This is a genomic window from Arthrobacter sp. Hor0625 (genome assembly GCF_052567525.1).
This window is the reverse complement of record NZ_CP199586.1, coordinates 3,344,147-3,401,648: the sequence shown is the minus strand read 5'-3', so window position 1 is coordinate 3,401,648 and position 57,502 is coordinate 3,344,147. Positions and strand designations below refer to the sequence as shown.

Below are 57,502 nucleotides of genomic sequence, written 5' to 3'. Positions count from 1 at the left end.
CTTCAAGGCGTTGCCGGGGATCGGGGCGCCGACGGTGCCGATCTTGATCAGCGACGGCGTGTTGACCGTCACCGGGGCGGTGGTCTCGGTCAGGCCGTAGCCCTCAAGGATCTGGAGCCCGATGCCCTGGAAGAAGTGCCCGAGCCGTTCGCCGAGCGGGCCGCCGCCGGAGACCGCGTGGGCCACCTGCCCGCCCATGGCGTCGCGCAGCTTGCCGTAGACCAGCTTGTCGAACAGGGCGTGCTTGAGCCGCAGGCCCAGGCCGATCTTGCCGGCCTGCCGGGCCCGGGACCAGGCGATGGCCGTCTCCGCGGCGCGGTGGAAGATGGCGCCCTTGCCGCCGTCCTCGGCCTTGGTCAGGGCGGAGTTGTAGACCTTTTCGAAGACCCGGGGGACCGCGAGGATGAAGGTCGGCTTGTAGCTTTGCAGGTCCGGCAGCAGGTTCTTGATGTCCGGGGTGTGCGCCACGGTCACCCCGGCGGCGACGGCCAGCACGGAGATGAAGCGGGCGAAGACGTGCGCCAGGGGAAGGAACATGATGGTCCGGGCCTGCTCGTGGACGATCTGGCCCAGCGAGGTCGCCAGCACGTTGTCCGAGAGCTCCACGAAGTTGCCGTGCGTCAGCTCGCAGCCCTTGGGCCGGCCGGTGGTGCCGGAGGTGTAGATGATGGTGGCGAGGTCCTTCAGGCCCGCCTGGCGGCGGCGTGCTTCCAGGTCCTCGTCGCTGATGGAGGCGCCGGCGGCGCGGACTTCGTCCAGGGCGTCGCCCTCGAGCTGCCAGACATGCCGCAGGGCGGTCAGGCCCTCGGAGTTCGCGGCCTGCCGGATGATGTTCTCGTGGTGGGCGGACTCGCCAAAGGCCGCCACGGCCCCCGAGTCGCCGAGGTTCCAGGCCACCTGCGAGGGGGAGGAGGTCTCGTAGATCGGCACGGAGACGGCGCCGGCGAACCAGATGGCAAAGTCGATCAGCGCCCATTCGTACCGGGTGCGGGACATGATGCCGACGCGGTCGCCGGCCTCGACGCCGCTGGCCATCAGGCCCTTGGCCAGCGCCGAGGCGTCGGCGAGGAAGTCGGTGGCCCGGACGTCCTGCCACTGGCCGGCGGCGTCCAGCCGGGAGAAGAGGGCCGGGTTCGAGGGCTTGGCGGCCTGGCGCAGAACCAGGTCCGTTACGTTCGTTTCCGGCGGGACGGTGACCAGGGGCGGGACACTGATTTCTCGCACGATAGCTCCTTTGATATCCATATACCCGCGTGGGGTACGACCAACAGTAGTACGCGGCCCCACGCTGGGTGTGGTCCACACCACCTACTGGCGAGTAACTTTACGATGAAGGCCGTGGTTCCGCCACTCCGGGCCGCCTCCGGCGCCCCTGCCGGACCGCCTCCGGCACCCCTGCCGCCCGGCCGTCTGCCCGGCCACGGAACCCGGCAATAGAATGGAGCCGATGCATACACCTCCAGCCGGCCGGGAGCCCGGACCGCACCGCAGAAGGGCCGCCTGGCGGCGCAGGGCGCAGGGTCTTCCCGGTGCCCCGGGAGCCGGCGGCCTGCGGCGACGGCTGCGCCCCGGCGGCAGCGGCCTGGCGATCGGCGTGGACATCGGCGGGACCAAGGTCGCGGCCGGCGTCGTTGACGCCGAGGGCCGGATCCTAAGCCAGGCCCGGCGGTCCACCCCGGGCACCGATCCGCGCGCCGTCGAACGGGTCATCGTCGAACTGGTCGAGGAACTCGGCGCAGGGCACCGGATCCGCTCCGTCGGTATCGGCGCTGCCGGCTGGATGGACCTCGACGGTGGCACGGTGCTGTTCAGCCCGCACCTGGCCTGGCGCAACGAGCCGCTGCGGGACAACCTGCAGCGCCTGCTCCGCCGTCCCGTGCTGCTCACCAACGACGCCGACGCCGCCGCTTGGGCAGAATGGCGCTTCGGCGCCGGCCGCGGCGAGAACCGGCTGGTCTGCATCACCCTCGGCACCGGGATCGGCGGGGCCATGGTGATGGACGGCCGGCTGGAGCGCGGCCGCTTCGGCGTCGCCGGCGAATTCGGCCACCAGATCATCATGCCCGGCGGCCACCGCTGCGAGTGCGGCAACCGCGGCTGCTGGGAACAGTACGCCTCCGGCAATGCGCTGGGCCGGGAGGCACGGGAACTCGCCGCCGCCAACTCTCCGATAGCGCACGCCCTGCTGGCCGCCGTTAACGGCCATGCCGAGGAGCTCACCGGGGTGGTGGTGACCGACCTTGCCAAGTCAGGCGACCCGACCGCGCGGGAGCTGATCGAAGACGTGGGGGAATGGCTGGGGCTGGGCCTGGCGAACCTTGCAGCGGCCCTGGACCCGGGCACCTTCGTGATCGGCGGCGGACTGTGCGATGCCGGCGAACTCCTCGTGGCGCCGGCCCGGCGGGCTTTCGCCCGCAACCTCACCGGCCGCGGCTTCCGGCCGGCGGCCCGGATCGAACTGGCCGCCCTGGGACCCAACGCCGGGCTGATCGGCGCCGCGGACCTGTCGCGGGCAGGCAGCAAGCTGCCCGGCTAGCCGGAGTCAATGCCGGTCGGACCGGCTAGAGGCGGGCGCCGTCGTCGTATTCGTCTTTTTCGTGCGGCAGCTTCATGATCAGGAACACCACCGAGACCGCGAAGGCCGCGACCATCCCGACCACCGCCAGCAGCGGGGCGCTGCGCCAGAACATGGCCGAAAGCAGCAGCGCGATCGGGCCTCCGACGGCGCCGAGCCAGGCGAGCATGGTCAGCGGATCCGTGCCGGCCAGGCTGGGCGGCTCCTCCGGTACGAAGGCCCCGTCATCGTCGTCGTCCACCGCGTAGTCCCGTGGTCCTGCCGGCTCCTGCGGCGCGACCGTCGGGGCCGAAAGGCCCAGCGGGTCGAAATCCTTGAACGACCGCACACCGGGGGCGCCGCCGGCCGTGGTTCCGGCGGCCGGTACGGTCGTGCCGTCGTCCGGCTCCCCGGAGTCCGTGCCCTCAAGCCGGGCCACCAGGTCGAGCCAGACGGCGTCGTCGTCGCCGGGGCCGGCAGCGCCGGGCTGCGGGACATCCGGGCGTCCGGGACCGGGGCGGTCTGCGTCGCGGTCGGGGAGCTCGGGCTCGGGGGCGCCGGGATCGGATCTAGTCATCTGCCGTTTCTTTCTGGCTGGTGCTGGCAGCGCCCGGAGTCTGGCCGTGGACGACGGCGTTGATGAACTCGGCCGTGCCGCTAAAGATCCGGGGTGCGTCGTTGTCCATCGTAGCCACGTGGTAGCTGTTCTCCAGCCGGATGACTTCCAGCGGGGCGTTGACCAGGCCGCGGCGAAGGGCGGCGAGGCTGGCATCGGAAACCACATGGTCCACGGTGGAGCGGTAGACCCGGACCGGCGCGGTGACCTGGGGCAGCAGGCGCAGCGTGTCCTTGAACATCTTGTTCAGTTCGTGGGCGGCCGCGACGGGGGTGCGCGGATAGGCTCCCTCGTCCACGCCGGCCTTGAGGATGTCGTTGGCGATCGCCGGGGTGCTCTTGAGCACGAACTTGAGGATGCCGGCCAGCGGCGCCCGGGGGTCGTCGATGACCAGGCCGGGGTTGACCAGCACCGCCCCGGCGACCGGGCGGGTGGCAGCCAGCCGCAGCGCCAGGGCCCCGCCCATGGAGAGCCCGGCCACCACCACGTGGTCACACTCCGCCGCCAGCTCCTGGTAGGCGGCATCCAGTCCAGCGTGCCAGTCCTGCCAGCGGGTCCGGGCCAGTTCCTGCCAGCTGGTGCCGTGGCCGGCGAGCAACGGCATCCGGACGGCGTAGCCGGCGGCGGCCAGCGACTCGGCCCACGCCCGCACCCCGTGCGGGCTGCCGGTGAATCCGTGCGAGACGACGACACCGGTCCGGGGGCCGTCCCCGGTGAACGGGCTGCTGAAGGGCGAATGGTCGGGCGCTGTGCTCATGGCTGCTCCGTCGTTGCTGGCTGCACCGGGGTAAGGCGCTGCGCCGGGGTAGGGGTCTGCACCGGCGCTGCGGCGCGGGCGAAGAAGGCGGCGGACCGGGAGAAGATCAGCGGAGCGTCGACGTCGAGCGTGGCGACGTGGCCGCTGCCCGGCAGCGGCACGACGGACAGTTCCCGCGTGCCGATCCTGGTCCGGAGCAGGTCGAGCGAGGATGCCGGCACCACCGGGTCCGTGTCGGATTTGAACACCAGGGCCGGAACGTCGACGGCGGGCAGCTCGCGCAGCGTGGCCGTAAAGAGTTTGCGCAGCTCGTGCACGGCCGCCAGCGGGGTTAGCGAGTAATCCCCGTCCTCGGTGGTGGCCGCCGTCGGCTCTGCCTCCCGGAGCGGGACGGTGGTGCGCTGCAGGTACTTCAGCACCCCGATGTAGCGCACCCGGCGGTCGTAGAAACTGAGGCCGGGGTTGACTACCGCGACGCCCGCCACCGGGTGCCGGGCCGCCGTGCGCAGGGCGATGGTCCCGCCCATGGACAGGCCGGCCACGAAGCAGTCCCGGGTCCCGGCGGCCAGCTCCAGGTAGGCGGACTCGAACGCCCCGTACCAGTCCTGCCAGCGGTGCCGGGCGAGGTCGCGCCAGTCGGTGCCGTGCCCGGGCAGCAGCGGCACCGAGACAGCGAAGCCCAGCGAGGCCAGGTGCTCGGCCCACGGAAGGACGCTCAGCGGGCTGCCCGTGAAGCCGTGGCAGATGGCCACGCCGGTGCCGGCATTGGCCCCGTGGCCGGGGTAGCGGAAAGCGGCAGGCGCCATCGGAGTGCTGCTTTCGCTCATGAGCCCATCGTGTCACTGTTCGCGACAAAACTCACTAGAGTAGGGTGTCACTGAAGTCCTGCCGGGCCCGAAGAAGGACCCGCCAGACGCCTGCCGGAGAGGTACACCACGTGTTTTATTGGTTCATGAAGACCTTCGTCCTTGGACCGGTCCTGAAGACGCTCTTCCGGCCGTGGGTCAAGGGGCTGGACAACGTCCCCGCCAGCGGCGCGGCGATCCTGGCCTCGAACCATCTCTCGTTCTCCGATTCGATCTTCATGCCCCTCATGGTGCCCCGGCCCGTGGTGTTCCTGGCCAAGTCCGAATACTTCACCGGCAAGGGAATCAAGGGCAAGCTGACCGCCGCCTTCTTCCGCCTGACCAACCAGCTGCCAATGGACCGGTCCGGAGGAGCGGCGTCCGCCCGGTCCCTGGAGGCCGGCATGGACGTGCTGAAGAACGGCTCGCTCCTGGGCATTTACCCGGAAGGCACCCGGAGCCCGGACTCGCGGCTCTACCGCGGCAAGGTCGGGGTGGCGCGGCTCGCACTGCAGGCCAGGGTTCCGGTGATCCCGGTAGCCATGATCGGCACCGACAAGGTCCAGCCGATCGGCAAGCGGATGCCCAACATCCGCCGGATCGGCATGGTCTTCGGCGAACCCCTGGATTTCAGCCGCTACTACGGCATGGAGGACGACCGGCTCATCCAGCGCTCGGTGACCGACGAGATCATGTACGAACTGATGCGGCTCTCCGGCCAGGAATACGTCGACGAGTACGCCGCCGTCGTCAAACTGCGGCTGGCCGGTAAAGCCACCGAGGTGCCCGGCGCCGGTGCCGGGCCCGGCCCGGAAACGCCCGGAACTGTATGACGGGGCGCCCGGCGTCAATGACGAAGGGCGCCCCCGATCAGGGCCGGGGCCACTATCCTTAGAGGGTGACTGAGCTATCTGCGCCTTCGACGTCCACCCATAACTCCGCCCCCGCGAAGACCGCCGCTGCCGGCGCCGCGCCTGGCGCCTCGTCCTTCCCGAGCACCGCGTTTGCCAGCACCGCCCAGAGCGGGGCCGCGAACTATCCGGGCCTGGACCACTGGCGGGAGTTGCCAGCGTCGCAGCAGCCGAGCTGGTCCGACCCGGCGGTCTTCGAGGCCTCGGTCAAGGAGCTCTCGGTGCTGCCCCCGCTCGTCTTCGCCGGCGAAGTGGACATCCTCCGCGAACGGCTCGCGGCCGCGGCCCAGGGCAAGGCTTTCCTGCTGCAGGGCGGCGACTGCGCGGAAACCTTCGAGGCCGCCACCGCGGACAAGATCAGCGCCCGGGTCAAGACCATCCTGCAGATGGCGGTCGTCCTCACCTACGGTGCGGCGATGCCCGTGATCAAGATGGGCCGGATGGCGGGCCAGTTCGCCAAGCCGCGCTCCTCCAACGATGAGACGCGCGACGGCGTCACGCTGCCGGCCTACCGCGGCGACATCGTCAACGGCTACGACTTCACCCCCGAGTCCCGGGCGCACGACGCCGGCCGGATGCTCAAGGCGTACCACACCTCGGCGTCGACCCTGAACCTGATCCGCGCCTTCACCCAGGGCGGGTTCGCCGACCTGCGGCTGGTGCACCAGTGGAACAAGGGCTTCACGGAAAACCCGGCGCACGCCCGCTACGAGTCCCTGGCCCGCGACATCGACCGGGCCATCCAGTTCATGTCCTCCTGCGGGGCGGACTTCGAAGCGCTCAAGCGGGTGGAGTTCTACGCCAGCCACGAGGCCCTGCTGCTCGATTACGAGCGTGCGCTCACCCGCATCGACTCGCGCACCGGCCTGCCCTACGACACCTCGGCGCACTTCCTCTGGATCGGGGAGCGCACCCGCGAGCTGGACCACGCGCACGTGGACTTCCTCTCCCGCGTCCGCAACCCGATCGGGGTCAAACTGGGCCCCTCGACCACGGGCGACGACGCCCTGCGGCTGATCGACAAGCTCGACCCCAACCGGGAACCGGGCCGGCTGACCTTCATCACCCGGATGGGTGCCGGCAACATCCGGGAGAAGCTGCCGCCCATCGTGGAACGTGTGACCGCCTCCGGCGCCCAGGTCCTCTGGGTCACCGACCCCATGCACGGCAACACGGTCACCTCGCCGAACGGTTACAAGACCCGCAACTTCGACGACGTCATCGACGAGGTGCGCGGCTTCTTCGAGGTGCACCACGGCCTGGGCACCGTCCCGGGCGGCCTGCACGTGGAAATGACCGGCGACGACGTGGCCGAGTGCCTGGGCGGCGCCGATCCGATCGACCAGGACGCCTTCCTGGACCGCTACGAGTCGGTCTGCGACCCGCGGCTGAACCACATGCAGTCCCTCGAAATGGCCTTCCTGGTGGCGGGGGCCCTCGCCAAGCGCTAGGCCCCGGCGGGTACGGATAGCCCTCTGCACAAAGCTCCGCCCCGGCTGGTTCCAGCCGGGGCGGAGCTTTGTCGTGCAGCGGGAACGTCGGAGTCGTCGGCCGGCGGCTAGACGACCTTGAGGGTGACGACGGACCCTTCCGGTGCCTCGGTGTCCTTCGGGTCCTGTTCGCGGACGGTCCCGAAGAAGCCGCCGAAGATGTTCTCGATCCGGACTTCAAAGCCGAGCGCCTCGAGCTGCCGCCGGGCGTCGCTGACCTGCTTGCCGATGAAGCTGGGAACCTCCACCAGCTTCGGGCCCTTGGAAATCGTCAGCGTGACCGTGCCGCCGCGGGTGAGGTTCCCGGTGGCGGGGTCCTGGCCGACAACCGAGCCCTTGGGGACGTTCCGGTCGAAGACGGGTTCCGGGGCGACGGCGGCCTTGAGGCCGGCGGCCTCCACGGCAGCGACGGCCGCCCCCTGCTCCTTGCCCCGCACATCGGGCACCGGGAGGGGCCGCGGCCCCTTCGACACCGTCAGGGCGACCGGCGTCCCGTGTTTGGCGGGAGTGCCCTTGGCGGGCTTCTGGGCCAGCACGGTCCCTGCCTTGGCGTCCTCGTTGTAGGCTTCCGTGACGGGGCCCAGGGCCATGCCGGCGCCGTTCAGGGCCGTCTTGGCCGCGTCCAGCGGCTTTCCGGTGAGCTCCGGCAGCGGGAACAGCTGCGGGCCCTTCGACACGGCCAGCGAGACCGGCTGGAATTTGCGGACCACCTGCCCTGCCTGCGGTTCGGAGCCGACCACGAGCCCGGGGGCGACGTCGTCGTCGAAGACGTCCCGGGTGGTGGAGTCGAAGCCGGCCGTGCGCAGCAGCTGCTGCGCCTCGGCAACGGTTTTGTTCGCCAGCTGCGGGATGGTGCCCTGCGATCCCGGGCCCATTCCGAAGAACCAGCCGGCCCCGGCCGCGAGCAGGGCCGCCACCACCAGCACGAAGATCCAGAGCAGTCCGCGGCGCCGCGGGTTCCCGGGCCGCAGGGTCCGGCTGGGCGTGGCGGCGGCCCGCTGCCGGGCCTTCTCCGCGTCCCGGTCCTGCTTGCGCAGCGCGCGCTTGCTGGCCGGCGCCGGGTGCGCGCCGGCGCCGTCGTCCGCGTATCCGAAGGGTTCGGGCTCAGCCGGGGCGGCGAGCGGGCCGTAGCCGCCCGGGCGTGCCCGGCCGGAGAGGACGGTGGTGGGGTTGCTGCCGCGCCGGATGACTTCGGTGGGAAGCTGGGCACCGCCCAGCAGTTCCGTGTGTGCGTCCGCGGACGACGCGGCCGGAGGCGCGGACGCCGCGGCGCCGGCTGCTGCCGCGGCCGGGGGGCGGAGGTCCAGTTCCGCATCGGTGAGGTTGGTCCGGATGTGGCGGAGCTCCGAAAGGAGGGAGTAGCCGTCGACCGGGCGCTTCTCCGGGTCATTCGCGGTGCACCACTGGACCAGTTCGTCGAGTTCCTCAGCCAGTCCGGGGACCAGTTCCGACGGCGGGCCCACGGTCGAGTTCACGTGCTGGTAGGCGACCTGGATGGGGACGTCGCCCTCGAACGGCTGCCGTCCGGTGAGCATCTCGTAGAGCATGATGCCCAGTGAATAGAGGTCGCTGCGGGCATCGGCCTGCCGGCCCATCACCAGCTCGGGGGAGAGGTATGCGACGGTGCCGATCAGCGCGCCGGTGCTGGTCGTCGTCGTGACCGCCCGCGCCAGGCCAAAGTCGCCGATCTTGATCCGGCCGTCGTCGGCGATCAGGACATTTTCCGGTTTGACGTCCCGGTGGATCAGGCCGGCGGCGTGGGCGGCGCCCAGGCCCTCGACGACGGGATCGATCAGCGCCAGCGCGAGCCGCGGCGTCAGGGCGCCCTTTTCCTTGATCACGTCCCGGAGCGTGTGGCCCTTGATGTACTCCATGACCAGGTAGGCCAGCGGCCCGTCCTCGCCCTGGTCCAGCACCCCCACGACATGCGGGTGCGACAGCCTGGCCGCGGCCTTGGCCTCGCGGCCCAGCCGGTCCAGGAACTGGGGGTCGCCGGCCATATGGGGATGCAGGACCTTGAGCGCCACATCCCGCTCCAGCCGGCGGTCGGTGGCGAGATAGACGGTCGACATGCCGCCGCGGGCCAGCCGTGACCGAATCAGGTACCGGTTGTCCACCAGGGTCCCGACGAGAGCGTCCGATGAGTATTCCTGCACCCTTTGATCCTAAGCTCTGCACGGAAACGGGCCCGGATTGACGTGCAATCCGGGCCCGTTGCCGTGCCGGCACGGCAGCCGCCGCACCCTGTGGTGATGGTTAGCTGAACTTCTTCTGCAGCGCCTTGATCGAGGCGACGTAGGCCTTCGTATCCTCATACATGCCCCGGGTGTTGACCGAGTACTGGCCCTGGTAGTACCCGGCGATCGCGTAGTCCAGGTTCTTGCTGGTGCTGACCAGCTGGCGGATGATCGCGATGCCTGCCATGGCGTTGTCGTACGGGTCGAGCAGGTTCAGTTTGCGGCCGACCAGCTCGGAGGCCCACTGGCCGGAGGACGGGATGACCTGCATGGTGCCAATCGCGTTTGCGGGGGAGACCGAGCGGTGGTTGAAGCCGGACTCCTGGTAGGCGAAGGCCATGGCCAGGGAGGGGGCCACGCCCATGCGGCGGGCGGTATCCGCGACGATCTGCTTCATCTGCTCGTTGCTGGGCACCGGCGAGGCATTGAGCAGCGCCTTGTTCTGGTTGGCCGAGCTGACGACGGCCGAGGGGTAGCTGAAGCCCAGGAAGGAACTCGGGACCAGCGGGGTCACGGCGGCCGGCTTCTGGCTCGAGGCCGGCTTGATGGTGCCGGTGCCGGCGCCCGGGATGACGAGCTTGTGGCCGGGGTAGATGATGCTGCTCATGGTCAGCCGGTTCGCGGAGAGCACGGCGGAGAGCTTGACCCCGTGGCGTGCCGCGATGCCGGAGAGCGTGTCGCCGGACTTGATCGTGTAGGAACCGGAGCTGGCCGGGGCGGCCGGCCTCGGTGCCGGGGTGGCGGCGGGCTTCGGTGCCGCGGGCCGGGCGGGAGCTGCTGCCCCGGCGCCGGTCTTGATCCGCTGGCCCGGGTAGATCACCGAGCGCATGCTCAGTCCGTTGCGGTGGAGCAGGTCGGAGAGCTTGACGCCGTGGCGGGCGGCGATCCCGCTCAGGGTGTCACCGGACTTCACCGTGTAGAGGCTGCCGGTGGCCGCGGCCGCCGGCTTGGCGGCGGGTTTGGCGGCGGCCTTGGCAACGGGCTTGACGGCGGCGGCGCGGGCGACGGGAGCCGTTGCGGCTCCGGTGAGCCGGATCTTCTGGCCGGGGTAGATGACCGTGTTGGCCCGCAGCCGGTTCAGGGTGAGCACGGACTGCGTGCTCAGGCCGTAGCGGTGGGCGACGGCGCTGATCGTATCGCCCCGGGCGATCGTGTACTGGGCCGGAACGGCGACTTTCGCCGGGCGCAGCGTTGCGGGAAGCGTGGCCGGAACCGACCCGGCGGGAATGACGGAGGCCTGCGCCGGGGCTTGGGCCTGGGCCTTCATGGCCGCGGCAAGCGTGGCCGGGATGGTGGCGGGCCGGGACTCGGCGGCAGCGGGCTGTGCAACGGCCAGCGAGGAGAGTACGACCGCAGGCAGCGCTGCCGTCGTCGCCGCAATCAGCGGGAGGCCGGGCCTCGGGGTGGACTTCGGCGAACGTGTCGTCGTCATGCGGTAAATCCTCTTCTCAGCGGCGAACGCTGCATTTCAGGCCGGTGTTACTGCTGTTAACAGTGTTACTGGAGATACTGCAGTTACAAATGTGATCTAAGCGAATCTCTCATGAATTGCGAAATAGCACAAGAAGTGTTTGACATTATGCAAGCCCGGTTTCTCTCCGGGCGTGTCGGGCCTGCCCGGGAACGGGCCTGCGGCGGCGCCGCGGCCCCTTGCGTCCGGCCGGGAGGAACCCGCGGATCAGGCCGTGGCTGACTAGGCGCATACACGCCCGGCATGGCAATCTTGATCCGTGAGTACTGTAGAAAGCCTCGTAGTCGAATGGCTGCCCCTGCCCGACGTAGCAGAACTGCTGAACGTTTCCATTACTAAGGTGCACGCGCTGCTGGATGAGCGCGCACTGGCGGCTGTCCGGGTCGGTGAGCGCAGGATCCGCTCCGTGCCGGCAGCGTTCATCCAGGACGGCCACGCGGTGGAAAGCCTCAAGGGCACGATCGTGGTCCTCGCCGATGCCGGTTACTCGGACGAGGAACTCATCACTTGGCTGTTCACTCCGGACGAGTCGCTGCGCGGCCGTCCGATCGATGCCCTCCGCGAAGGACGCAAGACGGAGATCCGGCGCCGCGCCCAGACCATGGCCTGGTAGCACCACTGGGCCGCCTTAGCCGGCCAGTGGTTGACCATATAAAGGAGGGCCGTGCCCGGCGTTGCGCCGGGCACGGCCCTCCTTTATATGCAGACGCCTTCCGGGCCCGGGCCGTGACGCTAGGCGGTGCGGCTGACGGTGGCCTCGGCCAGCTTCCGCAGCGCCGTTTTAGGCAGTTCGTCCAGTGGAAGCAGCTCCAAAGCCTCGAATGCCGCCTTGCCGAATTCCTCGATCAAGACTTCGGTGGCCTGCAGGGCGCCGCAGTCGACAATAATGCGCCGGATTTCTTCGACCTCATCCTCGCCCAGGTCCGGCCTGCCGAGCCTGCCGTCGATGAAGGCGGACTCTTCCGCGGCGGCCAGGTCCAGGGCGAACGCCACCAGCACCGTGCGCTTGCCCTCCCGCAGGTCATCGCCCGCCGGTTTGCCGGTGGTGACCGGATCGCCGAAGACCCCGAGGACGTCGTCCCGCAGCTGGAAGGCCTCGCCAAGGGGGAGCGCGAAGGCGGAGTAACCGCGCAGCAGCTCGTCGGAGGCGCCGGCCAGCGCGCCGCCCAGCGCGAGCGGATGCTCGGTGGAATATTTGGCTGACTTGAACCGGATGATGGACTGGGCGCGGCTGACCGCCCCGGCGCGGTCGCGGCGCGGTCCGGCCACCTCTTCGAGGATGTCCAGGTACTGTCCCGCCATGACCTCGGCCCGCATCAGGTTGAAGATCAGCCGGGCCCGGCTGCCGGACGACGCGCGGTCGCCGATCTCGGTGAAGGATTCCTCGCTGAAGGACAGGCACAGGTCGCCGGTCAGGATCGCCGCCGCGTGGCCGAAGCGCTCCGGGTCCAGGGCCCAGCCCTGGTTGGCGTGCAGGTCGCTGAAGCGGCGGTGCACGCTGGGGCCGCCGCGGCGCGTGTCCGAACGGTCGATAATGTCGTCGTGGATCAGCGCTGCCGCCTGGAACAGCTCCAGCGCGGTGCCGGCCGTGACGACCTCGCCGGCACCGGCACCGCCGCCGGCGCCCCGCCAGCCCCAGTAGCACATCAGCGCGCGGAGGCGCTTGCCGCCGGTTACGAGGTTGGAGATCGAGCCCATCAGCGGGTCGATGTCCGGGGAGATGGCGGACATCAGGGCCGTGCGGGAGGTCAGGAAGTCCGTGAGCTTGCCCGCGACGGCCGCAACGAAGTCCGCCTGCTCTACCCGCAGGTCCTCTGCCAGGCTCACTTGACCGACTCGGGGGCGACGTTGGCGCCGATCGTGAAGGTGGAGACCCCGGAGGCCTCGACGACGGCGAGATTCACCGTCTCGTTGCTGCCGCGCAGGAAGTCCTTGGAGGAGACGGAGCCGACCTTGTCGCCGGGAACCGCCTTGAAGCCCTGGCTTTCCAGCTTCTTGCTGTAGAACGCCACCACGCCGGCCTTCGGCGCGGAAACCTTGCCCACCAGCGCGATGGTCGCTGGGGCTGCGGTCTTATCGAAGCTGCTCGATTCGACCCGGGCGCCCGGCATCAGCGGGAGCAGCTTCTGCGGGAAACCGTCGACGAGCGCGCCGACGGTGGCCGACGTGCCCGGTTCCGCGGACGGGCTGGGAGGAGCCGTGGTGGAGGCGAGGACGGTGGGCTGCGCTGCCGGGGCCGATGACGCCGGCGCCGCAGCGCCCGGGGCAGGGGTGCAGGCTGCCAGCACCAGCAGCGCGACGGCGGCGGTCACTGCCATGGCGCGGTCGCGCTCTCCAATAACCTTCACAGGGGTGTTCCTCCTGGTCTCGACGGCGGATTCAGCCTCCAGTTTAGTCAGTCCCTGCGCATAGGATTGGTGTGTGCGGCCGGAGAGTGAAGACAGTGAGCGGGACAGCGCAAGCCGGCACGCGGAAAACCAGCTCGGCAACGCCCAGCTGGGCGACACCCGGCCCCGCGCGAACCGCCTGGACGAGGAGACCCTGCGCGAACTGCGCCGCAGCAGCATCCTGCACGTCGATATGGATGCCTTCTTCGTCTCGGTGGAGCTGCGCAGCCGGCCTGAGCTCAAGGGCCGGCCCGTCATCGTGGGCTACCCCGCGGACCGTTCGGTGGTGCTCTCCGCTTCCTATGAGGCCCGGAAATTCGGGGTGAGGTCGGCGATGCCCATGGCGGTGGCGGTCCGCATGTGCCCCTCCGCCGTCGTCATCGAACCCCGGCACAAGCTGTATTACGAGGTATCCGGCCAGATCATGGCGATCTTCGGATCCATCACGGACCTGGTGGAGCCGCTGAGCGTCGACGAGGCCTTCCTCGACGTCGGCGGTGCCATCCGGCGGCTGGGGCCGCCCCGGGAGATCGGCGAGCTGATCCGGCGGCGGGTCCAAAGCGAGCTGGGCATCACAGCGTCGGTCGGCATCGCGGCCAGCAAGTTCGTGGCGAAGATCGCGTCCACCCGGTGCAAACCGGACGGGCTGCTGCTGATTGGTCCGGATGAGACGGTGCCCTATCTGCACACGCTGCCGGTCAGCGCGCTGTGGGGGGTGGGCGCCAAAACCGTCGAGGTCCTCGCCCGGATGGGAATCCGGACGGTCGCCGACGTCGCGGCGACGCCGCTGCCGTCGCTGCGGAAGATCCTGGGCGCCACCGGCGAGCATGTCCACCGCCTGTCGTGGGGAATTGATCCCCGGCCGGTGACGCCGGTCCGGGCGGAAAAGAGCATCGGCGCGGAGGAGACCTTCGCAGTGGATACCGGCGACGACGCCCTGCTGCACCGGGAGCTCCTGCGCCTCTCGCACCGCACAGCCGAGCGGCTCCGGAACGCCGGCATGCATGCCAGGACCGTTGCGCTGAAGCTGCGCTACGCCGACTTCTCCACGATCACCCGCAGCCGCACCGTCAGCACGCCCATCGACAGCGCACAGCTGCTCTACGGCGTCGCCGTGCAGTTGCTGGAATCCGTCGGCCCGCGTCCCATGACGGTGCGACTCGTCGGCATCCGGGCGGAGCAGCTGGAGGAAGCGGCGCAGGCTCCGCTGCAGCTCAGCCTGGACCGGCGGGACGACAACTGGCGCGCCGCCGAGCAGGCCCTGGACCGCGTCACCCGCAAATACGGAAACAAGTCGGTCCTGCCGGCCCGCTTGCTGGACCCGGGCAACGGATCGCGCTAACCGGGCGCCGGGCGGGCGTCTTTCAGAACGGGGCCCGACAAACTATCCTAGATATACGTATTTACGAACGACTGGATCAGGCGTTCGGCCCTGCAACTGAACACCTTCACAGGAGGCGTGCCTCCACCTCCAGCCAAAGACGGCGAAGGGGAACCGGCCGGGCATCCCGGACGTTGGGCGTTTAGGGACAAAGTGCCGCGCCAAGTCTGGACGTTGGCCGACTGAAGGAGGTCGTGATGCCGCTCTCGGAGCACGAACAGAAGTTGCTGGAGCAACTTGAGAAGCAGCTGCACGAGGACGATCCCAAGTTTGCCAGCTCGATGGGCTCGGATCCGGGTCGTTCCTGGTCCACCCGTCACCTGGTCATCGGGGTCCTCGGCGCCGTCGCCGGGATCCTGTTGCTGTTGTTGGGCGTCACGCTGCAGAACATCGTTGTGGGCGTGCTCGGTTTCCTGGTCATGGGCGGCGGCGTTTACTACGCGACCATGCGCAGCTCGACCGGCACCTCGAAGCCGGGGGCCGCCGGACGCAAACCGGGCAAGCAGCGCAGCTCATTCATGAGCAACCTCGAAGAACGCTGGGACGAACGGCACCGCGGAGAGTCCTGACGGCGCCAGCCCGACACCTCCTGCCGGACGGCCACCGTCTGAGCCTTATCTCCTCATCGATACCGCCCGAGCGATAACGCCTGACTGAGACCGCCTGCGCGCCGCCGGCGCGGGCCTCCACTTCCCCCCACCACTTTCCCCGACACCTCCCAGACCACGCCTCCCTGGTGTTCCAGGAGCGGCGGACAGGTCGGCTGAACCGCCCGCAAGAGACCCGCTCCGGCGGGTCTTTCGCCTTTAATCACCGCTCCTGCGGCCCTGCAGCCGCCCTCAAGCCGCCCCCTCGCTGCCAGGTGCACCGTGCGGTCCAGGGGGAGCCGGCACACGCGCCCGCTCCGGTCGTTGCGGCAGCGCGACCGGAGCGTCCCACTGGGTCGGTGCGGCGCCGTCACCTGCGGCCGGGGCGGCCAAATCCCTCCACTGCGCCCCACTTTCGCCGCCTCCCTTTACTGGCGCGGGACACGCGCGCGGAAATTCACTCAAAATGGTGTGCAAAATCCCCGAATGTCGTTGACGGGGGAGCGAAGTGGAGTAATGTGGAGGACGTAAGAGGGTAGTGGCAGCACAGGGGACGTTGGACTTCCTACAACAGACAGGCGGTGGGCCGTGTTTCTCGGCACTCATTCGCCGCGTCTGGACGAAAAGGGTCGAATCATCCTGCCGGCAAAGTTCCGCGAGGAACTCGCCGCCGGCCTGGTTCTCACACGGGGCCAGGAACGTTGCATCTACGTTTTCAGTGAGGCGGAATTCGGCCGGGTTCACGAGCAAATGCGGGAGGCTCCCATCTCCTCCAAGCAGGCCCGTGACTACATCCGCGTTTTCCTCTCTGGAGCCTCCGACGAGGTACCTGACAAGCAGGGGCGCGTGACGATTCCGCCGGCGCTCCGGGAGTACGCAGGACTCGGCAGGGAGCTGGCCGTCATCGGCGCCGGCACCCGCGCGGAGATCTGGGACGCCCAGGCCTGGAACGAGTACCTCGCCGAAAAGGAAACAGCCTTCTCGGAAACCGACGATGCCATCCCGGGAATTCTCTGAAACCCCGCAGGCACCGTCACCGGCACCACCACAGCACCACCAGCAACCGCACGTTTCTTGATCGAGATCTCCAGCCGCCCATCCGGCAGCTCACCTGGCTCACTTCCCCGGAGCCAGGCGGACCGCAGGGTAGGCGCGGATGGGGATCTGGATCAAGAAGCCTTACCAAAAGCCCGGCCCGGCCCGGGCTTTTGCCGCAGCTATCCACCCCACGAAAGGACGAAGGCATGAGCGAAGACTCCAATCCGTCGAAGCCTACGTCCGAACGCCATGTACCGGTCCTCAAGGACCGGTGCATCAATTTGTTGGCCCCCGCCTTCGAGGCCGCCCGGAGCCGCGGCGAGACCCCCGTCGCCGTCGACGCGACGCTCGGCATGGGCGGTCACTCCGAAGCCATGCTGCAGCGCTTCCCGGACCTCCACCTGATCGGGATCGACCGGGACGAGGAAGCCCTCGCCCTCGCGGGGGAGCGGTTGGAGCCCTTCGCTGACCGGACCGACCTGGTGCACGCCGTCTACGACGAGATTCCCGACGTACTCGCGGACCTCGGCTTCACGGAGGTGCACGGGATCCTGATGGACCTGGGCGTCTCCTCCCTGCAGCTCGACGAGCGCGAACGGGGCTTTGCCTACTCGTTCGATGCCCCGCTGGACATGCGGATGGACACCAGCCGCGGCCAGACCGCCGCCGACGTCGTCAACACCTACAGCGAAGAGGACCTGGTCCGGATCATCCGGAAGTGGGGCGAGGAGAAGTTCGCCGGCCGCATCGCCAACCGGATCGTCGCTGCCCGCGAAGCGAAACCGTTCGCCACCACCGGTGAACTCGTCGAGGTCATCAGGGCCGTGGTACCGCCAGGAGCAGCCAAGACCGGGGGACACCCCGCGAAGCGCACCTTCCAGGCCCTGCGGATCGAGGTCAACGAGGAGCTCGACGTGCTGGAGCGCGCGATCCCCGCAGCTGTCGCCTCGATCGCCCTCGGCGGCCGCGTCGTCGTCATGTCCTACCACTCGCTGGAGGACAAGATCGTCAAGGGCGTCTTCCAGGCCGGCTCCAAGTCCTCGGCCCCGCTCGGTTTCCCGGTGGAACTCGAAGAGCACAAGCCCGAACTCAAGACCCTGACCAAGGGCACCGAAGTCCCCACCGCCGAAGAAGTCGCTGAAAATCCGCGTGCCGCCTCCGCCAGGCTGCGCGCCGTCGAACGCATCAAAGCCAGGAGAGTCGCATGAGCACCGCCGCCGTCAACAGCTTCCCCGTTGCCACAGCTGCGACAGCACGTGCCCTCCCCGGAGCGCACCCGGCGTCCCGCCCGTCGCGCACACCGCTCTCTGTCGTCCGGACCGTTCCGCGCAAGCGCCGGGCACCCTTCGTCGTCATGTGCTTCGGCATCCTCGCGCTTGCCCTGATGGCTGTCCTGGTGTTGAACATCTCGGTGTCCTCGTCCCAGTACCAGCTGGTCCAGCTCCGTGCCGAGCAGTCCACCCTGACCAAGCAGAACCAGGACCTGACCCAGCAGGTGCAGAACTTCGACGCGCCGCAGAACCTGGCCGCCAAGGCAGCCGAGCTCGGCATGGTGGCGTCCACGGCCAAGGGCCAGATCGACCTTTCCACGCTGTCCGTCACCGGCAAGGCCAAGGCCGCCGTCAAGGGTGACGCCCCCGGCGCCGTGATCGCCGCACCCGCAGTGGCCGGGCAGGTCAACGTCGTCCCCTCCGTCTCCGGCAACGAGCCGCTGTTGAACCGCAAACCGGCCGAAAGCCGCGCCGCCGAGGCACCCAAAGCCCAGGAACCCAAGGCGCAGGCGCCGAAGGCCAAGGCACCGGCGCCGGCCGTGGACCTGCACGGCGGATCCGTCCCGGCGCCGGCCCAGAAGACCCCCGGAAAGTAGACCGCAGGACCAGCACCCCGACAGGCAAGCAGCAAGGAAACATCGTGGCGCAGAACACCGGCAAGGCACGCACCCGCACGACGCCGAGCGCCACCCGGCGGCTGCGGCTCGGGCTGGGTATCATGCTCTCGCTCCTGCTGGTAGTCGGCGGCAAACTCTTCCTCGTCCAGGGCCTCGACGTCGGGGGCATGGCCGAGGCCGCGCTGCAAAACCGGCTCAAGCCGATCGAGCTCCCCGCCGAGCGCGGCAGTATCATCGACGCCAAGGGCACCGTGCTGGCCAGCAGCGTGATCCGCTACAACGTCGTGGTCGACCAGACGGTCAACACCAACACCGAATCCTTTCCGCGGCTGGAAAAGGTTGACGGCAAGGACACCATCGTCGAAATTCCCCGCGACCAGGGCATCGAAGAACTCGCGGCAGTCCTCGGCATGAAGAAGGACGACCTGAAGGACGCCCTGACCGGCAAGCAGCGCTACTACATCGTGGCCAAGGACATCCGGCCCGACGTCGAAGACCGCATCTCCAAACTCCAGATCCCGGGCATCGTGACCGAGGGCACCAGCAAGCGGGTCTACCCCAACGGCTCCGTTGCCGGCGGGATCGTCGGCTTCCTGCGCGACGGCACGACCGGCCAGGCAGGACTGGAGCAGACCCAGGACGAGGTGCTCCGGGGCACGGCCGGCAAGCGGCTCTTTGAAATCGGCGCCGACGGGCTCCGTATTCCGGTTGGCGTGGACCAGCTCACCCCCGCCGTCAACGGCAAGGACATCAAACTCACCCTGAACTCGGACCTGCAGTACTTCGCGCAGCAGGCCATCCAGAGCCAGAAGGACAAGCTCAGCGCCGAGTGGGGCATCATCGTGGTCGCTGACGCCAAGAACGGCAACATCATCGCCATGGCGGACACCGATGCCCCGGACCCCAACGACCCGGGCAAGGTGGCCGCCGAGGACCGCGGCGTCCGGGCCGTGACAGCCGCCTACGAGCCGGGCTCGGTGGAGAAGATGATCACCGCGGCATCGGCCATCGAAGAGGGCACGGCCCGCCCGCTGGACACCTTTATCATCCCGCCGACCTACACCGTGGACGGGCAGACCTTCACCGACGCGTTCGAGCACGGCACGGAACGCCGCACCCTGGCCGGGATCGTCGGCTACTCGATGAACACCGGCACCGTCATGGTCGGCCAGCGGCTGAGCAAGCAGAAACGGTACGACTGGCTGAAGAAATTCGGCATCGGGGAGGCCCCGGACATCGGACTCCCCGCCCAGACCAAGGGCATCCTGACGCCCGCGGACCAGTGGGACGGCCGCCAGCAGTACACCGTGCTGTTCGGCCAGGGCGTGGCGCAGTCGACCCTGCAGACTGTCCGGGCCTACCAGAGCATCGCCAACGACGGCGTCATGCTCCAGCCCCGCCTGATCGACAGCTACATCAGCCCCGACGGCACCGAGGAAAAGGTGCCCGCCAAGCCCAGCCGGCAGGTGGTGTCGAAGAGCACCGCCCGGCAGGTCCGCGACATCCTGGAAAGCGCGGTCACGGAGGGCGAAATCAAGGACGCCGCGATCGACGGCTACCGGGTGGGCGCCAAGACCGGTACCTCCGAATCGCCCTGCGACGACGGCAAGTCGGGCTTCTGCGGTTACACCGCCTCCATGATCGGGATGGCACCGATGGACGATCCGCGGTTTATTGTTGAAGTGGTCCTGCAACGGCCCAAGGGCAGCATCTACGGCATCACCAACGGACCGGTGTTCCGCTCCGTGATGAGCCAGACGCTGCGGACCTACAACGTGGAGCCGTCCACCGGCAAGCCGGTCAGGCTGCCGCAGTACGCCAAGTAGCACCACGCAGCACCACCAGCAGTACCACCAGTTCCACGCAGAGGGGCCTGCGTGCGGGGCGATGTCCCGCGCACGGGCCGCCCCGGCACCACCAACGGAGATCGCCTTGTCAGAGCTCAATGCCCAGGAAGCGGCCGCGCCGTCCGGCCAGGACTCCGCGTTCCGGCCCACGGCCGTCACCGCCGTGCCGCTGGAAACGATCGGCGACTGGATCGGCGTCGTCGTCCCGGGCGCCTCCGCCGGGGTCCCGGTCACCGGAATCTCGCTGAACTCACGGTCGGTGCAGCCGGGAGACCTGTACGTCGCCTTGCCGGGCGCCGCACGCCACGGAGCGGACTTCGTCGCCGGCGCGGTGGAGGCCGGTGCCGTGGCAGTCCTGACCGACGACGCCGGTGCCCGCCTGCTGGCGCTCTCCAACGACATCCCGGTCCCGGTCCTGCTGGCCGAGGAACCGCGCGCCCTGGTGGGCCGCCTCGCCTCGCTGATCTACCGCAGCCGCCCGGAGGACGCCCCGGCCCCGGCGCTGTTCGGGGTGACCGGAACCAACGGGAAAACGACCACCACCTACTTCATCAACTCCCTGCTCCGTGCCCTCGGCCGGAAGACCGGGCTGATCGGCACCATCGAGATCCTCGCCGGCGGGGACCCGATTCCCAGCCTGCTGACCACCCCTGAGTCCACCGACGTCCACGCCCTGCTGGCCCTCATGCGGGAACGCGGCCTCGACGCCGCCTCGATGGAGGTCTCCTCGCACGCGATCTCCTTCCACCGCGTCGACGGTGTGGTCTTCGACGTCGCCGGCTTCACCAACCTGACCCAGGACCACCTGGACCTGCACGGGACCATGGAGGAGTACTTCGAGACCAAGGCCCGGCTCTTCACCGCCGAGCGGGCCCGCGCCGCCGTCGTGACCGTTGACGACGAGTGGGGCCGACGGCTGGCCGCCCAGGCCGACATCCCGGTGACCACCCTGTCCACCGTGCCCGGCGCCGCCCCGGCGGACTGGACCGTGGTCGACCCGCGGCCCCGCGGTCTCGGCACTGAATTCGGCCTCCGGCACCGCGACGGGACGGAGCTCCGCCTGCACACCGGCCTGCCCGGCAGCTTCAACGTCGCCAACGCGGCCCTGGCCGCCGCCATGGTCCTGGCCGGCGGCAGCACCGCCGCCGAGGTGCAGTCCGCCCTGGACGCCGCCGACCCGTTCACCGTCGCCGTCCCGGGCCGCATGCAGCTCGTCGCGACGGCGCCGGCCGCCGTCGTGGACTTCGCCCACAACCCGGACGCCCTCGCGCGTGCCCTCGAGGCCGTGCGCTCCCCGGAGCCGGAGGCCAAGGTCATCATCGTCTTCGGCGCCACCGGCCAGCGTGACCAGGGCAAGCGCCCGGCCATGGGGGCCATCGCCGCCCGGCTCGCGGACACCGTGATCGTCAGCGACGACGACCCGCACGACGAGGACGCCGCCGCCATCCGCGCCGACGTGCTGGCCGGGGCACTGGAGGCCAAGGCCGCCGAAGGGCTCGGCTGCACCGTCCTGGAAGTCTTCCCCCGCGACGCCGCCATCGCCAAGGCCGTGGAACTGGCCGCCCCGGCGGACACCATCCTGGTCGCAGGCCGCGGCCACGAGGTCTGGCAGGAGGTCAAAGGCGTCAACCTGGCGCTCGATGACCGGGTGGAGCTCCGGAACGCCTTGACAGCCCGAGGATTCACCGTTCTCGATGACCAGCGGATAGAGTCCTAAACCGAGATGATTGCATTTACTGCGGCGGAAATCGCCGAGATAACCAACGGCCGGCTGGCCGCGGACCCGGGCATCACGCCCGCCTCCGTGGTCACCGACTCCCGCGAAGCCACGGCGGGTTCCCTCTATGTGGCCAAGCCGGGGGAGTCCGCCGACGGCCACGATTTCGTCGCCGCCGCTTTCGACCGCGGAGCCGTCCTGGCCCTCGTGGAACGGGACGTCACGGCCGCCGACGGCCAGCCGTTCCCCGCCGTCGTCGTCGAGGACTCGGTGCTCGCCATGGGTGCCCTCGCCGCCGAGGCCGTCCGCCAGATCCGCGCCCGCCGCGCGTCCGCCGGGGAGGACTTCACCGTCATCGGCATCACCGGCTCCGCCGGCAAGACCACCACCAAGGACCTGCTGGCCGGCATCCTCGCCGGGCGGGGCGAGACCGTCTCGCCGCAGGGCTCCTACAACGGCGAAGTCGGCGTCCCGCTGACCGTCTTCAAGGCCGGCTACGACACCCGGTACCTCGTCATCGAGATGGGCGCCACCGGCGTCGGCCACATCCGCTACCTCGCGGACATGGTCCGCCCCGAGATCGGCGTCGTCCTGTTCGTCGGCACCGCGCACGCCGGCGAGTTCGGCGGCATCGACAACATCGCCCTGGCCAAGGGCGAGCTGGTCGAGGCCCTGCCCGCCACGGGCACCGCCGTCCTGAACGCCGACGACGCCCGCGTAGCGGCGATGGCAGCACGGACCACCGCCACGGTCCTTGGCTTCTCAGCCCAGGCCAACCCGTCCGCCGCCGTCCAGGCCGAAAACCTTGAGCTCAACGCCGCGGGCAGCCCCGAGTTCGACCTCGTGCTGCCCGGCGACGCCGCCCGCCACCACGTGGCCGCCAAGCTGATCGGCGCCCACCACATCGGCAACCTGCTGGCCGCCGCCGCGGCGGCGCACGCCGCCGGCGTCCCCGGCGCCGAGATCGCCGCCTCACTCAGCGCCCAGTCCGCCGCGAGCCGCTGGCGGATGGAACGCACCGAACGGGCCGACGGCGTGACCATCATCAACGACGCCTACAACGCCAACCCGGAATCCATGCGCGCCGCCCTGCGGACCCTCGCGGACCTCGGCCGCGGCCGCCGCACCTGGGCCGTGCTCGGCGCCATGCTGGAACTGGGCGAGGACTCCATCCGCGAGCACACCGCCGTCGGCACCCAGGTGGTCCGGCTCAACATCTCCCGGCTGCTCGTCGTCGGCCGCGAGGCCAGGGCACTCTACGTCTCCGCCGTCAACGAGGGCTCCTGGGGCGATGAATGCCTCTTCGCCGAAACCCCGGACGAGGCGTACTCGATCCTGCGCGCCGAGCTCGAGCCCGGTGACCTGGTCCTATTCAAATCCTCCAACAGCGTCGGGCTACGCCACCTCGGTGATCGGATAGCATTACCCCCACTGGGGAACGAAGGGAGCACGCTGCCGTGATCGCACTCCTGATGGGCTCCGGCCTGGCGCTGCTGCTGTCCTTCCTGGGCACCCCGCTCTTCATCCGCTTCCTGGTCCGCAAGGGCTACGGGCAGTTCATCCGCGACGACGGACCCACCTCCCACCACACCAAGCGCGGCACCCCCACCATGGGCGGCGCCGTCGTGGTGGTCGCGGTCCTGGTCAGCTACGGCATCACCCACCTCGTGATGTGGATGATGAACCCCCGCTCGCCCGGGCCGTCCGCCTCCGCGCTGCTGCTGCTCTTCCTCATGGTCGGCATGGGCCTGGTCGGGTTCCTTGACGACTTCATCAAAATCTCGGCCCAGCGCAGCCTGGGCCTGAACGCCAAGGCCAAACTGATCCTGCAGGCCGCCGTCGGCATCATCTTCGCCGTCCTGGCGCTGAACTTCCCGGATGAAAACAACGTCACCCCGGCGTCCTACCAGATCTCCCTGGTCCGGGACATCCCCTGGATGAACCTGGCCTTCGGCGGCACCGTGGTCGGTGCCATCCTGTTCGTGCTCTGGTCCAACCTGATCGTCACCGCCGCAACCAACGGCGTGAACCTTACCGACGGGCTGGACGGCCTGGCCGCCGGCGCCTCCGTCATGGTCTTCGGCGCCTACACGATCATCGGAATCTGGCAGTCCAACCAGTCCTGCGGTTCCCCGCGCCAGGCCGGCGCCGGCTGCTACACCGTCCGGGACCCGCTCGACCTCGCCCTGCTCGCCGCCATCCTCAGCGCCGCGCTGGTCGGGTTCCTCTGGTGGAACACCTCGCCCGCGAAGATCTTCATGGGCGACACCGGCTCGCTCGCGATCGGCGGCGCCGTCGCCGGCTTCGCCATCCTGTCGCGGACCGAGCTCCTGCTGGCCTTCATCGGCGGCCTCTTCGTCCTGATCACCCTCTCGGTCATCATCCAGGTCGGCTACTTCAAGATCACCAAGGGCAAACGCTTCTTCAAGATGGCGCCGCTGCAACACCACTTCGAGCTCAAGGGCTGGGCCGAGGTCACCGTGGTGGTCCGCTTCTGGATCCTGTGCGGGCTCTTCGTTGCGGCCGGCCTGGGCATCTTCTACGCCGAATGGGTGGTACTGCTGTGAACATCCCCGCACCGCTGGCCAGCTCGCCGCGGCTGGAGAACCTCACCAGCTGGGACTCCGACTGGGCCGGGCTCCGCGTGGTCGTCACAGGTATCGGGATCTCCGGCTTCGCCGCCGCCGACACACTGATCGAACTCGGCGCCCGCGTGGTCGTGGTGGACGCCGCGGACAGCCCCAAGGCCCGGGCACAGGCGGACACGCTCCGGATCGTCGGCGCCGCCGACGTCCTGCTCGGCGAAGACGCCGTCGGCTCGGTGCCGCGCGTCGACGGCGAAGCCCCCGAACTGATCGTCACCTCACCGGGCTGGCGGCCCGACCAGGCCCTGCTCGCCGCCGCCGCGCGGGCCCACATCCCGGTCTGGGGCGACGTCGAACTCGCCTGGCGCGTCCGGGAACGCCAGGGACGCAAAACCGCCGACTGGATCACCATCACCGGAACCAACGGCAAGACCACCACCGTGGGCCTGACCGAATCGATGCTGCAGGCCGCCGGCCTCAAGGCGATCGCCGTCGGCAACGTCGGCACGCCCATCCTTGACGCCCTCCGCGACCCGGTGGACTACGACGTCTTCGCCGTCGAACTCTCCAGCTTCCAGCTGCACTGGAGCCACACGGTCTCGCCCGTCGCCAGCGTCTGCCTGAACGTCGCCGAGGACCACGTGGACTGGCACGGCTCCTACGACTCCTACCTGGCAGACAAGGCCAAGGTCTACGAGCGCACGCAGAAGGCCTGCGTCTACAACGCCGAACAGATCGAAACCGAACGCATGGTCGAAGACGCCGACGTCGTCGAAGGCTGCCGCGCGGTGGGGTTCACCACGGTCACCCCGGCGATAAGCATGCTCGGTGTGGTCGAAGGCCTGCTCGTGGACCGGGCCTTCATCGCCGAGCGCAAGGACAGCGCCGCCGAGCTGGCCGCCTTGGCCGACCTGGGGCCCGTGGCCCCGCGGCACATGGTCGCCAACGCCCTCGCCGCCGCGGCCCTGGTCCGGGCCTACGGCGTCGAGCCGGGCGCCGTCCGCCTCGGCCTGCAGAACTACCTGCCCGGGGACCACCGCATCCAGCCGGTCGCCCGGCACGAGGGCGTGCTTTGGATCAACGACTCCAAGGCCACCAACCCGCACGCCGCGGCGGCCTCGCTGTCCGCGTTCCAGAACGTGGTGTGGATCGCCGGCGGCCTGTCCAAGGGCGTGAACTACGACGCCCTGGTCCGGGACAACGCCGCCCGGCTCAAGGCCGTGGTGCTGATCGGCGCCGACTCGTCGGACCTGCGGGCCTCGCTCCAGCGACACGCGCCGGATGTCCCGGTGATCGGCCAGGCCAAGGGCGACACTGAAGAGGTGCAGAACGCCGGAACGGCCGACGCCGACGCAGCGCCCTCGCCGATCTTCGGCGAGACTGTGATGGCACGGGCCGTCGCCGCGGCGGCGCAGCTGGCCACCTCGGGGGACACTGTGCTCCTGGCCCCGGCGGCTGCGTCCATGGATCAGTTCTCTTCCTATGCTCACCGTGGCGACGCCTTCATCGAAGCTGTCCGCGAGCTCGTGGAAGGGCAGGCTCAGACCACCGAGGAGTAGCAATGGTCAGCACGCCCACCCGTCCCGCCGCGGCACCATCCGCCGCGGCCACGCCCGCCGCCCGGGTCAGGGACTGGTACCGCCGCTTCTGGGCGGCGCTCGAAGGGACCGGCACCTCACGGAACGGTTCCACGTACTACCTCATCCTCGGCTCAACCCTCGCGCTGACCGCGATCGGCATCCTCATGGTGCTCTCCGCCTCCAGCGTGGAGGCGATCGCGGCCGGGGAGTCCCCGTACTCGGCCGCCCTCAAACAGGGCGGATTCGCCGCGCTCGGCGTCTTCGCGCTGTTCGTCCTTTCCCGGGTCAACGTCGTCTGGCTCAGGCGCTTCGCCTGGCCGCTCATGATCCTGGCCGTCGCACTGCTCGGCCTGGTCCTCCTGATCGGACGCAGCGCGCTGGGCAACCAGAACTGGATCGACGTCGGCCCGTTCACCTTCCAGCCCTCCGAGGCGGCCAAACTGGCCCTCGCGCTGTGGATGGCGACGGTGCTGGACCGCAAAGCGAAGCTCCTGCACGACTGGCGGCACGCGCTCGTGCCCGTCGTCCTGCCCGGAGCCGTTGCCGTGCTGGGGCTCATCCTCGCCGGCAACGACCTCGGCACCGCGATGATCGTCATGGTCATCATCGCCGCGGCGTTGTTCTTCGCCGGCGTGCGGCTCTACCTGTTCGGCATCGCGGGGGCCTTCCTGGCCCTCGGCGCCACCGTCCTGGCCGTCACCAGCCCCAACCGGATGTGCCGGATCCTCTCCTGGACCGGCCAGACCTGCGCGGACGGCTCGGACCTGAACTACCAGTCCACCAACGGCCTGTTCGGCCTCGCCTCCGGCGGCTGGTTCGGCGTCGGCCTGGGGCAGAGCCGCCAGAAATACAGCTGGATCCCCGAAGCGCACAACGACTTCATCTTCGCCATCATCGGCGAGGAACTCGGCCTGGTCGGCACCCTCGTCGTTCTGGTCCTCTTCGCCATCCTGGGCGCCGCCATCTACCGCGTCGTCGTGGCCCAGCAGGACGTCTTCCACCGCGTGCTGGCCGGGTCCATCATGGTGTGGCTGCTCGGCCAGGCCAGCGTCAACATGGCTGTCGTCACCGGCCTGGCGCCCGTGATCGGCGTCCCGCTCCCGTTCATCTCCTACGGCGGCTCGGCCCTGCTGATGTCACTGTGCGCCATCGGCGTCGTGCTTTCCCTCGCCCGGGCCCAGATGGCCCCGAACCTGCAACCGAACGGGCTGACCCGGTTCGGCCCCGCCGGTTTCGCCCGGGTGCTCCGCCGGCAGGCCGCGGCCCGGCGCGCCGCCAAGGCCCCGGCCGGCCGGAAAACCCCCGGCCCGTCGAAAGCCCCCGCCAAGGGCAAGGCTCCAGCTCCGGCGAAAGCGGCCGGCACGGCAGCTCCCGTCAAGGCGCCCGCTGCGGGAAGAGCGCCCGCCGGCCCGGGCACGGCCCCGAGGGCCGCCGCCCGGAAGCCGGGCACCAGGACCCCCGCCCCCAAGAACCCCGCACGAAAGCGCAGCTAGCCTCCATGAACACCGAGTCATCCCTGTCCGTCGTCCTTGCCGGCGGCGGCACCGCCGGGCACATCAGCCCGCTGCTGGCCATCGCCAACGCCCTCCTGGAGGCGCGGCCGGAGGCCCGCCTGCTGGCCGTGGGCACCCCCGGCGGCATGGAGCAGCGGCTGGTGCCCGCCGCCGGGCTGGAACTGGCCACCGTCAGCAAGGTCCCGTTCCCGCGCAAGCCGTCGCTGGAGCTGCTGCGGCTGCCCGGCAAGCTGGCCGGAGCCGTCCGCCAGGCCGGCGCCATCCTCGACGATGCCGGGGCAGACGTGCTGGTCGGCGTCGGCGGCTACGTCTGCACCCCGCTGTACCTGGCCGCCCGGCGCCGCCGGATTCCCATCGTGGTGCACGAGGCCAACACCCGGCCGGGACTGGCCAACCGCGTCGGCGCCCGGCTGAGCCGCCACGTCGCCGTCGCGTTCGCAGGCACCCGGCTCCGCGGTGCGCAGCACGTCGGAATGCCGATGCGGCGCGAGGTCTCCGGTCTGGACCGGGCAGCGGCCCGCGGCGCCGCGCGTACCGCACTGGGCCTCGACCAGGACAAACCCACGCTCATCGTCACCGGCGGCTCCTCCGGAGCGCAGAGCATCAACCGTGCCATTGCCGCCGCCGCCGAAGCCCTGGGCGCCGCCGGCATCCAGACCCTGCACATCACCGGCCGCGGCAAGACCGTCCACGACGCCGAGGGGCGGCCGCTGGCTGCCCCGGGCTACCGCCAGGTCGAATACATCGACGGAATGGAAACGGTCTACGCCGCCGCCGACCTGCTGCTGGCCCGTTCCGGCGCCGCCACCGTCTGCGAGGTGGCCGCCGTCGGCGTGCCGGCCGTCTTCGTTCCGCTGCCGATCGGCAACGGCGAGCAGGCCCTGAACGCCGCCGGCCTCGTGGACGCCGGCGCCGCGCTGCTGGTCGACGACGCCGCGTTCGACGCCGACTGGATCAGCGCCCAGGTCATCCCGCTGCTGCGCGAGCCGGCGCGGCTGGACCGGATGGCCGCCGCAGCCCGGCAGCAGGGCATCCGGGACGCCGACCGGCGGATGGCCGCCCTCGTCCTGGACGCGGCAGCCGGCGGTTCCGATGCCCGCTAGCGGCCCGGACGCCAGCCGCGCGGACAGCACAGATTTCGACCAGCAGGCAGGAAACGGAACAGCAATGACCCAGGCCCCCCACGGCACCCCGACCGCGGCCCGCACCCAGGAGTCCCTGGGCCGGGTGCACTTCATCGGCATCGGCGGCGTCGGCATGTCCGCCGTGGCCCGGATCATGGCCGCCCGCGGCGTGCTGGTCAGCGGCTCCGACGCCAAGGACCTGCCGGTCATGGCCGACCTGGCCGCAGCCGGCGCACGGATCGCCGTGGGCTACGATGCCGCCAACCTCGCCGACGCCCAGACCGTCGTGGCCGGCTCCGCGATCCGCCCGGACAACCCCGAGCTCGCAGCAGCCCGTGCCGCCGGCCTGCCGGTCCTGCACCGCTCCGAGGCCCTGGCCGCCGCCATGGCGCAGGACACGGCCGTGACAGTGGCGGGCACGCACGGCAAGACCACGACGACGTCGATGATCACCGTGCTCCTGCAGGGCGCCGGCCTGGACCCGTCCTTCGCGATCGGCGCCAACGTTCCGGCGCTGGGCGTCAACGCCGCCTCCGGAAGCTCCCCGGTGTTCATCGCGGAGGCCGACGAATCGGACGGGTCCTTCCTCAACTACCGGCCGCGGATCGAGGTGGTCACCAACGTCGAACCGGACCACCTTGACTTCTACGGCACCGCCGAGGCGGTCTACGCCTCCTTCGACCGGTTCACCGAACTGCTGCCCGCGGACGGTCTGCTGGTCGCCTGCGCCGACGACGACGGCGCCCGGGCCCTGGCCCGGCGCACCCGGGAGCGCGGCAATACCCGCGTGGTGCTCTACGGCACCGCCCCGGACGCCGATGTGCGGCTGCACGACGACGGACCGGACGGGGTCTGGATCTCGACGCCGGCGGGACGCTACGCCGTCGCCCTCCAGGTTCCCGGCCGGCACAACGCGCTCAACGCCGCCGCGGCCTTCGCGGTCGCCCTGGAGCTCGGCGTCGACCCGGACACTGCCGCCGGCGCGCTGGCCCACTTCTCCGGCGCCTCCCGGCGCTTCGAATTCAAGGGCGAGGGCCGGGGCGTGCGGGTCTACGACGACTACGCCCACCACCCCACGGAGGTGCGCGCCGCACTCGCCGCCGCCCGCTCCGTGGCCGGTGACCGCCGGCTCCACGTGCTCTTCCAGCCGCACCTGTTCTCCCGCACCCGCGAGTTCGCGCGCGAGTTCGCCGAAGCCCTCAACGCGTCCGACACGGCCCTGGTGCTGGAGATCTACCCGGCCCGCGAAGACCCGATCCCGGGCGTCACCAGCCAGCTGATCGCCGACCACCTCGGCCCGCACGGGCACCTCGTCGGTCCCGGCGATGAGGCGGTACGGGCCGTGCTCGCTGCCGCGGAGCCCGGAGACATCGTGCTCACGGCCGGCGCCGGCGACGTGACCGCCTACGGCCCGCTGATCGTCGCCGCGCTCAACAACAGCGAGCCCAACAACAGCGGTCTCGGCGGCGAAGCGCCGGCAGCAGGGACCCCCGGTGCCTAGCACGCGCCGGCCCGGCTACCCGACCGGTCCGCGCGCGACCGGCCCGGCCCGGCCCGCCGGCAGCGGGGACGAGGTCATTTCCGCCTCCAAGGCCGACCCCGGCCCCGGCGCGCCCGGCGCCTCCACGCCGTCAGCCGTCCCCGGCGCCTCCAGCAATGAGCCGCGCGGCAACGTCCTGGCGTTCCCCGAACCCCGCGCCAAGCGGCGGCGCCGGCTCGTCCTGGGCACGCTGGCGGCCCTCCTTGCCCTGGTCGCGGCCATCGTGGCAGCAGCGGTGTATTCGCCGTGGCTGGCGGTGCACTCCGTCACCGTGGAGGGCACCCGGATGCTCAAGCCCGACCAGGTCAAGGCCGCCCTTGCCCCGCTGCAGGGCAAGCCGCTGCCGCAGGTCAGCGACGAGGAAGTCACCCGGCTGCTGCGTCCGCTCGTCCAGGTCAAAGCGGTCAGCACCCAGGCCCGGCCGCCGTCCACACTCCAGGTGCGGATCACCGAACGCGTGCCCGTGGCGCTGGTCAAGCAGGCCGCCACCTACCAGCTCGTCGACGTCGACGGTGTCCAGCTAAGCACCACGAAAACGCCGGACAAGGTGAAGCTTCCTGTGATCGACGGCGGCCGCGGCACGCTGCCGAAGGACCTGTTCCATGCCATCACCGCCGTCCTGGGCGCCCTTCCGCCGGACGTCCTGGCCCGGCTCTCCGACGCGTCGGCGAAGTCCGCCGACGCCGTGGAGCTCAAGCTCATCGACGGCCAGACGGTCGTCTGGGGCAACGCGGGGGAGAGGGAACTCAAGGCCAGGGTGCTGGCGGCGCTGTTGAAGGTGCCGGCGGACCCCAAAAACCCGGTTGCGGTGTACGACGTGAGCGTCCCGCGCCACCCGGTGACCCGGTAGCCGGTGGTCCGGGGTCATTTACCCGGCATTTACCCGGTATTCCCGCGACACGCGGAGCCGGTTATTGAATGTCCCCGGCAGAGGAAATAGCGTCACAGGCATGAGTTACTTGACATAACTATAACCTTCAAGTGGAAGGTTAAGGTTCAAGGCTTCAAGCTTGACTCCATCAGTTTTCGCAATAGAACACGAACAAGGGACACGTAACGTGGCAGCTCCGCAGAATTACTTGGCCGTCATCAAGGTCGTCGGCATCGGCGGCGGTGGCGTGAACGCAGTCAACCGCATGATTGAGGTCGGTCTTCGCGGCGTCGAATTCATCGCCATCAACACCGACGCGCAGGCGCTGCTGATGTCCGACGCGGACGTCAAGCTCGACGTCGGACGCGAGCTGACCCGTGGCCTGGGGGCCGGTGCGAATCCTGAGGTTGGCCGGCAGGCCGCGGAGGACCACGCCGACGAGATCGAGGAAGTGCTCCGCGGAGCGGACATGGTCTTCGTCACCGCCGGTGAAGGCGGCGGCACCGGTACCGGCGGCGCGCCCGTCGTGGCCCGCATCGCCCGCTCGCTCGGCGCCCTGACCATCGGCGTCGTCACCCGCCCCTTCACCTTCGAGGGCCGCCGCCGTGCCGGCTCCGCCGAGGCCGGCATCGACGCCCTGCGCGACGAGGTCGACACGCTGATCGTCATCCCGAACGACCGCCTGCTGTCCATCAGCGACCGCAACGTCTCGGTGCTGGACGCCTTCCGCTCCGCGGACCAGGTCCTGCTCTCCGGTGTCCAGGGCATCACCGACCTGATCACCACCCCCGGCCTGATCAACCTCGACTTCGCGGACGTCAAGTCCGTCATGCAGGGCGCCGGCTCCGCGCTGATGGGCATCGGCTCGGCCCGCGGCGAGGACCGTGCCGTCAAGGCCGCCGAACTCGCCATCGCCTCGCCGCTGCTGGAAGCTTCCATCGACGGCGCCCACGGCGTCCTGCTGTCCATCCAGGGCGGTTCGGACCTCGGCCTCTTCGAGATCAACGAGGCCGCCCGCCTGGTGCAGGAAGTCGCCCACCCGGAGGCGAACATCATCTTCGGTGCCGTGATCGACGACGCCCTCGGCGACGAGGCCCGCGTCACCGTGATCGCGGCCGGGTTCGATGACGTCAAGGCCACCTCGCCGTCGATGGACCAGTCGCAGCCCGCCCCGGCACGCCCCGCGGCCCCCGCCCCGGCTCCGGCCCAGGCTCCCGCCTCGGCACCGGCCCAGCCGATGCACGCCGGCGTCGGCGCCTCCGGCCTGGGCAGCTGGGGCCAGCAGCGCCCCTCGGCCGTCCCGGCAGACTCCGGCTTCGACGTGGACCTGCCGTCCGTCGTCGAGCCCGATCTCTCCGGCCGCCACTCGGACGACCTGGACGTGCCCGACTTCCTGAAGTAACCCGCGGCCCCAACGGCCCGGACCACGATGGCACCGCCTCCGGGCGGTGCCATCGTGCGTTGCGGCGGGATACGGTGGTCGGTATGGCTTTGTTGGCAGTTTGTGAAGTGACGGCTCCTGAAATGACGGTGTGCTGAATGTTCTCGTGGCGGTCTGAAGTGCGGCCGGGGGTCTGGGTGGCCTTTACCAATGCCGCCGCCGGCAACCTGGCACTCCACGTCGGCGACGACCCCGAAGCGGTCCGCCGGCGGCGCGGCCGGCTCGCGGACGCGGCCGGGCTCGGGCCCCGCGGCTTCCGGTTCATGAACCAGGTCCACGGCAACACCGTGGCCTTGGCCGAGGGCGAGGCCCCGGAGCAGGCGCCCACCGCCGATGCCATGGTCTCCACCGGGGAACCGTTAGCGGTCATGGTGGCCGACTGCGTCCCGGTCGTTCTCGTCGGCGACCGGACCTCCGGTGCCGGCCCGGTCCTCGCCGTCGTACACGCGGGCCGGCCCGGCCTGGCCGCGGGCGTGGTCCCCGCCGCCGCCGCGCGGATGCGCGCCCTTGGCGCCACCGGCGTCAGCGCCTGGATCGGGCCATCCATTTGCGGCCGGTGCTACGAAGTCCCCGAGGGCATGCGTGCCGACGTCGCAGCCATCGTCCCGGCCGCCTGGTGCACCACCGCCCAGGGCACCCCGGGGCTGGACCTGCCGGCCGGGGTCCGCAGCCAACTCGCCGACGAGGGGGTGACGGTCGAATACTCCGGAGGCTGCACCAGGGAGGACGAGGATCTCTACTCCTACCGGCGCAACCAGCACACCGGCCGGTTCGCCGGGCTCGCGTGGACCGCCGCCCCGGCCGCCGCGGCGGCTGCAGGATGAGCGGCGTCGTGGGCAGCGCTCCGGGCGGCCCGGCGGAGGACCCCCGCCGCGCCGAGCTGGCCGGCCGCCTGCACGCGGTGGGGGAGCGGATCGAAGCCGCCATGGCGTCGGCCGGTCGCCGGGATACGGCGCCCCGCCTGATCGTGGTCACCAAGTTCCACCCGGCCGAGGACGTCGCACGGCTGGCTTCGCTCGGCGTCACCGACGTCGGCGAAAACCGCGACCAGGAAGCCGCCGACAAGGCCGCCCGGCTGCAGGCGCTGCCGCTGCACTGGCACTTCATCGGCCAGCTCCAAAGCAACAAGGCCAAGTCGGTCGTCAAGTACGCCCACGCCGTGCATTCGGTGGACCGGCCGCAGCTGGTCGACGCGCTGGCCAAAGCGGTCCGCGGGGAGCAGGACCGCACCGGCCGGGCCGACCTGGAGTGCTTCATCCAGGTCAGCCTCGACTCGACCGCCGGTGGGCACCGGGGCGGGGCGCTTCCCGCCGATGTCCCCGACCTGGCCGACCGGATTGCCGCCGCGGAAGGGCTGCGGCTGGCCGGCGTCATGGCGGTGGCGCCGCTGGGGTCGGATCCGGGGCCGGCCTTCGAAAGGCTCGCGGACATTTCCGCCCGGCTCCGCGTCGGCCACCCCGGCGCCACGGGCATCTCCGCGGGCATGAGCCAGGACCTGGAGCAGGCCATCCGGTCCGGGGCGACACACCTACGCATTGGCTCCGATATTCTCGGTCCCCGCCCGGCCGTGCGGTAGGTTCAACGTATTGGAAGGTAATGGCGGGGATTCCAAGAGCACTGGCTGAGCGGCCCGCAAAACGGACACGATTAGGAGTCGACCATGGCTGGCGCTCTGCGCAAGACAATGATCTATCTTGGGCTCGCTGACGGCGACGAACACTACGAGTCCGAGCACCACGCCCCGCACAAGGATGAGGATGAACCCATGGAGCACGACCGTGAGGAGCGCCGCGCGCCGGCCCCGGTCCGTGAAGCCCCCAGGGAAGAGTCCTACGCCGCTGAAGAGGAATACCGCGCACCCGTGACACCCATCAAGCGAGCGGCCGCCGGCCGCGAAGAGACCACCGGCCTGCGGCAGATCACGACGATCCACCCGCGGTCCTACAACGACGCCAAGCTGATCGGCGAAAGCTTCCGTGACGGAATTCCCGTCATCATGAACGTCACCGACATGGGGGAGGCCGACGCCAAGCGGCTGGTCGACTTCTCCGCCGGCCTCGTCTTCGGCCTGCGCGGCAGCATTGAGCGCGTGACCAACAAGGTGTTCCTGCTCTCGCCCTCGTACGTCGAAGTCATCGGCGACGACAAGAAGATCAGCGAAACCCAGGCCAGTTTCTTCAACCAGAGCTAGCCCGGAACCAGGTCCAGGATGCCAGGCGGGGAAACCCGCCTGGCATCCGTGCTGGAGATCCGTGTTGGAATAGATGCGTAACGACTGTCAGGACACCGCGGTATCCGGAATGATCATGGAGATTTGAGTTAGCTCATGGGAATTGTTTTCGGACTTGTCTATATCGCCCTGTTGCTGTTTTTTGTGGCGCTGATCATCCGCCTGATCTTCGACTGGGTACAGATGTTCGCCCGCAGTTGGCGTCCCCGGGGCGCGGCACTGGTCACGGCCCACGCCGTGTACTCCGTCACCGACCGGCCGCTGAAACTGCTGGGCCGGGTGCTGCCGCCGCTGCGGCTGGGCGGCATCTCGTTGGACCTCGCGTTCCTGGTGCTCTTCCTGGCCGTCTCCGTGGCCATGGGCATAGCCCGGTATTTCACCGTGACCCAGTCGATCGCCGGGTGACCGGCCCGGCGGGCCCGCATTTTTTCGCTAAAGACATAAAACTCCGGTTTGACACTGCGGTGTTGAATTAGAGGAACCAGACCAAATTTAGGTACCGTAGTTTTGACGGCCGGAAGGCCTCCTGACTAACTAGACCAACGAGGTGACCAGATGGCTTTGACGCCAGAAGACGTTGTCAACAAGCGCTTTCAGCCGACCAAGTTCCGCGAGGGCTACGACCAGGACGAGGTTGATGACTTCCTGGACGAGATCGTCGTCGAACTCCGACGCCTGAACCAGGAGAACGACGAGCTGCGCAAGAAGCTCGCCGAAGCCGGTTCCGGCACGGCCGCCAGCTCCGCCGCTGCTGCCCCCGTGGTCGAAAAGGTGCCTGCACCCGTCAAGGCCGAAAAGGAAGACCGCGCCAAGGCGGAAGCCGAGGCCAAGACCGCCGAAGCCGCCGAGGCAGCGAAGAAGAAGGAAGCCGAGAAGGCTCCCGCCCCGGCAGCAGCCCCGGCCCCCGTGGCCGCCACCGCTTCCGCCGAATCCGCCGCCGGCCTGCTGGCCATGGCGCAGCAGATGCACGACAAGCACGTCGCCGACGGCGAGCAGCAGCGTGACAAGATCATCGCCGAGGCCCAGATCGAAGCCAGCAGCCTGGTCAACGACGCGCAGGAAAAGTCCCGCAAGATCCTCGGCGCCCTCGAGCAGCAGCGCTCCGTGCTGGAGCGCAAGGTCGAGCAGCTGCGCGGCTTCGAGCGCGACTACCGCTCCCGCCTGAAGGCCTACATCGAAGGCCAGCTGCGCGACCTGGACGCCCGCGGCTCGGTCGCGGCCCCCGAGGTCGAAGCCAGCTAGGACGTTTTACCCGTATTCTGAAAGCCGGTGGCTGAGGACTCCTCGGCCGCCGGCTTTTGGCATTAACCGCCCCCCAGCTGCCGCCGCCCACGCCGCGGCCGCCGGCGGCACCCCACCCCCGGTACCGGAACGAAAGCACCATGACTGACGCACCAACCCCTGACGCCGCCCGGCCGGCGGACGCCGCCCGGCCGGCGGACGCCGCCCCGGCGCCCGCAGCCGCAGCGCCCGCAACTGCTCAGCCGCGCACCCCGCGCCGCGCGCTGCTGCTTTCCCTGTTCGCCGGGTTCGCGGTGTTCGCCTACGCCTTCGACCAGCTCACCAAACTCTGGGTCACGTCCACCATGACCGAGGGGGAGCGGATCCCGGTGCTGCCGCCCCTGCTGCACTGGTACTACATCCGCAACTCCGGGGCGGCCTTCTCCATCGGCGAGAACGTCACCTGGGTCTTCACCATCATCATGGCCGCCGTGTCCGTCGCCATCCTGCTGCAGCTGCGCCGGCTCGGCTCGGTCTGGTGGGCGCTGGCCCTCGGGCTGCTGCTCGGCGGCGCGCTGGGCAACCTCACGGACCGGCTCTTCCGCGAGCCCTCGTTCGCGATGGGCCACGTCGTGGACTTCATCCAGCTGCCGAACTTCGCGATTTTCAACATCGCCGACTCCGCGGTGGTGTCCTCGGTGGTCATCATCTGCCTGCTGACGCTGCGCGGGATCAGCCTGGACGGCTCCCGCCTGCATCCGCGCAAGGACCAGGCGGACGCCGGGCCCGCAGCCCCGGAGAACCATGTCTGAGCCCGGGCTGCCGGAAGAGCGGCACTTCACCGTGCCGGAGGAGCTCGCCGGTGCGCGGGTGGACGCCGGCCTGGCGAAACTGATGGGTGTGTCGCGGTCCCAGGCCGCGGCCCTGATCGCCGAGGGCCATGTCCGCAGCGGCGGACAGGCGGTGGGTAAATCCCTGAAGCTCAGCGCCGGTGGCGCGCTCGACGTCGTCATCCCGCAGCGCCGGGACCCGCTCGAAGTTGTGGAGGAAGTCGTGGAAGGCCTGAAGATCCTGCTCGACGACGACGAATTCGTCGTCGTCGACAAGCCCGTCGGCGTTGCCGCGCACCCCTCTCCGGGCTGGGTGGGCCCCACGGTGGTGGGCGGCCTCGCCGGAGCCGGCTACCGGATCTCCACCTCGGGTTCGCCCGAACGCGCCGGGATCGTCCACCGGCTCGACGTCGGCACCTCCGGCGTCATGGTGGTCGCCAAGACCGAGAACGCCTACACGGCGCTCAAGCGGGCCTTCAAGGAACGCACGGTGGACAAGGTCTACCACGCCGTCGTGCAGGGCCTGCCCGACCCGCTGGCCGGCACCATCGACGCGCCGATCGGCCGGCACCCGGGCCACGACTGGCGCTTCGCCGTGATCGAGGACGGCCGGGACTCGGTGACCCACTATGAGGTGCTCGAAGCGTTCGGCAAGGCCTCGCTGGTGGAGGTGCACCTGGAGACGGGCCGCACCCACCAGATCCGCGTGCATTTCTCCGCGCTGCGCCATCCCTGCGCCGGGGACCTGACCTACGGCGCCGATCCGCGGCTCGCCGCCACGCTGGGCCTGACCCGGCAGTGGCTGCACGCCCGGCAGCTGTCCTTCGACCATCCCCGGACCGGGGAACGGGTCACCGTGACCAGCGATTATCCGCAGGACCTGAAGTACGCGCTGGAGGTCCTGGAGTCCGGCCAGGCCTGAACTGAGCTGAGCTGTGCGTGCCGGGCACGGATCTGTCGGTGCCCGGCACTAGAATGATTCGGTGACTTCCAGCAACAACTCGTTCGTCCACCTCCACAACCACACCGAGTACTCCATGCTGGACGGTGCGGCCAGGCTCGGGGAGCTCTTCGACGAGACCGAGCGGCTGGGCATGCCCGCCCTGGCCACCACGGACCACGGCTACCTCTTCGGCGCCTTCGACTTCTGGAAGCGGGCCACGGACAAGGGGATCAAGCCGATCATCGGCGTCGAGGCCTACGTCACCCCGGGCACCGCCCGCACCGACAAGAGCCGGGTGCGCTGGGGCGAGGAAAACCAGCGCAAAGACGACATCTCCGGCGGCGGTGCCTACACGCACATGACGCTGCTGAGCTACAACAACACCGGCATGCGCAACCTCTTCCGCGCCTCCTCGATCGCCTCCCTGGACTCGGTGTTCGGCAAGTGGCCCCGGCTGGACCGCGAACTGCTCAACACCTACTCGGAGGGGCTGATCGCCACCACCGGCTGCCCGTCCGGGGAAATCCAGACCCGGCTGCGGCTGGGACAGTACCGCGAAGCCCTCGAGGCAGCGGCCGAGTTCCGCGACATTTTCGGCGCCGAAAACTACTTCTGCGAGCTGATGGACCACGGCCTGGACATCGAACGGCGCGTCACCGGCGACCTGCTGCGGCTGGCCAAGGAACTGAACCTGCCGCTGGTGGCCACCAACGACCTGCACTACACCCACGAGCACGACGCCAAGGCGCACGAGGCGCTGCTGGCCATCCAGTCCGGCTCGACGCTGCTCGAACCCACCTACGACAACGGCGGCTCGCGGTTCGCCTTCTCCGGCAGCGGCTACTACCTGAAGTCGCCGCAGGAAATGCGCGAACTCTTCCGCGACCACCCGGACGCCTGCGACAACACCCTGCTGATCGCCGAGCGGTGCGAGGTGTCCTTCAACACCGGCGCGAACTACATGCCCCGCTTCCCCTGCCCGGAAGGCGAGGACGAGACCTCGTGGCTGGTCAAGGAAGTGGACAAGGGCCTGCACTACCGGTACCCGCAGGGCATCCCCGACAAGGTCCGCGCCCAGGCCGATTACGAGCTCGACGTCATCACCTCGATGGGCTTCCCGGGCTACTTCCTGGTGGTGGCCGACTTCATCAACTGGGCCAAGAACAACGGCATCCGGGTCGGGCCCGGCCGTGGTTCGGGTGCGGGCTCCATGGTGGCCTACGCCATGCGTATCACCGACCTTGACCCGCTGCACCACGGGCTGATCTTCGAGCGCTTCCTCAACCCGGACCGCGTCTCCATGCCTGACTTCGACGTCGACTTCGATGACCGGCGCCGGTCCGAGGTCATCGACTACGTGACCCGCAAGTACGGCGACGAGCGCGTGGCCATGATCGTCACCTACGGCACGATCAAGACCAAGCAGGCGCTCAAGGACTCCTCCCGCGTGCTCGGCTACCCGTTCAGCATGGGCGAGCAGCTGACCAAGGCGCTGCCGCCGGCCGTCATGGCCAAGGACATTCCGCTGGCCGACATCCAGAACCCCGAGGCCAAGCGGTACGGCGAGGCGGGGGACTTCCGCCAGTTGATCAGCACGGATCCCGAAGCCGCGAAGGTCTTCGAGACCGCCCTCGGCATCGAGGGCCTGAAACGGCAATGGGGCGTGCACGCCGCCGGCGTCATCATGTCCTCGGACCCGATCATCGACGTCATCCCGATCATGCGCCGCTTCCAGGACGGCCAGGTCATCACGCAGTTCGACTACCCGACGTCCGAGGGCCTTGGCCTGATCAAGATGGACTTCCTGGGCCTGCGGAACCTGACGATCATTTCCGACGCCCTGGAAAACATCAAGATGAACCGCGGCATCGACCTGGACCTGGAATCCCTGGCCCTGGACGACGCCGCCTCCTACGAACTGCTGGCCCGGGGCGACACCCTGGGCGTGTTCCAGCTCGACGGCGGACCCATGCGGTCGCTGCTGAAGCTGATGAAGCCTGACAACTTCGAGGACATCTCCGCCGTCCTCGCGCTGTACCGGCCGGGTCCGATGGGCGCCAACGCCCACACCGACTACGCCCTGCGCAAGAACGGCATCCAGGAAGTCATCCCGATCCACCCGGAGCTCGAAGAGCCGCTGGCCGAGATCCTGGGCGGCACCTACGGCCTGATCGTCTACCAGGAGCAGGTCATGGCCGTGGCGCAGAAGCTCGCCGGCTACACGCTCGGCCAGGCCGACATCCTGCGCCGCGCCATGGGCAAGAAGAAGAAATCCGAACTGGACAAGCAGTTCGCCGGCTTCTCCCAGGGCATGCAGGACAACGGCTTCTCCATGGAGGCGGTCAAGACCCTCTGGGACATCCTGCTGCCCTTCTCCGACTACGCCTTCAACAAGGCCCACTCCGCCGCCTACGGTGTCATCTCCTACTGGACCGCGTACCTGAAGGCGCACTACGCCCCCGAGTACATGGCGGCCCTGCTGACCAGCGTTGGCGACGACAAGGACAAGTCGGCGATCTACCTCAACGAGTGCCGCCGGATGGGCATCACGGTGCTGCCGCCGGACGTCAACGAGTCCGCGCTGAACTTCACCCCGGTCGGCAACGACATCCGCTTCGGCATGGGCGCCATCCGCAACGTCGGCGCCAACGCCGTCGACGCGATGGTGGCCGCCCGGGAGCGCGAGGGAGCGTACACCTCGTTCAAGGACTACCTCATGAAGGTCCCGGCCGTGGTGTGCAACAAGCGGACCATCGAATCGCTGATCAAGGCCGGCGCCTTCGATTCACTCGGCCACCACCGCCGGGCCCTGGCCATGATCCACGAGGAAGCCATCGACTCGGTGATCACCCTCAAGCGCAACGAGGCGATCGGGCAGTTCGACCTGTTCGCCGGCATCGACGACACCGAGTCGGAGTCCTCGCTGAGCATCGAGATCCCCGACCTGCCCGAGTGGGAGAAGAAGGACAAGCTCTCCTTTGAGCGGGACATGCTGGGCCTCTACGTCTCGGACCACCCGCTGCAGGGCCTCGAAGGGCTGCTGAGCCAGCACGCCGACCAGTCCATCACCTCGATCATCGCCGAGGACGGGCCGCACGACGGCGCCATCATCACCATCGCGGGCATGATCACCTCGCTCAGCCGGCGGATCGCCAAGGCCAGCGGCAACGCCTACGCGCGCGCCGAGATCGAGGACCTGGGCGGCTCGGTCGAAGTGATGTTCTTCGGGCAGGTCTACGGTCCGATCGCCTCGGTGCTGGCCGAGGACCTGATCGTCGTCGTCAAGGGCCGCCTGCAGCGCCGCGACGACGGCGCGGTGGCGCTGAACTGCATGGAGCTCTCGGTGCCGGACCTCAGCGAGGGCCTGGACGGGCCGCTGGTGATCACCATGCCGACGCACAAGGCCACCGAAGCGGTCGTGAACGAGCTCGGCGAGGTGCTGCGCACCCACCGCGGGAAGTCCGAGGTGCGGCTGCACCTGCACGGCGACTCCCGTGTGGAGGTCATGGGCCTGCCCGTGCACCTGCGGGTCAACCCCAGCCCGTCGCTGTTCGGCGACCTGAAGGTGCTGCTCGGCCCGACCTGCCTGGACAGCTAATCCTGACGGCAGGCCGGGGCGCGGCGGCCGCCTAGATCTCGTAGTCCAGCGGCACCGGCCGGCTGTAGCTGCCGCCGTGGTAGAGCAACGGCTGGGACTCGCCGCCGACGGCTCCGTCGACGACCTCGACGACGACCACGGCGTTGTTTTCAAACGAGAGCCGCATCTGGATCTTGCCGATCAGCCAGCCGGAGACGTCCTTGAGGATCGGCACCTCGTGCGGCCCGAGTTCCCAGTGGTCGCCCTCGAAGCGGTCCCGGGTCCGGGCGAAGCGGTCGGCCAGTTCCTGGTTCTCGAGGCCGAGCATGTGCACGCCGATGTAGCTGGTGTTGGCCACGGCCGGCCACGACCGGGAGGTCCGGGCCATGTTGAAGGTGAAGCGGGGCGGCCGGGCCGACAGCGACGCCACGGACGTGGCGGTGAATCCGTACGGCACGCCCTGGTAGTTCGCGGTGATGATCGCGACGCCGGCCGCGTGCCGGCGGAACATCTCCTTGAACGTTCCCTCAAAGGCTTCTTCGGCTGTGGCCACGGTGTTTCATCTCCCTGTTGGTGCTGGTGCTGCGAGTGTTGCTCCCTGCCAGCGTATTCCGCCGTACGGCACCGGCGGTATTCGACGTCACCCTCCCGTCATCCGCGCGGCTCGACGCGGCGCGGTGAGCGGCGCCGGACAGGGCAATGCGCGGCGCCGCCGCTTCCTTTGTTAAGGTGGCTTCCATGACCCACCCCGCGGTGCACCCGCCGATCCACGTCCACGACGGCGGCCCCGGCACCGCCGCCCGGTCCGGGCGCCGACGGCCCTGGCTTGTCCCGGCCGCCATCACCGCCGGCGGCCTGCCGCTGGGCCTGCTGTGGTGGCTGCTGGCACCGGCCGGGCTCAACCTCCTGACCCGGGACGCGACCCTCGGCTCCGGCACCAACCCCGAAACCTGGCTGCCGCGCGACCTGGTCCTGGCCGGGCTCTTCCTGCTCGCCGGCTGCGTGACCGGCGTCCTGGCCGCCGGCAACCGGCCGGCCCGGCTCCGCGCCACGGCCGTGTTCCTTGCCGTCGCCGCCGCAGCCGCAGGAGCACTGCTGGCATGGGGGACCGGCGTGCTCGCCGGCGGCTGGTGGGGGCCCGCGGAGGACACCTCGGCCAGCGCCAGCATCGCGTTCTCGCTCCGGGCCTACCCGGTCCTGCTCATCTGGCCCGCCGCCACCGCCCTGGCGCTCTTCCTCGCCACCGCCTTCACCGGTTCGGAGCCGGACGGCGCCGCAGCCGGCGCCGGACCGTCCACGGCGGCGTAACGACCGCGGTCGGCAGGCGGCTGCGTCCGGGGCCTGCACCGGCGGCGCGTAAAATGATCGGGTGACCCCAACAGCTGACAGCCCCGCGCCCACGGTTCCCGCCACCACCGACCTTCAGTTCCGCACCGTCGACGTGCGCGGGCAGCGATTGTCCCTGGCCGGCCTGCGCGCGGCGGTCCCGCGGGCCCAGCAGGGTACCGTCGCCGATGCCGAGGATAAAGTCCAGGCGATCATCTCGGCGGTCCGCAGCCGGGGCTTCGAGGCGCTGAGTGAGTTCGCCCGGAACTTCGACGGGGTGGACCAGGTCCACCCGCGGGTTCCGGCCGAGGCCCTCGCCGCCGCGCTGGATGGCCTGGATCCGGCCGTGCGCGCCGCCCTGGAGGAGTCCATCCGCCGGGCACGGCTCTTCGCCGACGCGCAGCGGCCGGCCGACACCGACGTCGAACTCGGCGAAGGCGCCGTGGTGAGCCAGAACTGGGTCCCGGTGGCCCGGGTGGGCCTCTACGTGCCGGGCGGCCTGGCCGTCTACCCCTCATCCGTGATCATGAACGTCGTCCCCGCCCTGGCCGCCGGCGTCGAGTCGATCGCGCTGGCCTCGCCGCCGCAGAAGGACTTCGGCGGCCTGCCGCACCCGACGATCCTCGCGGCCGCGGCCCTGCTGGGGATCGAGGAGGTCTACGCCATCGGCGGGGCCCAGGCGATCGCCGCCTTCGCCTACGGCATCCCCGGCGCCGACGGGGAAGCCGGCATAGACCCCGTCGATGTCGTCACCGGGCCGGGGAACATCTTTGTGGCCACGGCCAAACGGCTCGTCAAGGGCGTCGTGGGCATCGACTCGGAGGCCGGCACCACCGAGATCGCGATCCTGGCCGACGCGACGGCGCGCCCCGACCTCGTCGCCGCCGACCTGATCAGCCAGGCCGAACACGACCCGAAGGCCGCCTCGGTGCTGATCACCGACTCGGCGGACCTCGCCGCGGACGTCCGCCGGGTGCTCGGCGTCCTGGCAGCCGCGACCAAGCACTCCGCCCGGGTCCGCGAGGCGCTGTCCGGGCCGCAGTCCGGCGTCGTCCTGGTGGAGGACCTGGCCCAGGGCATCGCGGCCTGCGACGCCTATGCCGCCGAGCACCTCGAAATCATGACCGCCGACGCCGCCGCCGTCGCGGCGAAGATCCGCAACGCCGGGGCCATCTTCGTGGGCAACTACAGCCCGGTCAGCCTGGGTGACTACTGCGCCGGCTCCAACCACGTCCTGCCGACCAGCGGAACCGCCGCGTTCTCCTCGGGCCTGAACGTGACGACCTTCCTGCGCGCCATCCAGGTGGTCAACTACAGCCGGGACGCCCTGGCCGAGGTCAGCGACCACATCGTCAGCCTGTCCGGGGCCGAGGACCTGCCGGCGCACGGCGAGGCGGTCACCGCCCGCTTCGCGGCCGGGAAGTCCGCGGACGGCCACGGCGCCTGACCACAACATGTAGTAATTACAAGCTTGTTATTCAGCAACATCTAGTCGTAAACTGATCCCGGAGGTTCCACCAGCGGTGCCTCCTGACCGCCGACGGCGGCAGGCTTGCGACAGGGGAGGAATCGACGTGTATTGCCCGTTCTGCCGCAACCCTGATTCCCGCGTGGTGGACAGCCGCATCGCCGACGACGGCTCCGCCATCCGGCGCCGCCGCCAGTGCCCCGAATGCGGGCGCCGGTTCACCACGGTGGAAACGACCAGCCTGACGGTGATCAAGCGCTCCGGCGTCGGCGAACCCTTCAGCCGCAGCAAGGTCATCAACGGCGTGCGCAAGGCCTGCCAGGGCCGGCCCGTCACGGAGGACGACCTCGCGATGCTCGCCCAGGAAGTCGAGGAAGCCATCCGCGCGTCCGGCGCCGCCGAAATTGACGCGCACGAGGTGGGCCTGGCGATCCTTAACCCCCTGCAGCGCCTCGACGAGGTGGCCTACCTGCGCTTCGCCAGCGTGTACCAGGCCTTCGAATCGCTGGAAGACTTCGAGTCCGCCATCGCCCTGCTCCGCCACGAGGCCGAGTCCAAGGGACGGGAAGGCAAGAACCCGCAGAAGAGCCCGCTCTAGGCTCAACCAAGTTCCGGTGGTGGCAGCGGAGGGGAAGCCGCGGCCACCACCGGCTCCACCAAAAAAGCCGGCCCGCAGTTGGACAACTGCGGGCCGGTTGCGTTTTACGCGCTGGCTACTTCGCGAGCTTGTGCGTCAGCGCGACCTCGATGGCCGCGCCGACGATCCCGGCGTCGTTCTTCAGTTCGGCCGGAACGATCGGGGTGCGCAGCTTCAAGTGCGGGAGGTATTCGTCGGCGCGCTTGGAGATCCCGCCCCCGACGATGAACAGTTCCGGGGAGAACAGGAACTCGACGTGGGAGAAGTAGCGCTGCAGCAGCACGCTGTACTCGGCCCAGCTCAGGCCGTCACGCTCCCGGGCAACGGCGGAGGCCTTGCTCTCGGCGTCGAAACCGTCGACCTCAAGGTGGCCCAGTTCGGCGTTGGGGACGAGCTTGCCGTCAAAAATGAACGCCGACCCGATGCCGGTGCCGAGGGTGATGACCAGGACGGTGCCGTTGATGCCCTCGCCGGCCCCGTAGCGGGCCTCGGCAAGGCCGGCGGCGTCGGCGTCGTTGATGACCTCGACCGGGCGGCCCAGGCGGGCGGTCAGCAGCGCGTCGATGTCCAGGTTCAGCCACGACTTGTCCACGTTCGCGGCCGAGTGAACCACGCCGTGCTGGATGATGCCGGGGAAGGTCACGCCGACGGGGGAGTCGGCGGCCGGGGCGTCGGGGCGCTTGGAGAGTTCGGCAACGACCTGCGCGACGACCTCGGCGACGGACTCCGGGGTGGACGGCTGAGGGGTGGGCACGCGGAGCCGGTCGCCCACGAGCTTGCCCTTCTTCAAGTCGACGATGCCACCCTTAATGCCGGTGCCGCCGATATCGATGCCGATCAGCGGGGCGTTCTTCTTCGACTTCTCGTCCTTCTTGGCCAATGGGATTCCGTTCGTGGCAGGGGCAGGGTGGGACTTGTTCAGGGTATGCGAAAGCGGTGCCGGGTCAGGGCAGGGTGAGGACCTCGGCGCCGGAGTCCGTGACCAGCAGCGTGTGCTCGAACTGGGCGGTCCGCTTCCGGTCGCGGGTCACGACCGTCCAGTCGTCAGCCCACATGTCCCACTCGACGGTGCCCAGGGTCAGCATGGGCTCGATCGTGAAGACCATGCCGGCTTCCATGACGGTGTTGTAGGCCGGGGCCGCGTCGTAATGCGGGATGATCAGCCCGGTGTGGAAGGCCTCGCCGACGCCGTGGCCGGTGAAGTCGCGGACGACGCCGTAGCCGAAGCGCTTGGCGTAGGACTCGATGGTCCGGCCGATCACGTTGATTTCCCGACCCGGTGCGACGGCCCGGATGGCACGGCGCAGGGACTCCTCGGTCCGTTCGACCAGCAGCCGCGATTCCTCGTCAACGTCGCCCACGAGGAAGGTGTAGTTGGTGTCGCCGTGCACCCCGCCGATGAAGGCGGTGATGTCGATGTTGAGGATGTCACCGTCCTGGATCACGGTGCTGTCCGGGATGCCGTGGCAGATGACCTCGTTCAGGGATGAGCAAAGCGATTTGGGGAAACCGCGGTAGCCGAGCGTGGAAGGGTATGCCTGGTGGTCGAGCAGGAATTCGTGCCCCACCTTGTCCAGCTCGTCCGTGGTGACGCCGGGCTCAATGTGCTTGCCCACCTCCACGATGGCCTGTGCGGCGATCCGGGAGGCGATCCTGATCTTCTCGATGGTCTCGGCGGACTTGACCTCGGAGCCGGTGAACTTGGCCGGGGCCGGCTTGCCGACGTATTCGGGGCGCGGAATGGACGCCGGCACGGGAAGCTGCGGGCTCACTGTCCCCGGGACAAGGGTGCCGATGGGTGCAGTTGAGGTGAGGGAAGGCATAGATTGATTCTATAAGCCCCCGGCCGCAGGCTGGAAAATGGGGCCCGAAAAATACAGCTGGAAAATGCAGCCGAAAAATGGTGCCCGGAAAATGGGGCCTCGAAAATACAGCCGGAAAATAGAGCCGGAAAATGCAGCCCGAATGTTCAGCGCAGAAGGAGACCCGATGGCCGAGTACTGGTACAACGTGAACACGCACGAGATCGAGGAAGACGCCATGTCGGACTGGAGTCAGCTGATTGGCCCGTACAAGACCCGCGAGGAAGCCGAACACGCCCTCGAGAAGGTCAAGGCGCGCAACGAGGCGTGGGAGAAGGACGACGACGACGCGTAGCGCGGCGCCTGGGCGCGCCCCGGCGCCGCCCGGACGGCCGGGCGCCTCGCCCGGCCCGGCAGCCGGGATAGGCTCCCGGCCCTGCCCGGTTGCTAGAAGGAGTGCTCGGGGCCGGGGAACTGGCCGGAGCGGACGTCCTCGCCGTACGCCCTGGCCGCCTCACTCAACGTGGTCCGCATGTCCGCGTACTGCTTGACGAACTTCGCCATTTTGCCGCCGCGCAACCCGGCCATGTCCTGCCAGACGAGCACCTGGCCGGTGGTTGCGTTGCCCGCGCCGATGCCGACCGTGGGAACCTCGACGGCGGCGTCGACGGCGGCTGCGGTCGGCGCCGGCACCATTTCCATCAGGACGCAGAAGGCACCGGCGTCTGCCAGCGCCACGGCGTCCTCGATCAGCCGCTGGGCGTCGTCGCCGCGGCCCTGGACCCGGTAACCGCCCAGGGCGTGTTCGCTTTGCGGGGTGAAACCGATGTGGGCCATGACCGGGATGCCGGCCTGGACCATCGCCCGGACGGTCTCGGCATAGAACTTTCCGCCCTCGATCTTGACCGCGTGGGCACCGCCCTCCTTGAGGAAGCGCACGCCGGTCGCGACGGCCTGCCCGGCGGAGACTTCGTAGCTGCCGAACGGCAGGTCCGCCACCACGAGGGCGCGGCGGGCTGAGCGGGTCACCGCGCGGCACAGCGGCAGCAGCTCATCCACGGTGACCGGGAGGGAGGTCTCGTTGCCGAAGACATTGTTGGACGCCGAATCGCCCACCAGCAGGACCTCGATGCCGGCCTGGTCGAAGATCTCGGCCGCGTACTGGTCGTACGCGGTCAGCATGGCGAAGCGCTCACCGTTGATCTTGGCCTGGCGCAGATGGTGTGTCCGGATCCGGCCGGCCGGTTTCGCGGCGGCCGGGGACGGTGCCGACGGCGCGGACGCGGCCGGGGCGGGACCGTCGCCGTAGGGGGCGGGAAGCTCTGCGGACAGGGGCGAATCGGGGCTGTTGCTGGGGGCCATGCCTTGAGCGTAGTGTGCCACCCCCGGTCCGAGCCACCGGGCGGCCACCGTGGTACCGCCGAGGCGGCCCCGCGGTACTTCCGAAGCGGGCCCCGCGGTGCCGCCGCGGCGGACTCGGACGGGCCGCCGGCGGAGCGTTGTGTTAACGGCGTGTTACGCCCGGCCGCCCGGCCAGCAATCGCCGGAAATGCTTAGTAGAGTGATTCGAAGGTAGCTGCGGGCGCCAGCCGTGACGAGTCATCGGACGGGCCCGGGCACGGATGCGAACCCGGAAAGAGGCACCATGGACCGCCAGCAAGAGTTTGTCCTGCGGACGATCGAAGAGCGCGACGTGCGCTTCGTGCGCCTGTGGTTCACCGACGTCGTAGGCTCGCTGAAGTCCGTGGCGCTGGCGCCGGCCGAAGTGGAAGGCGCCTTCGAAGAAGGGCTGGGCTTCGACGGCTCCTCGATCGAGGGCCTGGCCCGGGTGTTCGAGTCCGACATGCTGGCCCAGCCCGATCCCGCCACCTTCCAGATCCTGCCGTGGCGCGGCGAGACCGAGGCGACCTCGAGGATGTTCTGCGACATCCTGACGCCCGACGGCGAGCCCTCCGCCGCGGACCCGCGCAACGTGCTCAAGCGCAACCTGGCCAAGGCCGCGGACATGGGCTTCACCTGCTACACCCACCCGGAGATCGAGTTCTACCTGCTGAAGTCCCAGCAGCCCGGCCCCGACGGCGCCCCCGTCCCCGTGGATGAGGGCGGCTACTTCGACCACGTGCCCGGCGGCGTCGCGCAGGACTTCCGCCGCACGGCCGTGACCATGCTGGAATCGGTCGGCATCTCGGTCGAGTTCAGCCACCACGAGGCCGGGCCCGGCCAGAACGAGATCGACCTGCGCTATGCCGACGCGCTGCAGACCGCGGACAACATCATGACCTTCCGCACCGTGATCAAGGAGGTCGCCCTGCAGCAGGGGACCTACGCGACCTTCATGCCCAAGCCCTTCACCGCGCACCCGGGCTCTGGCATGCACACGCACTTCTCTCTGTTCGAAGGCGACACCAACGCCTTCTACGAAGCCGGCGCGGAGTTCCAGCTCTCCGAGACCGCGCGCCAGTTCATTGCCGGCATCCTCAAGCACGCCCCCGAGTTCACGGCCGTGACCAACCAGTTCGTCAACTCCTACAAGCGCCTTTGGGGCGGGGGAGAGGCCCCCAGCTACCTGAGCTGGGGCCACAACAACCGGTCGGCCCTGGTCCGGGTCCCGCTGTACAAGCCCGGCAAGGGCCAGTCGGCGCGGATCGAGTACCGCGGCATCGACTCCGCCGCCAACCCCTACCTCGCCTACGCCGTGCTGCTGGGCGCCGGGCTCAAGGGGATCGAGGAGGGCTACCAGCTGCCCGCCGCCGCCGAGGACGACATCTGGTCGCTGAGCTCGGCCGAGCGCCGGGCCATGGGCCATGACCCGTTGCCGGCCAGCCTGCACGACGCCATCCGCACCATGGAGGATTCGGAACTGATGCCGCAGATCCTGGGCGAGCAGGTCTTTGAGCACTTCCTGCGCAACAAGCGCGCCGAGTGGCAGGACTACCGCCTCCAGGTGACGCCCTACGAACTGCAGCGCAACCTGGCCATCCTTTAGGGGCTTGGGGTGAGCCTGGCACGGCGCCTCATCGCCGCGGGTTTCAACGACCTGGAGAAAGGCGAGCGGTTCCTGGCCGCGCCGGAGCTTGCCGGCCTGGACGAAGACGCCCTGTTCGCCGGGCTGGCCCTGGCCGCCAACCCGGACACGGCGCTGCAGTCGCTGGTCCGGTTGATCGAGAAGCACCCGGAGCTGCGGAAGCTGGCCGCCGATCCGGAGCGGAGCGAGCCGCTCTACCGTGTCCTGGGCGCGTCCGAGGCGCTCGGGGAGTTCCTCATCCGGCACCCCGAGCACCTAGACGCCTTCGAGGTGACGGCCAGCCCGGAACCGCAACCGGCCGACGCCGCTGCGCTGCGCACCCGGCTGCTGCAAGCGGTCCGCGCCGATCCCCGGGCGGCCCGGCCGGTCGCGGCCCTGGCCGGGCAGGACGGCTATGCGGCCCTGCGCACCGCGTACCGGCGCGGCCTGGTGGAGCTGGCGGTCAAGGACCTCTGCGCCGCCGATCCGCTCGATGCGATGCCGGCCGTCGGGGCCGAACTGGCCGACCTGGCCGGCGCCGCGATCGAGGCGGCCCTGGCCGTCTCCCGGGCCGAGGCGGCGGAGCAGTTCAGCGCCGCCGAGGTCGCCGACGTCGGGCTGGCCGTGATCGGGATGGGCAAGTGCGGTGCCCGCGAACTGAACTACATCTCCGACGTCGACGTCATCTACGTGATCGATCCCGGCGGCCTCGACGACGCCCGGGCGAACACCATCGGCACCGCCCTGGCCTCCGGAATTTCGCGGGCCATCATGTCCACGGCCCGCGAGCCCGGACTCTGGGAGGTCGACGCCAACCTCCGCCCCGAGGGCAAGTCCGGGCCGCTGGTGCGGACCCTCGCCTCGCATGAAAGCTACTACGCCCGCTGGGCCGAGAGCTGGGAATTCCAAGCCCTGCTGAAGGCCCGCACCATCGCCGGTGATGCCGCCCTCGGCGCCCGCTACGAGGCCGCCGTCGGGCCGCTGATCTGGTCCTCCGCCGGCCGGGAGGGCTTCGTCGAATCCGTCCGGTCCATGCGCCGCCGGGTCACCGAACACATCCCGGCCGACGAGGAACAGCGGCAGCTCAAACTCGGCCGCGGGGGCCTGCGCGATGTGGAGTTCACCGTCCAGCTGCTGCAGCTGGTGCACGGCCGGTCCGACGAGAGCCTGCGCTGCCGGGACACCACTTCGGCGATCGCGGCGCTCTCCGCCGGCGGCTACATCGGCCGCGCCGACGCGAAGGAATTCGACCGCGACTACCGCTATCTGCGCCTGCTCGAGCACCGGATCCAGCTGTTCCAGCTGCGCCGCACCCACCTCATGCCGGTCAAGGAAGCCTCGCTGCGCTCCCTCGCCAAGGCCGTGCTGGGCCCGTTTTCCACCGAGCGCCCGCACCCCGATGCGCTGTTGTCGGCCTGGCGGAAGACGAAACGTTCCGTGCGCGAGCTTCACGAACGTATCTTCTACCGGCCGCTGCTGAACACCGCGGCGGCGCTGAGCAGCGAGGAGGCCCGGCTGACGCCCGAGGCCGCGCAGGGCCGGCTGGCCGCCCTCGGCTACCTCGACCCACCTGGCGCCATGCGGCACATCGAGGCGCTGACCGCCGGCGTCAGCCGCCGGGCGGCGCTGCAGCGCCAGCTGCTGCCGATCCTGCTCGGCTGGCTCGCCGACGGAGTGGACCCCGACGCCGGGCTGCTGGCGTTCCGCCGGGTCAGCGAGGCGCTCGGCACCACGCACTGGTACCTCGGCCTGTTGCGGGATTCGACCGCGGCGGCCGAGCGGCTCTGCCACGTGCTCTCGAACTCGCGGCTGATCTCGGACCTGCTGGAGGTGTCGCCCGAGTCCGTCGCCTGGCTCGGCTCGGACAAGGACCTGGTTCCGGTCGGTTTCGAGGCCCAGTGGCTGGAGATCACCTCGAAGATGTCCCGGCACGCGGACCCGGAGAGCGCCATGCGGCTGATCCGGTTGATCCGGCGGCGCGAGATCCTGCGGGTCGCCATCGCCGACAGCGCCGGGCTGCTGGATCAGGACCAGGTCGGGGCGGCGCTGGCCGACACCGACCGCGCCGCCATGCTCGGCGCGCTCCGCGTGGCCGAGAACGTGGTCTCGGCGCGGGAACCGCTCAAGACCCGGGTCCTCGTGGTGGCGATGGGGCGCCAGGGCGGCCGGGAAATCGGTTACGGCTCCGATGCGGATGTCATTTACGTCCACCGCGGCCTGCCCGGCGTCCCCGAGGATGAAGCGCAGGCGCAGGCGGCACGCATCGTCGGCAAGCTCTCGAGCCTGCTGACCCAGCCGCTGAAGCCCGCCATCCTCGCCGAACGGGTGCTCGCGGTCGACGCGGACCTGAGGCCCGAGGGCAAGAACGGCCCGATGGTGCGCTCGCTCGACTCCTACGCCGAGTACTACCGCCGCTGGTCCCTGATCTGGGAGGCCCAGGCGCTGCTGCGGGCCCGCCCGATGGCCGGCGACGATGAGCTCGCCGCGGACTTCATGGCGCTGATCGACCCCATCCGGTACCCGGAGTCGGTATCGGACCAGGACGTCCGCGAGGTCCGCCGGGTGAAGGCCCGGATGGAAGCCGAACGGCTGCCCCGCGGCGCGGACCCCGCCCGCCACCTGAAACTGGGCCGCGGCGGCCTCAGCGACGTCGAATGGCTCGCCCAGCTTCTGCAGCTTCGGCACGCGGGACGGCATCCGGAACTGCGCACCACCTCCACCGTGGAGGCGCTCGAAGCGGCCGCGGAGCTGGAGCTGCTGGACGGCGGGGAAGTCGTGCTGCTGCTGCGGGCCTGGCGGCTCGCGAGCCGGATCCGTTCGGCCAACGTGATCTGGACCGGCCGCGCCTCGGACCTGCTGCCGTCCTCGCGGCGGGACCTGGAGGCGGTGGCGCGCTGGTGCGGCTACGGCCACGGTAACGCCGCGGCACTGGAGGAGGACTACCTGCGGCTGAGCCGGCGGGCCCGGGCGGTCTTCGAGCGCGTCTTCTACGGCCAGTAGGCCGCCGGGGCCGACATTTATCCCGCCGCCGGATAAATGCGGGTAGCCTCGAGGGGTACTTTGCCGGCGACCTGTGCCGGCTGCCACACCACTTGAGGGGTTGTTTACCTTGCCCAGACTCCAGCAGGCCGGCGCCGCCCGGCCGCGGACGGCCACGGTCCTAGCAGCGTTGCTGGCGTTCGCCGCATTGCTCTTCGGAGCGACCGGCGCAGCCGCCGCCCCGGCGGATGTCCGCCAGGCCGCCGAAGCGGCACAGCCGGCCGCCGCGGCGTCGAGCGTCTCCGGGAAAACGTACGTCATCGGCACCGACACGACGTTCGCCCCGTTCGAGTTCCGGGATGCCGGCGGCGAGCTGACCGGCATCGACATGGACATCATCCGGCAGATCGCCAAGAACCAGGGCTTCTCCGTCGAGATCAAGTCCCTCGGCTTCAACGCGGCGCTGCAGGCACTGTCCTCCAACCAGGTCGACGGCGTGATCGCCGGCATGTCCATCACCGAGCCGCGCAAGCAGATCTACGACTTCTCCGACCCGTACTTCGAGTCCGGTGTCCAGATGGCAGTCGCCAAGTCGAACACCGACATCAAGGGCTACGAGGACCTGAAGGACAAGACCGTCACGGCCAAGACCGGCAGCGAAGGCGAGACGTTCGCCAAGTCGATCGCCGGCAAGTACGGCTTCACGGTCAAGTCCCTGGACCAGTCCGCGACCATGTACGAACTCGTGAAGTCCGGCAACGCCGTCGCCGTTTTCGATGACTACCCGGTCCTGGCGTACGGCATCAGCCAGAACAACGGACTGAAGGCCGTCTCGGAGAAGGAAAAGGGCGGGTCCTACGGCTTCGCGGTCAACAAGGGCAAGAACCCGGAACTGCTCAAGGCGTTCAACACCGGCCTGGCGGACCTGAAGTCCAGCGGCGAATACCAGAAGATCCTGGACAAGTACCTCAAGGACCCGTCGCAGGCGGCGCAGTCCAGTTTCTGGGACCTGCTGGCCAACAGCTTCCCGGCCCTGATGAAGGGCCTGGGCAACACCGTCCTGGTGACCGCGATTTCCTTCGTCCTGGCGATGCTGATCGGCCTGTTCATGGGCTTCTTCAAGATCTCGACGTCGGTCATCCTGCGAGGCCTCGCCACCACCTTCGTCAACATCTTCCGCGGCACCCCGCTGCTGGTCTGGGCGTTCTTCTTCTACTTCGGCGTCCCGCAGCTGACCGGCCAGCCGATCGACATCTGGGTGGCAGGCGTGCTGACGCTGAGCCTCAACGCCGGCGCCTACATCACCGAGATTGTGCGCGGCTCCATCCAGTCCGTGGACCCGGGCCAGCTCGAGGCCAGCCGCAGCCTGGGCCTGGGGTACGCCAAGTCCATGCAGAAGGTCGTGGTGCCGCAGGCGTTCAAGATCATGACCCCGTCCCTGATCAACCAGCTCATCATCATGCTCAAGGACAGCTCGCTGCTGCTGGCCATCGGCTTCGCCGAGCTGCTCTACCAGGGCCAGCAGATCTACGCCGGCAACTTCCGGATCACCGAAACCCTGCTGATCGTCGCGGTCCTGTACTTCGTCGTCATCATGCTCCTGACCAAGCTGGCCAACGTCGCGGATATGAGGTTCAACAAATGAGCACGGCAACCACCGCACCGAGCAAGATCTCCGTCCGGGAGCTGAAGAAGTCCTTCGGCGCCAACGAGGTCCTCAAGGGCATCAACGCCGAAGTCGCCGAGGGGGAGGTGGTCTGCGTGATCGGCCCCTCGGGCTCGGGCAAGTCCACCTTCCTGCGCTGCCTGAACAAGCTTGAGGAGATCACCGCCGGCCACGTCACGGTGGACGGCTTCGACGTCACCGATCCGAAGGTCGACATCAACGAAGTCCGGCGGCACATCGGCATGGTGTTCCAGCACTTCAACCTGTTCCCGCACATGTCGGTGATCGAGAACATCATGCTCGCGCCGGTCGAATCGAAGAAGCAGGGCAAGGCCGAGGCGCGCGCCAATGCCCTGAAACTGCTGGAGCGGGTGGGCCTCGCCGAGAAGGCGGACGCCCGGCCGGCGTCGCTCTCCGGCGGCCAGAAGCAGCGTGTCGCGATCGCGCGTGCCCTGGCGATGAACCCGGACATCATGCTCTTCGACGAGGCCACCTCCGCGCTGGACCCCGAAATGGTCGGCGAGGTGCTGCAGGTGATCAAGGACCTGGCCCGCGAGGGCATGACGATGGTCCTGGTCACCCACGAGATGGGCTTCGCCCGCGAGGTGGCCGACCGGGTGCTGTTCATGGCCGACGGCGTCATCTGCGAACAGGGCGTCCCGGAGGAACTGTTCGGCAACCCGCAGCAGCAGCGCACCCAGGACTTCCTCTCCAAAGTCCTCTAGCGGACCCGCCGGCGCGGCCCGGGCCCCCTCCGGCAGCGGAGCGGCCCGGGCCCCGGTTACGCTTCTCTGTATGTCTGCACACGTCTGGCTGATCAGCCTCAGGGACCTCGACGGCGACGCCCGCGCCATCAAGCTGGGCGAGGCCGCCGGGCTGGAACTGGGCGAGGGGCAGGAAAGGTTCGTCGGCGATCCGCTGCGGATGATGCTCCTGGGCCTGGAAGAGGACAGCCGTTTCCCCTACGTCCTGGACGCCGGTGGCAGCGCCGTCGGCGTCGCCACCCTGCAGGCCGGGGCTGCCCGCGCAGCCGGCTGGGCCGACGACGAATCGGCCTGGCTGCTCCGCGGCTTCCTGATCGACCGGCGGCACCAGGGCAGGGGATTCGGCGCCGCGGGAGCGGACGCCGCGGTTCGGGAAGCGGCCCGGTTAACGCTCCGGCAGGGCGGGGCCCAGCGCGGCGTTGTGCTGTCCGTCAACGAGGCCAACCCGGCCGGGCAGGCTGCGTACCGGAAGGCCGGCTTCGAGGACCGCGGGCAGTACCTGGGCGGCGACGCCGGACCCCAGCGGATCATGTACCGGGCGTTCTGAGCCCCAGGTCGTCCCCGGGCAGGCTGAGCGCCGAGCGGATCTGCCGGGCATAGTGCCTGTCCTGGGAGCCGTGCCGGTCCAGGCGCTCCGCCAGTTCCTCCACCTGCTCCAGCCGGGCCCGCTGCTGCTCCACCAGGGCCAGAAGGTAGCGCCGGTCCCGGGTTGACCGGTCCGCCACGTCGCCGGTGAACTCGTGCTCGTCGGCCCGGAGTCTTTCCACGATCGCGGCCAGCTCCGCGTCAACGGCGGGTGCGCGGGGGACGGCCGCCGGGACTGACGGTGCGGTTGGTGCCGCGGTTGATTTTGGACTGTCTGCCGGGGCGGCCGTCACGGCCGGCGGTTCCTCGAGACCTCCGAGGCGGTCCAGACGCGAGTAGCCCGGCGCCGGGTCGTCGGCCACCAGGTGCCGCTGGATAAAAGTCCGGAACCGGGACATGACCGCTCCTCAATGAAGTTCCTAGGACCAAGCGTAGCCGTGAACCCGGGAAAGTGGCCGGAACCCGGGCACGATGGTCGGCGGGCCGGTGCCGGATGTTCTCCTTCGGCTGTGTCAAAATTGCCTTCGCGCCACGCACCGGCGCCACATTCGAAGAGTCACTATTTGGGGGAACATGAACGTCCAACTGCCCTTGCCCGCCCGCGTCCAGGCCGGGCCCCGGCCGAAGGTGCTCAGGCGGGGCCTGCGCGCCGGAAGGGGAGCCGGAGTGGCCGGGGTCGTGCTCGGCCTGCTGCTGGCCGGGCTGGCCGTTCCCGCCGAGGCCGCCACGGTCTACAAAGCGCCCCTGCGCACCGCTGCGCGGGCGCTGCCCGTCGCCCCGGAGGTCAACACGGGCTACGACCGCGACCGGTACTTCGGCACCTGGAAGGACGCCAACCGCGACTGCCAGAACACCCGGCAGGAGGTCCTCATCCAGGAGACGCGGGCCGCTCTTGCCTTCACCAGCCGCGGGTGCACGGTCAGCAGGGGCCGCTGGGTAACCTCGTGGGACAACCGGGTCCACACCTCAGCCTCCACTGTGCAGATCGACCACACGGTACCCGTCCATGAGGCCTGGGGATCCGGAGCGCGCTACTGGTCCCAGGCCCGGCGCGTGGCCTACTACAACGATCTGAGCGACCCGCGGACGCTCAGCGCCCAGACCTCTTCCCTTAACTCCGCCAAGCAGGCCAGGGGGCCGGAGGCCTGGATGCCGCCCGCCAACCGCTGCGCGTACATCGGCCAATGGGTGGCGGTGAAGATCCGCTGGGGCCTGCGCGTTGACGCCGTCGAAAAAGCGGCGCTGGTGCGCTTCGCCAACTCCTGCCCGAACGTGACCATCAGCGTCAACCGGGCTTAGCGTCCAGGACAAAAAAGCCCGCCCGGGCCGCCGTGATAGGCGGCCCGGGCGGGCTTTTCTACGCGGGGTCCTTGCGGCCCGGACGGCTAGACGCCGTAGTAGAGCTCGAACTCGTACGGGTTCGGGCGCAGCGAGAGCGGACGGATCTCGTTCTCGAACTTGTACTCGATCCAGGTGTCGATCAGGTCCTGGGTGAAGACACCGCCGGCCTGCAGGAACTCGTTGTCCTCGGCCAGGGCTTCCAGGGCTTCCTCGAGGGTGCCCGGCGCCTTGGGGATGTCCTTGGCTTCCTCGGCGGGGAGCTCGTAGAGGTCCTTGTCGATCGGCGCGGGCGGCTCGATGCGGTTGCGGATGCCGTCGATGCCGGCCATCAGCTGGGCAGCGAACGCCAGGTACGGGTTGGAGGACGGGTCCGGTGCGCGGAACTCGATGCGCTTGGCCTTCGGGTTCGAGCCGGTGATCGGGATACGGATACCGGCGGAGCGGTTGCCCTGCGAGTAGACCATGTTGACCGGGGCTTCGAAGCCCTTGACCAGGCGGCGGTAGGAGTTCACCGTCGGGTTGGTGAAGGCCAGGACGGCGGAGGCGTGCTTGAGCAGGCCGCCGATGTACCAGCGGGCGGTGTCGGACAGACCGGCGTAGCCCTTTTCGTCGTAGAACAGCGGCTCGCCGCCGTTCCACAGCGACTGGTGGCAGTGCATGCCCGAGCCGTTGTCACCGAAGACCGGCTTCGGCATGAAGGTGACGGACTTGCCCCAGGCGTCGGCGGTGTTCTTGATGACGTACTTGA

50 protein-coding genes and 1 pseudogene (2 of these 51 cut by a window edge) are annotated in these 57,502 nt (G+C 69.5%); 37 read left to right on the top strand and 14 right to left on the bottom strand.

Annotated elements, in window-relative coordinates; translation table 11 throughout:
* Positions 1-1,224, bottom strand: the 5' portion of a protein-coding gene (locus ACTWLI_RS15610) for an AMP-dependent synthetase/ligase (protein WP_445154665.1). 597 nt of this gene lie to the left of the window's left edge; the window shows 1,224 of its 1,821 coding nt (coding positions 1-1,224); the start codon lies at positions 1,222-1,224; the stop codon falls past the left edge of the window.
* 223 nt (positions 1,225-1,447) lie between these two features.
* On the opposite strand from ACTWLI_RS15610, the gene ACTWLI_RS15605 reads away from it, so the two are divergent.
* Positions 1,448-2,536, top strand: a complete 1,089-nt coding sequence (locus tag ACTWLI_RS15605) for an ROK family glucokinase (RefSeq protein ID WP_445154664.1) — start codon at positions 1,448-1,450, stop codon at positions 2,534-2,536.
* A 25-nt stretch (positions 2,537-2,561) separates the two neighbouring features.
* On the opposite strand, the gene ACTWLI_RS15600 is transcribed toward ACTWLI_RS15605, so the two are convergent.
* Genes ACTWLI_RS15600 through ACTWLI_RS15590 form a run of 3 tightly spaced genes read right to left on the bottom strand, consistent with a single transcriptional unit; the run spans position 2,562 to position 4,754 of the window.
* A complete protein-coding gene (locus ACTWLI_RS15600) occupies positions 2,562-3,131 on the bottom strand; it encodes a hypothetical protein (RefSeq protein WP_445154663.1) in 570 nt (189 codons plus the stop codon).
* A complete protein-coding gene (locus ACTWLI_RS15595; RefSeq protein ID WP_445154662.1) occupies positions 3,124-3,927 on the bottom strand; it encodes an alpha/beta hydrolase in 804 nt (267 codons plus the stop codon). Before ACTWLI_RS15595 ends, ACTWLI_RS15600 begins: the two co-directional genes overlap by 8 nt.
* Positions 3,924-4,754, bottom strand: a complete 831-nt coding sequence (locus ACTWLI_RS15590; protein ID WP_445154661.1) for an alpha/beta hydrolase — start codon at positions 4,752-4,754, stop codon at positions 3,924-3,926. Before ACTWLI_RS15590 ends, ACTWLI_RS15595 begins: the two co-directional genes overlap by 4 nt.
* 110 nt (positions 4,755-4,864) lie before the next feature.
* On the opposite strand from ACTWLI_RS15590, the gene ACTWLI_RS15585 reads away from it, so the two are divergent.
* Complete coding sequence (locus ACTWLI_RS15585; protein WP_445154660.1) at positions 4,865-5,605, top strand: lysophospholipid acyltransferase family protein; 741 nt, start codon at positions 4,865-4,867, stop codon at positions 5,603-5,605.
* Between the two features lie 65 nt (positions 5,606-5,670).
* Positions 5,671-7,134: a class II 3-deoxy-7-phosphoheptulonate synthase gene (locus ACTWLI_RS15580; protein ID WP_445154659.1), complete on the top strand. Its 1,464-nt coding sequence runs from the start codon at positions 5,671-5,673 to the stop codon at positions 7,132-7,134.
* Positions 7,135-7,241: 107 nt separating this feature from the next.
* Here the strand turns inward: ACTWLI_RS15580 and pknB are convergent, their stop codons facing one another.
* Together pknB and ACTWLI_RS15570 are read right to left on the bottom strand one after the other, a co-directional pair.
* Positions 7,242-9,329 (bottom strand): Stk1 family PASTA domain-containing Ser/Thr kinase, encoded by a 2,088-nt coding sequence (pknB, locus tag ACTWLI_RS15575; RefSeq protein ID WP_445154658.1) that lies wholly within the window; start codon positions 9,327-9,329, stop codon positions 7,242-7,244.
* 100 nt (positions 9,330-9,429) lie between these two features.
* Complete coding sequence (locus ACTWLI_RS15570) at positions 9,430-10,842, bottom strand: LysM peptidoglycan-binding domain-containing protein (RefSeq protein WP_445154657.1); 1,413 nt, start codon at positions 10,840-10,842, stop codon at positions 9,430-9,432.
* Between the two features lie 298 nt (positions 10,843-11,140).
* Here ACTWLI_RS15570 and ACTWLI_RS15565 point away from each other — a divergent pair, with 298 nt between their 5' ends.
* Positions 11,141-11,494, top strand: a complete 354-nt coding sequence (locus ACTWLI_RS15565) for an Rv2175c family DNA-binding protein (RefSeq protein ID WP_445154656.1) — start codon at positions 11,141-11,143, stop codon at positions 11,492-11,494.
* A 119-nt stretch (positions 11,495-11,613) separates the two neighbouring features.
* Here the strand turns inward: ACTWLI_RS15565 and ACTWLI_RS15560 are convergent, their stop codons facing one another.
* Positions 11,614-12,708, bottom strand: coding sequence for a polyprenyl synthetase family protein (locus tag ACTWLI_RS15560; RefSeq protein WP_445154655.1), 1,095 nt, complete (start codon positions 12,706-12,708; stop codon positions 11,614-11,616).
* A complete protein-coding gene (locus ACTWLI_RS15555; RefSeq protein ID WP_445154654.1) occupies positions 12,705-13,229 on the bottom strand; it encodes a hypothetical protein in 525 nt (174 codons plus the stop codon). Before ACTWLI_RS15555 ends, ACTWLI_RS15560 begins: the two co-directional genes overlap by 4 nt.
* Positions 13,230-13,407: 178 nt before the next feature.
* On the opposite strand from ACTWLI_RS15555, the gene dinB reads away from it, so the two are divergent.
* The 23 genes and pseudogenes from dinB to dnaE all read left to right on the top strand — a co-directional run bounded on the left by dinB (position 13,408) and on the right by dnaE (position 41,203).
* Positions 13,408-14,610, top strand: a complete 1,203-nt coding sequence (dinB, locus tag ACTWLI_RS15550) for a DNA polymerase IV (RefSeq protein ID WP_445156206.1) — start codon at positions 13,408-13,410, stop codon at positions 14,608-14,610.
* A gap of 236 nt (positions 14,611-14,846) precedes the next feature.
* On the top strand, positions 14,847-15,218 hold the full coding sequence (locus tag ACTWLI_RS15545; protein ID WP_445154653.1) for a DUF3040 domain-containing protein: 372 nt from the start codon (positions 14,847-14,849) through the stop codon (positions 15,216-15,218).
* A 606-nt stretch (positions 15,219-15,824) separates the two neighbouring features.
* Positions 15,825-16,253, top strand: coding sequence for a division/cell wall cluster transcriptional repressor MraZ (gene mraZ / locus ACTWLI_RS15540; protein WP_056740915.1), 429 nt, complete (start codon positions 15,825-15,827; stop codon positions 16,251-16,253).
* 227 nt (positions 16,254-16,480) lie between these two features.
* Complete coding sequence (gene rsmH, locus ACTWLI_RS15535) at positions 16,481-17,482, top strand: 16S rRNA (cytosine(1402)-N(4))-methyltransferase RsmH (protein WP_445154652.1); 1,002 nt, start codon at positions 16,481-16,483, stop codon at positions 17,480-17,482.
* Positions 17,479-18,141, top strand: coding sequence for a hypothetical protein (locus ACTWLI_RS15530; protein ID WP_445154651.1), 663 nt, complete (start codon positions 17,479-17,481; stop codon positions 18,139-18,141). The genes rsmH and ACTWLI_RS15530 overlap by 4 nt, the downstream gene beginning before the upstream one ends.
* A 44-nt stretch (positions 18,142-18,185) precedes the next feature.
* Positions 18,186-19,988 (top strand): peptidoglycan D,D-transpeptidase FtsI family protein, encoded by a 1,803-nt coding sequence (locus ACTWLI_RS15525; protein WP_445154650.1) that lies wholly within the window; start codon positions 18,186-18,188, stop codon positions 19,986-19,988.
* 106 nt (positions 19,989-20,094) lie between these two features.
* Positions 20,095-21,726 carry a UDP-N-acetylmuramoyl-L-alanyl-D-glutamate--2,6-diaminopimelate ligase gene (locus tag ACTWLI_RS15520; protein WP_445154649.1) on the top strand — a complete coding sequence of 544 codons (1,632 nt, stop codon included), beginning with the start codon at positions 20,095-20,097 and terminating at the stop codon, positions 21,724-21,726.
* 6 nt (positions 21,727-21,732) lie between these two features.
* A complete protein-coding gene (locus ACTWLI_RS15515; protein WP_445154648.1) occupies positions 21,733-23,187 on the top strand; it encodes a UDP-N-acetylmuramoyl-tripeptide--D-alanyl-D-alanine ligase in 1,455 nt (484 codons plus the stop codon).
* Positions 23,184-24,293 (top strand): phospho-N-acetylmuramoyl-pentapeptide-transferase, encoded by a 1,110-nt coding sequence (gene mraY / locus ACTWLI_RS15510; RefSeq protein WP_445154647.1) that lies wholly within the window; start codon positions 23,184-23,186, stop codon positions 24,291-24,293. Before ACTWLI_RS15515 ends, mraY begins: the two co-directional genes overlap by 4 nt.
* Positions 24,275-25,870 (top strand): UDP-N-acetylmuramoyl-L-alanine--D-glutamate ligase, encoded by a 1,596-nt coding sequence (gene murD, locus ACTWLI_RS15505; protein ID WP_445154646.1) that lies wholly within the window; start codon positions 24,275-24,277, stop codon positions 25,868-25,870. Before mraY ends, murD begins: the two co-directional genes overlap by 19 nt.
* 2 nt (positions 25,871-25,872) lie before the next feature.
* A pseudogene (gene ftsW, locus ACTWLI_RS15500) lies at positions 25,873-27,123 on the top strand (putative lipid II flippase FtsW); the annotation flags it as partial.
* Positions 27,124-27,389: 266 nt separating this feature from the next.
* Positions 27,390-28,508, top strand: a complete 1,119-nt coding sequence (murG, locus tag ACTWLI_RS15495; protein ID WP_445154645.1) for an undecaprenyldiphospho-muramoylpentapeptide beta-N-acetylglucosaminyltransferase — start codon at positions 27,390-27,392, stop codon at positions 28,506-28,508.
* 64 nt (positions 28,509-28,572) lie between these two features.
* On the top strand, positions 28,573-30,030 hold the full coding sequence (gene murC, locus ACTWLI_RS15490; RefSeq protein ID WP_445154644.1) for a UDP-N-acetylmuramate--L-alanine ligase: 1,458 nt from the start codon (positions 28,573-28,575) through the stop codon (positions 30,028-30,030).
* The gene (locus tag ACTWLI_RS15485; RefSeq protein WP_445154643.1) at positions 30,023-30,919 is read left to right on the top strand and encodes a cell division protein FtsQ/DivIB; all 897 of its coding nucleotides are present in this window, start codon (positions 30,023-30,025) and stop codon (positions 30,917-30,919) included. The genes murC and ACTWLI_RS15485 overlap by 8 nt, the downstream gene beginning before the upstream one ends.
* Before the next feature lie 208 nt (positions 30,920-31,127).
* Entirely contained in the window at positions 31,128-32,342 is a 1,215-nt protein-coding gene (gene ftsZ, locus ACTWLI_RS15480; RefSeq protein ID WP_056740938.1) for a cell division protein FtsZ, read from the top strand.
* 137 nt (positions 32,343-32,479) lie between these two features.
* Positions 32,480-33,205, top strand: a complete 726-nt coding sequence (locus ACTWLI_RS15475; protein WP_445154642.1) for a polyphenol oxidase family protein — start codon at positions 32,480-32,482, stop codon at positions 33,203-33,205.
* Complete coding sequence (locus ACTWLI_RS15470) at positions 33,202-33,957, top strand: YggS family pyridoxal phosphate-dependent enzyme (RefSeq protein ID WP_445154641.1); 756 nt, start codon at positions 33,202-33,204, stop codon at positions 33,955-33,957. The genes ACTWLI_RS15475 and ACTWLI_RS15470 overlap by 4 nt, the downstream gene beginning before the upstream one ends.
* Positions 33,958-34,041: 84 nt before the next feature.
* Positions 34,042-34,572, top strand: a complete 531-nt coding sequence (locus ACTWLI_RS15465; protein WP_056740942.1) for a cell division protein SepF — start codon at positions 34,042-34,044, stop codon at positions 34,570-34,572.
* A 135-nt stretch (positions 34,573-34,707) separates the two neighbouring features.
* Positions 34,708-35,016, top strand: a complete 309-nt coding sequence (locus ACTWLI_RS15460) for a YggT family protein (RefSeq protein WP_445154640.1) — start codon at positions 34,708-34,710, stop codon at positions 35,014-35,016.
* 150 nt (positions 35,017-35,166) lie between these two features.
* Positions 35,167-35,853 (top strand): DivIVA domain-containing protein, encoded by a 687-nt coding sequence (locus tag ACTWLI_RS15455; RefSeq protein WP_445154639.1) that lies wholly within the window; start codon positions 35,167-35,169, stop codon positions 35,851-35,853.
* A 140-nt stretch (positions 35,854-35,993) separates the two neighbouring features.
* On the top strand, positions 35,994-36,644 hold the full coding sequence (gene lspA, locus ACTWLI_RS15450) for a signal peptidase II (protein WP_445154638.1): 651 nt from the start codon (positions 35,994-35,996) through the stop codon (positions 36,642-36,644).
* A complete protein-coding gene (locus ACTWLI_RS15445) occupies positions 36,637-37,584 on the top strand; it encodes an RluA family pseudouridine synthase (protein WP_445154637.1) in 948 nt (315 codons plus the stop codon). The genes lspA and ACTWLI_RS15445 overlap by 8 nt, the downstream gene beginning before the upstream one ends.
* 61 nt (positions 37,585-37,645) lie before the next feature.
* Positions 37,646-41,203, top strand: coding sequence for a DNA polymerase III subunit alpha (gene dnaE, locus ACTWLI_RS15440; RefSeq protein ID WP_445154636.1), 3,558 nt, complete (start codon positions 37,646-37,648; stop codon positions 41,201-41,203).
* A 31-nt stretch (positions 41,204-41,234) separates the two neighbouring features.
* Here the strand turns inward: dnaE and ACTWLI_RS15435 are convergent, their stop codons facing one another.
* Complete coding sequence (locus ACTWLI_RS15435) at positions 41,235-41,693, bottom strand: flavin reductase family protein (protein ID WP_056740996.1); 459 nt, start codon at positions 41,691-41,693, stop codon at positions 41,235-41,237.
* A 227-nt stretch (positions 41,694-41,920) separates the two neighbouring features.
* Between ACTWLI_RS15435 and ACTWLI_RS15430 the strand changes: the two genes are divergently transcribed.
* The 3 genes from ACTWLI_RS15430 (at position 41,921) to nrdR (ending at position 44,574) form a co-directional block, all read left to right on the top strand.
* On the top strand, positions 41,921-42,490 hold the full coding sequence (locus ACTWLI_RS15430) for a hypothetical protein (protein ID WP_445154635.1): 570 nt from the start codon (positions 41,921-41,923) through the stop codon (positions 42,488-42,490).
* Positions 42,491-42,551: 61 nt separating this feature from the next.
* On the top strand, positions 42,552-43,955 hold the full coding sequence (gene hisD / locus ACTWLI_RS15425) for a histidinol dehydrogenase (RefSeq protein WP_445154634.1): 1,404 nt from the start codon (positions 42,552-42,554) through the stop codon (positions 43,953-43,955).
* A 127-nt stretch (positions 43,956-44,082) separates the two neighbouring features.
* Complete coding sequence (gene nrdR / locus ACTWLI_RS15420) at positions 44,083-44,574, top strand: transcriptional regulator NrdR (RefSeq protein ID WP_445154633.1); 492 nt, start codon at positions 44,083-44,085, stop codon at positions 44,572-44,574.
* A 115-nt stretch (positions 44,575-44,689) separates the two neighbouring features.
* On the opposite strand, the gene ppgK is transcribed toward nrdR, so the two are convergent.
* Positions 44,690-45,493, bottom strand: a complete 804-nt coding sequence (gene ppgK / locus ACTWLI_RS15415; protein WP_056740956.1) for a polyphosphate--glucose phosphotransferase — start codon at positions 45,491-45,493, stop codon at positions 44,690-44,692.
* 64 nt (positions 45,494-45,557) lie between these two features.
* Positions 45,558-46,436: a type I methionyl aminopeptidase gene (gene map / locus ACTWLI_RS15410; protein ID WP_445154632.1), complete on the bottom strand. Its 879-nt coding sequence runs from the start codon at positions 46,434-46,436 to the stop codon at positions 45,558-45,560.
* A 166-nt stretch (positions 46,437-46,602) separates the two neighbouring features.
* Here map and ACTWLI_RS15405 point away from each other — a divergent pair, with 166 nt between their 5' ends.
* A complete protein-coding gene (locus ACTWLI_RS15405; RefSeq protein ID WP_157366488.1) occupies positions 46,603-46,770 on the top strand; it encodes an SPOR domain-containing protein in 168 nt (55 codons plus the stop codon).
* A gap of 92 nt (positions 46,771-46,862) precedes the next feature.
* On the opposite strand, the gene panB is transcribed toward ACTWLI_RS15405, so the two are convergent.
* Complete coding sequence (gene panB / locus ACTWLI_RS15400) at positions 46,863-47,777, bottom strand: 3-methyl-2-oxobutanoate hydroxymethyltransferase (protein ID WP_445154631.1); 915 nt, start codon at positions 47,775-47,777, stop codon at positions 46,863-46,865.
* Between the two features lie 283 nt (positions 47,778-48,060).
* Here panB and glnA (ACTWLI_RS15395) point away from each other — a divergent pair, with 283 nt between their 5' ends.
* From glnA (ACTWLI_RS15395) to ACTWLI_RS15375, 5 genes are all read left to right on the top strand, one after another.
* Positions 48,061-49,401, top strand: a complete 1,341-nt coding sequence (gene glnA / locus ACTWLI_RS15395; RefSeq protein ID WP_445154630.1) for a type I glutamate--ammonia ligase — start codon at positions 48,061-48,063, stop codon at positions 49,399-49,401.
* 9 nt (positions 49,402-49,410) lie between these two features.
* On the top strand, positions 49,411-52,419 hold the full coding sequence (locus ACTWLI_RS15390) for a bifunctional [glutamine synthetase] adenylyltransferase/[glutamine synthetase]-adenylyl-L-tyrosine phosphorylase (RefSeq protein WP_445154629.1): 3,009 nt from the start codon (positions 49,411-49,413) through the stop codon (positions 52,417-52,419).
* A gap of 109 nt (positions 52,420-52,528) precedes the next feature.
* Positions 52,529-54,043: an amino acid ABC transporter substrate-binding protein/permease gene (locus ACTWLI_RS15385; protein WP_445154628.1), complete on the top strand. Its 1,515-nt coding sequence runs from the start codon at positions 52,529-52,531 to the stop codon at positions 54,041-54,043.
* A complete protein-coding gene (locus ACTWLI_RS15380; RefSeq protein WP_445154627.1) occupies positions 54,040-54,789 on the top strand; it encodes an amino acid ABC transporter ATP-binding protein in 750 nt (249 codons plus the stop codon). The genes ACTWLI_RS15385 and ACTWLI_RS15380 overlap by 4 nt, the downstream gene beginning before the upstream one ends.
* Before the next feature lie 70 nt (positions 54,790-54,859).
* Positions 54,860-55,375, top strand: a complete 516-nt coding sequence (locus ACTWLI_RS15375) for a GNAT family N-acetyltransferase (protein ID WP_445154626.1) — start codon at positions 54,860-54,862, stop codon at positions 55,373-55,375.
* Here ACTWLI_RS15375 and ACTWLI_RS15370 read toward each other — a convergent pair.
* Positions 55,356-55,811 (bottom strand): hypothetical protein, encoded by a 456-nt coding sequence (locus ACTWLI_RS15370; RefSeq protein ID WP_445154625.1) that lies wholly within the window; start codon positions 55,809-55,811, stop codon positions 55,356-55,358. The genes ACTWLI_RS15375 and ACTWLI_RS15370 overlap by 20 nt on opposite strands.
* A gap of 175 nt (positions 55,812-55,986) precedes the next feature.
* Here ACTWLI_RS15370 and ACTWLI_RS15365 point away from each other — a divergent pair, with 175 nt between their 5' ends.
* Positions 55,987-56,712 carry an HNH endonuclease family protein gene (locus tag ACTWLI_RS15365; RefSeq protein ID WP_445154624.1) on the top strand — a complete coding sequence of 242 codons (726 nt, stop codon included), beginning with the start codon at positions 55,987-55,989 and terminating at the stop codon, positions 56,710-56,712.
* An 86-nt stretch (positions 56,713-56,798) separates the two neighbouring features.
* On the opposite strand, the gene glnA (ACTWLI_RS15360) is transcribed toward ACTWLI_RS15365, so the two are convergent.
* On the bottom strand, positions 56,799-57,502 hold the final stretch of the coding sequence (gene glnA, locus ACTWLI_RS15360; RefSeq protein WP_445154623.1) for a type I glutamate--ammonia ligase. 721 nt of this gene lie beyond the right edge of the window; 704 of the gene's 1,425 nt are visible here — the last part of the coding sequence; the start codon falls outside the window, past its right edge; the stop codon is at positions 56,799-56,801.

Excerpts from the sequence above, each read along its gene's own strand:
- ACTWLI_RS15475 (WP_445154642.1), top strand. The coding sequence starts at position 32,480 with ATGTTCTCGTGGCGGTCTGAAGTGCGGCCGGGGGTCTGGGTGGCCTTT.
- ACTWLI_RS15435 (WP_056740996.1), bottom strand. The coding sequence starts at position 41,693 with ATGTTCCGCCGGCACGCGGCCGGCGTCGCGATCATCACCGCGAACTAC.
- ACTWLI_RS15515 (WP_445154648.1), top strand. The coding sequence starts at position 21,733 with ATGATTGCATTTACTGCGGCGGAAATCGCCGAGATAACCAACGGCCGG.
- ACTWLI_RS15430 (WP_445154635.1), top strand. The coding sequence starts at position 41,921 with ATGACCCACCCCGCGGTGCACCCGCCGATCCACGTCCACGACGGCGGC.
- murD (WP_445154646.1), top strand. The coding sequence starts at position 24,275 with ATGGGTGGTACTGCTGTGAACATCCCCGCACCGCTGGCCAGCTCGCCG.
- ACTWLI_RS15605 (WP_445154664.1), top strand. The coding sequence starts at position 1,448 with ATGCATACACCTCCAGCCGGCCGGGAGCCCGGACCGCACCGCAGAAGG.
- ACTWLI_RS15465 (WP_056740942.1), top strand. The coding sequence starts at position 34,042 with ATGGCTGGCGCTCTGCGCAAGACAATGATCTATCTTGGGCTCGCTGAC.
- ACTWLI_RS15365 (WP_445154624.1), top strand. The coding sequence starts at position 55,987 with ATGAACGTCCAACTGCCCTTGCCCGCCCGCGTCCAGGCCGGGCCCCGG.
- ACTWLI_RS15570 (WP_445154657.1), bottom strand. The coding sequence starts at position 10,842 with ATGACGACGACACGTTCGCCGAAGTCCACCCCGAGGCCCGGCCTCCCG.
- ACTWLI_RS15380 (WP_445154627.1), top strand. The coding sequence starts at position 54,040 with ATGAGCACGGCAACCACCGCACCGAGCAAGATCTCCGTCCGGGAGCTG.
- ACTWLI_RS15545 (WP_445154653.1), top strand. The coding sequence starts at position 14,847 with ATGCCGCTCTCGGAGCACGAACAGAAGTTGCTGGAGCAACTTGAGAAG.
- ACTWLI_RS15590 (WP_445154661.1), bottom strand. The coding sequence starts at position 4,754 with ATGAGCGAAAGCAGCACTCCGATGGCGCCTGCCGCTTTCCGCTACCCC.
- ACTWLI_RS15600 (WP_445154663.1), bottom strand. The coding sequence starts at position 3,131 with ATGACTAGATCCGATCCCGGCGCCCCCGAGCCCGAGCTCCCCGACCGC.
- ACTWLI_RS15470 (WP_445154641.1), top strand. The coding sequence starts at position 33,202 with ATGAGCGGCGTCGTGGGCAGCGCTCCGGGCGGCCCGGCGGAGGACCCC.
- ACTWLI_RS15460 (WP_445154640.1), top strand. The coding sequence starts at position 34,708 with ATGGGAATTGTTTTCGGACTTGTCTATATCGCCCTGTTGCTGTTTTTT.
- murG (WP_445154645.1), top strand. The coding sequence starts at position 27,390 with ATGAACACCGAGTCATCCCTGTCCGTCGTCCTTGCCGGCGGCGGCACC.
- map (WP_445154632.1), bottom strand. The coding sequence starts at position 46,436 with ATGCCTTCCCTCACCTCAACTGCACCCATCGGCACCCTTGTCCCGGGG.
- ACTWLI_RS15530 (WP_445154651.1), top strand. The coding sequence starts at position 17,479 with ATGAGCACCGCCGCCGTCAACAGCTTCCCCGTTGCCACAGCTGCGACA.
- ACTWLI_RS15445 (WP_445154637.1), top strand. The coding sequence starts at position 36,637 with ATGTCTGAGCCCGGGCTGCCGGAAGAGCGGCACTTCACCGTGCCGGAG.
- ACTWLI_RS15405 (WP_157366488.1), top strand. The coding sequence starts at position 46,603 with ATGGCCGAGTACTGGTACAACGTGAACACGCACGAGATCGAGGAAGAC.
- ACTWLI_RS15370 (WP_445154625.1), bottom strand. The coding sequence starts at position 55,811 with ATGTCCCGGTTCCGGACTTTTATCCAGCGGCACCTGGTGGCCGACGAC.
- murC (WP_445154644.1), top strand. The coding sequence starts at position 28,573 with ATGACCCAGGCCCCCCACGGCACCCCGACCGCGGCCCGCACCCAGGAG.
- rsmH (WP_445154652.1), top strand. The coding sequence starts at position 16,481 with ATGAGCGAAGACTCCAATCCGTCGAAGCCTACGTCCGAACGCCATGTA.
- glnA (WP_445154630.1), top strand. The coding sequence starts at position 48,061 with ATGGACCGCCAGCAAGAGTTTGTCCTGCGGACGATCGAAGAGCGCGAC.
- lspA (WP_445154638.1), top strand. The coding sequence starts at position 35,994 with ATGACTGACGCACCAACCCCTGACGCCGCCCGGCCGGCGGACGCCGCC.
- panB (WP_445154631.1), bottom strand. The coding sequence starts at position 47,777 with ATGGCCCCCAGCAACAGCCCCGATTCGCCCCTGTCCGCAGAGCTTCCC.
- ACTWLI_RS15375 (WP_445154626.1), top strand. The coding sequence starts at position 54,860 with ATGTCTGCACACGTCTGGCTGATCAGCCTCAGGGACCTCGACGGCGAC.
- ACTWLI_RS15595 (WP_445154662.1), bottom strand. The coding sequence starts at position 3,927 with ATGAGCACAGCGCCCGACCATTCGCCCTTCAGCAGCCCGTTCACCGGG.
- ACTWLI_RS15455 (WP_445154639.1), top strand. The coding sequence starts at position 35,167 with ATGGCTTTGACGCCAGAAGACGTTGTCAACAAGCGCTTTCAGCCGACC.